Here is a 57,198-nt window from a genome sequence, read left to right on the forward strand (position 1 = left end):
CCCCGACATCATCGCCTGAATGTCCATAATGATCGATGACAGAGCCGGGGTTCGCCCGGCTTTATCATTTTAATATCACCCGAAACATGCACGAAAGAAGCGGAGCAGGAAGATCAATGAGCGTTACTGCCGATGTCGCCATCATCATGGGAAGCCAGTCCGACTGGGAAACCATGCGCCATGCAGCGGACACACTGGAAGCACTCGGCATTTCCTTCGATGCCCGGATCGTTTCCGCGCATCGCACGCCTGACCGGCTCGTTGCCTTTGCCAAAGGCGCCAAGGCGGAAGGGTTCAAGGTCGTTATCGCAGGTGCGGGCGGCGCGGCTCACCTGCCCGGCATGGCTGCAGCCATGACACCGCTGCCTGTCTTCGGCGTTCCGGTCCAGTCCAAGGCCCTTTCGGGTCAGGATTCGCTCCTCTCCATCGTGCAGATGCCAGCTGGCATTCCCGTCGGCACGCTCGCCATCGGTCGCGCCGGTGCGGTCAACGCCGCCCTTCTCGCCGCCGCCGTTCTGGCGCTTTACGATGAGGCGCTTGCAGCCCGCCTCGATGAATGGCGCACTGCGCAAACGGAAAGCGTGGCTGAGCGCCCTTCAAACGAGGCCTGATATGAACAACTCCGCACTCAATTCTGCACTCCGGCCCGGTGCAACGATCGGCATCATCGGCGGCGGTCAGCTCGGCAGAATGCTTGCCATGGCCGCAGCACGTCTCGGTTTTGAAACGGTGATCCTGGAGCCACAGGCCGATTGCCCGGCAGCACAGGTTGCCAATCGCCAGATCATTGCCGCCTATGACGATCCGAAAGCGCTTGCAGAACTTGCAGCAGCGTCCGACGTCATTACCTACGAGTTCGAGAACGTGCCGGTCAGCGCTGCCGACAGGCTGGCCGAAATCGCTCTGGTCTTTCCTCCCCCGGCAGCGCTTGAAGTCTCGCAGGATCGCTTTACGGAAAAGCAGTTCCTCAACTCCAGCGACATCGAGACGGCACCCTGGCGTCTTGTGGACGATGAAGAGACCCTGATTGCAGCTCTGGGCGCACTTGGCGAGCGCGGCATCCTGAAAACGCGGCGTCTTGGTTATGACGGCAAGGGACAGGTCCGCCTGACATCACTCGACGAGTCCGAAGCTCACAAGGCGATTCTCGCGATCAATCGTGCCCCGGCCATCCTCGAAGGCTTCGTCGATTTCGAGCGCGAAGTTTCGGTGATCGCAGCACGTGACCGCTCCGGCAATGTCGCAATCTTCGATATTGCCGAAAACGTTCACAAGGACGGCATCCTTGCGACTTCGACCGTACCGGCTGCCGTTTCCAAAAACACGGCAGAAGCAGCCCGCAAGGCCGCTGCAAAGCTTCTGAACGGGCTTGATTATGTCGGTGTGCTCGGACTTGAGTTCTTCGTCCTGAAGGATGGCACGCTACTGGCAAACGAATTCGCCCCGCGTGTCCATAATTCGGGCCACTGGACGGAAGCGGCCTGCGCCATTTCGCAATTCGAACAGCATATCCGCGCCATCGCCGGTCTGCCTTTGGGTAACACCGACCGGCATTCGGATTGCGTGATGGAAAACCTGATCGGCGACGATGTCGAGAAGGTGCCAGCGATTCTCTCTGAAAAGGATGCCGTGCTGCATCTTTACGGTAAAAAGGAAGCACGTCCGGGCCGCAAAATGGGCCATGTGACGCGCATTCACCCCTGCGGGAAATAATGTTCATCGGGAATCCCGTCGATTCCCGATGAATCTTTGCCACCTGCCAAGAATTTCAGCTCCAGTGCCCTGAATCTGCGGCTCAGGAGTTGACATTTGCCTGAAACCTTGTGTATTTCGGCCAACCCTTCGGGCATCTAACAGTGCCTGTAATCAATTGGCGCCTCGAGCGCCTGTTTTTATGAAGCCCCGCGGCATCTGCACGTCAACGGGCCAACAAGACCGGTGATTGACATGAAGATCAAGAACTCGCTTAAAGCGCTCAAGGGCCGTCATCGTGACTGCCAGCTGGTCCGCCGCAAGGGCCGCGTTTACATCATCAATAAGACCGCCCCGCGCTACAAGGCTCGTCAGGGCTAATCTTATTTCTGATTTTGCATTTGACGTTTCGCTGCGCATGGTAAAATCTATGCGCATGCGGAACGTTTTTGCATGTCTGGTTTCTTTTTCTGTGCTCGCGTCGCTTGGTACGACGGTGCCGCTTGCTTATGCCGAAGTGGCACCCGGCAAAATACCGCTCACCGCACCTCTGACACCCGTTCAAACCGGTCCCGACAGCGAACAGAAACCTGCCCCCGAAAAGCCCGCACCAGCGACCGCCCAGACGCCTGAAGAGCGTATCGACAAGCTCTTTGCCGATCTTCGCCGTACAACGGACGAAGCCAAGGCGCGGCGCATTGCTTCACAGATCAATACGCTGTGGTCGCAGTCAGGCAGCGCAACAGTCGATCTCCTGATGCAATGGGCTAATGCGGCGATGCTCGAGCGGCGTTATCCCTCGGCAATCGACTTCCTGAATGAAGCGATCGCGCTCGACCCGGAATATGCGGAGGCCTGGAATCGCCGCGCTACGGTCTATTTTCTGCAAAAAGACTACGCCCATGCCATGTACGATATCAATCGTACCCTGGAGCTGGAACCGCGCCATTATGGCGCCCTGACCGGCATGGCGGCCATCTTGCGCCTGCGCGGCCTCAAGGAACAGGCACTAAAAGCCTATGAGCAGGCTCTCATCGTCTATCCGATGATGCGCGACGCACAGAAGAACTTCAACGATTTGGCCGACGAACTGACGGATACGCGGACTTAAAGCCTGTTCCAGAAGTCGCCTGTATCGCTTTTTGATTCAGGCTCTCAGAACGGCTCCTGCTTACCCCCAAAACATTCTCAAAATTCATCAAGACCAAAACAAAACGCGCTCCGAAGGAGCGCGTTTCTTTAAATGCTATCTGCCATAACTGGATGAGATTTCGGCTGTGGCGAGCCGGAATCGACGATGGGCGCTTTAGCGACCAAACTGGTGGAGTTTGAGAGCCCGAGCGGAATGTACTTCCACGCATAGTCCCGAGAAGTCGCAGAATTTTCGGATTAGACTATGCGTCAAAGAAATACACATGAGCACCGCAAGCGCAAAACAACGCCATTAGCCGGCCGTCACGGCTGGCATATTTTCAGTTTAAATGCCTGACTTTCCGTCTGGTCCAATATAGGCGATGCGCAGCATGTTGGTCGCGCCCGGCGTGCCGAATGGGACACCCGCGGTAATGATGACGCGGTCGCCAGCCTTGCCGAATTCTTCATGGAAGACGATTTCGCAGGCATGGTTGACCATATCTTCCAAATCATGCGCATCGGCTGTCACCACGCAATGCAGACCCCAGACGAGGGACAGCTTGCGTGCAGTATCGACGACCGGCGACAGGGCGATGATCGGCGTGCGCGGACGCTCGCGAGCGGCGCGCAGACCGGTCGTGCCTGAAGCGGTGTAGGTGACGATGGCCGAAAGCTTCAACGTCTCTGCGATCTGGCGTGCAGCAAGCGAAATCGCGTCGGCACCCGTTGGTTCTGGCGCAGCACGCTGCGCATCGATGATGGTCGAATAGGTCGGTTCCTTTTCAACCTGTTCGGCAATGCGGTTCATGGTGGCAACGGCTTCGACCGGATATTGGCCCGAAGCCGATTCCGCCGAAAGCATGATCGCATCAGCACCTTCAAACACAGCGGTTGCAACGTCGGACACTTCGGCGCGGGTCGGGACCGGAGCTGTAATCATGGATTCCAGCATCTGCGTCGCGACAACAACCGGCTTGCCCGCGCGGCGCGCCTTACGGGTAATCTGCTTCTGAATGCCTGGAACGCTTTCAAGTGGCACTTCAACGCCAAGATCACCGCGCGCAACCATCAATGCGTCCGAAAGCTCGATGATTTCATCGAGACGCGTCACGGCTTGCGGCTTTTCGATCTTCGACATGAGGCCGACCTTGCCGCGCGAAACCTTGCGTACCTCGGCCAGATCTTCCGGACGCTGAATGAAGGAAAGCGCAACCCAGTCAATTTCTTCCTTCAGAACGGCATCAAGATCCTTGCGGTCCTTTTCCGTCAGCGCACCGACGCCGAGCGTCGTGTCCGGCAGGCTGACGCCCTTGCGGTCCGAAATACGCGTTCCGGAAATCACCTTGCAGCGGATCGACTTGCCGTCGCTTGCCTCGGCAACCAGATGCAGCTTGCCGTCATCGATCAGCAGGCGATGCCCCGGTTCAACAGCTTCAAGAATTTCCGGATGCGGAAGATAGACGCGATGCTCGTCGCCAGGCGCTTCATTGTTGTCGAGGGTGAAGGTCTGGCCGGGAACGAGATCGACCTTACCGTCCTTGAACTTGCCAACGCGCAGCTTCGGGCCCTGAAGGTCGGCGAGAATGCCGATAGGACGGCCCAGTTCCTTTTCCACATTACGGATGCGCTTGACGAGGGTGCGCATCAGGTCATGGTCGGCATGACTCATATTGATGCGGAACACATCCGCGCCTGCCTCAAACAGCTTGCGGATGACGGCTTCTTCACCCGACGCCGGACCTAGCGTGGCGAGAATCTTGACCTTGCGGTTGCGCTTCATTGACTATTCGTTCCTGTAACGGTGGGATTTGCTGTCGGCGTTTCATCGGTGAGCTGAACCATCCAGCTCGATTGTTCCCCGGTGTCGTATTCCTGGAAGCCGTTGCGCTGGAAACCGCGCGCGAAGCAATCCTGGACGCCAGTAATACGGAATTCTTTCTCGGCCACGCACATATTGACCTTGCCCTCCCAGCGTCCGCCGCCCTGAGCGTCTTCTGCATAGAGGTAATAATAGCGCGATGTCAGCGGCCCCTCGATGAGGGTTTTGCAGCTTGATCCGTCGATATGCCACCAGCCTTCGGTCACCCAGCCGGTTTTGGCTCTGTAGCCGATGGACACACCAACCAGGTTCTGGGTTGCATTGCATACGCGGAAATCCGCACGAGCCTCTATGGATGTCATGCCCAGCGCAGTCATCAGCACACCGGCAAACAAAACTAGAGATAGTGGAAGTCGCATACGCAGAACCCCTTCAGCCCGCTATCGGTTTTATCGAACAACTTATATTGCACAGGGAAATCCCATCTCGGGCAAATCCCATTTCGGGTCGCTCTCTTTTCGGCAGTTTCGCCTTTGATGTCAACGCAATCCCATTGAGAACAGGTACTCTTCATCAAAGAATGATCGTTGCAATCCGGGCTTTCTCATGACAGACCTGAAACAGCTTCCCGCACAACACAGAAATAATCCCCTTATTTAGCCTCGGATTTCGCTCCATGCCGCTTCAATCCGGATCAACCGCTTCGCCGCCATTCTCACCGGCATACAGTGTCGACGGCGATTTTAGTCTCGGCCTGCTCCTGACCGCCGACCATGCACGGCGTGATGTTCCAGCCGAATATGGCACGCTTGGTTTGCGGACAAGTGAATTCGACCGGCATATCGCTTATGACATTGGCGTCGAGAATCTGACCCACAAACTGGCAACCCGCCTGAACGTGCCTGCCGTCCTTGGCGGCTTTTCGCGCCTTTTGATCGATCCCAATCGTGGTGAAGACGACCCGACGCTTATCATGCAATTGTCCGATGGGGCGGTCATTTCCGGCAATTACCCAATGTCGGCAGGTGAACGCGAGGAACGGCTTGAACGCTTCTATCGTCCCTATCACGACACGGTCGCGCGAGCGAGCGAACGCGTGGTGGCTGAAAGCGGGGCAGCGCCTTTCATCGTCTCGATCCATTCCTTCACGCCGCGCTGGAAGGAAAAGGCCCGCCCCTGGCAGATCGGCCTTCTCTGGGACAAGGACGACCGCGCCGTAAAGCCGCTTTTGTCGCTGCTGCGTAAAAACGTCGATCTGACGGTTGGCGATAACGAACCTTATGACGGTGCCCTCAAGAACGATGCCATGTATCGCCACGCGACGGCAAAGGGCTTCGCCCATGTCCTGATCGAGGTACGACAGGACCTGATTGCCGATGACAAAGGAGCAGCTGAATGGGCTGACAGGCTGGCGCCAATGATCGCGCACATCAACACCTTGCCCGGCATTCATGCGGCCCAGCATTTCGGCTCACGTGCTGATCGCAGTGAGTAACAGGCCTGTCAGGAGAGGCTTTACCCGCTATCCACAGGGCTTGACCCGCCAAATCGGGTCGTGCATCGAAAAAGGCTCTTAATTTTGCCTGCGACTCGCGGGAAAAACGGTCCAGACTTTCGATAAGCGGTTTTCACGCAATGCGTGTCCGCATCATCACAGATTTTGAATTGGAGAACTCCTCGTGAGCGACGACATTACCAGCGAAGCCCAAACCATTGCTGTCGGCCAGTTGCGTGCTTTCATCGAGCGCATCGAGCGCCTGGAAGAAGAAAAAAAGACCATCGGTGACGATATCAAGGAAGTTTACGCGGAATTGAAGGGCTCGGGGTTTGACAGCAAGGTCGTGAGGACCATTATTCGTCTGCGTAAAAAAGAAGACCATGAACGTCAGGAAGAAGAAGCCATGCTGCAGCTTTATATGGATGCGCTTGGCATGAGCTGATTTCGGCTCTTCCCGGAGCCTTCCTTCTTCCCGAAATCGAAACCCGACGGATCGCCCGCGATTCGTATTCAGAGGAAGGGGATAAGGTCTATGGAGTTCAGGAAGCTCGGACGTACCGAACTCAATGTTTCGCCACTTTGCTTCGGTGGCAATGTATTTGGATGGACGGTCGATGAAGCGACGTCTTTTTCGCTTCTCGACCGTTTTGTCGATGCTGGATTCAATTTCATCGACACAGCGGATGCATATTCCGCCTGGGCGCCCGGAAATGTGGGCGGCGAATCCGAAACCATTATCGGCAACTGGCTGAAATCTCGCGGCCTGCGCGACAAAGTCGTCATTGCCACCAAGGTTGGGTCCGAGATGGGGCCTGACGAAAAAGGTCTTTCCCCGGCCTATATCCGCAAAGCGGTCGATGCCTCCCTCAAACGGCTGCAGACGGATTATATCGATCTCTATCAATCGCACTGGGACGATCCCGAAACACCGTTCGAAGATGTACTCGGCACCTATAAAGAGCTGATCGACGCAGGCAAAGTGCGCGCCATCGGTGCGTCCAATCTCACGCCTGAGCGACTGACTGAAGCGCTTGATGTCGCCCGGACCAACAATCTGCCACGCTATGAAAGCCTGCAGCCTCTTTATAATCTCTATGATCGAGCAGATTTCGAAAATGGGCTAGAGAAAATCTGCCACGAAAACGAACTCGGCGTTATTTCCTATTATTCGCTCGCAGCAGGGTTCCTGACCGGGAAATATCGTTCCGCTGACGATCTTGGACAAAGCGCGCGCGGCAAATCGGTCGAAAAATATCTGACGGATCGTGGTTCGCGGATCATAGCGGCACTCGATGACGTAGCACGCAATCTTGATGTCACGCTTGCGCAGGTTGCAATCGCATGGCTCATTGCACAGCCATCAGTCACAGCCCCTATTGCCAGCGCCACACGCTCGGCCCAGCTCGGCGAGCTGATCATCGCAGCCGAACTGAAACTCAGCGACGATGAAATCGCCTTGCTGAACAAGGCGAGCAGCTAAATTTTGAAACATCGAAGGGGGTAGCCCTACCCTTCGATTTCCTCTCGCAGCATTTCCAGCTCCAGCCATTCTTCTTCCATGGCCGCATTTTCGGAGCGCTTCTTCTCAAGAAGATTGGCAGTCTTGGCAAAAAGCGCCGGGTCCTTGGCATAAAGCTGCGGATCAGCGAGCTTGCCTTCCAGCACTACGATTTCCTTCGAGAGAGCGTCCATCTTGCCGGGCAGCGTTTCGAGCGCGAATTTCTGCTTGTAGGAAAGCTTGCGCTTTTCCTCACGCTTGGGCTGCGGCGCATCCTCTTCCGACTTCTCGTCACTGCGGACGCCTGAGACCTTGACCGAGCGACGGCTCAAGGCCTGCTCCTTGCGCTGCGCCATCATATCGGCATAGCCGCCTGCATATTCGAGCCAGCGCCCGTCACCTTCCGGCGCAATCACCGACGTAACCGTGCGATCCAGAAAATCACGGTCGTGGCTGACCAGAATGACTGTACCGGGAAAACCTGCGACCAGTTCCTGCAGCAGATCGAGCGTTTCCATATCAAGATCGTTGGTAGGCTCATCGAGGATAAGCAGGTTGGCGGGCCGCGCCAAAACACGGGCCAGCATCAACCGCGCACGTTCACCACCGGAAAGCTCCCGAATGGGGGTACGCGCCTGTTCAGGCTGGAACAGAAAGTCCTTCATATAGGACACGACATGCCGCTGCTCGCCGTTGACGACAAGGCTTTCGCCGCGCCCATCCGTCAGATAATGCGCCAATGTCTCATCCAGATTGAGACTTTCGCGCTTCTGGTCGAGTTCGGCCATTTCGAGATTGACGCCAAGCCGCAAGGTTCCGGAATCCGGCGCAAGCTTGCCAGTCAGAAGCGACAGAAGCGTGGTCTTTCCGGCACCATTGGGTCCAACGAGACCGATACGATCGCCGCGCTGCACCCGGATCGAAAAATCCTTTACCAGAACACGCTCGCCATAGGCCTTGCTCAACCCCTTGGCTTCGATCACCAGCTTGCCGGATTCCTTGGTATCGCTTGCCGCCAGTACCGCCGTCCCTTGTGCCTTGCGATGATTGCGAAAATCGGCACGCATGGAATGCAGTTCGCCGAGACGGCGCATATTGCGCTTGCGGCGCGCCGTAACGCCATAACGCAGCCAATGCTCCTCGCGCGCAATCTGCCGCCCCAGCTTGTGATGGTCGCGCTCTTCCTCTTCCAGCACCTTGTCGCGCCATTCCTCGAAATGGCCAAAGCCTTGCTCAAGACGACGCGTAAGACCGCGATCCAGCCAGACCGTCGCCCGGCTGACATTTTCCAGAAAGCGGCGGTCATGCGATATCAACACGATCGCCGAGCGAATCTGGCGCAGTTCGCTTTCCAGCCATTCGATGGTGGTCAGATCCAGATGGTTGGTCGGTTCATCCAGCAGCAGAACGTCGGGCTGCGGCGCGATCACCCGCGCCAGGGCGGCGCGGCGTGCCTCGCCGCCGGACAGATGATCCGGCTTTTCGTCGCCGGTCAGTCCGAGATGTTCGAGAAGATAAGTGACACGATGCGGGTCATCGGCTGGTCCGAGCCCCGCTTCCACATAGGCGCGAACATTGGCAAAGCCATCCATATCCGGCACCTGCGGGAGATAGCGGACAGTTGCACCCGGATGTTTGAAAACCTCACCCGACGTTGCTTCCACCATACCGGCGGCGATCTTGAGCAGCGTGGATTTACCCGAACCATTGCGTCCGACCAGCGCGATGCGATCGCCTTCGCTTACCGAAAGGCTGGCATCTTCCAGAAGCGGCGTGCCTCCGAAGGTGAGCTTGATCTGGTCGAGGCGAAGGAGCGGTGGTGCCATGGTTCTCTTCGATAAACAGGGTTAAAAATTCCGCCCTGCTTGTCCGCGACAAAAGCCGTTCTGTCAAATGGTACGGCACGAAAAGACCCGTGAAAAACAAACAGGCCGGGTTTCCCCGACCTGTCAGCAAACTTATTTATCCAGCTATTGCCGGCTCAGTCATTACTGGCCCAGTGTTACTGGCAAGGCGCTTCGTAGACGCGGCCATAAGGATCGCGGTAACGGCAGTACTGCGTTCCGTTGCGCGTCTGGGCTGCACCAAGGAGCGTACCGGCAACGCCGCCGATAGCAGCACCGGCAAGAGCGCCACGGCCATTGCCGCCAATTGCACCACCGGCGAGTGCGCCGAGTGCTGCGCCACCAACGCCGTACCCGGCCGTGCGCTGTTCATTCGTCGTGCATGCAGCCGTCGAGAACGCGAGCACGCCAGCAACAGCAATCATCGTAAGACGTGACTTCATTGAAACATCTCCTACAAGAGTTGAACTAATCACCGACTTTGCGTCCCCAATTTCGGCGTAAAGCAGATGACACCCGCTTGGCCCATTTACAATACGTTTCACCTGCCAGCGTCAAGCTCTTTCGATTGATAAGGTTATCGACCCCGGAGCGGTGTTTCCTCCATCGCCAAGTTGGCGATAAGTATCGCTAATCCAGAACTTGCAGTAACGCGAAGTGTTCCACGAACTACATTGGAAACTGTCCATGAAGAGCCGAATGGCAGTGTCACATTATCTAACGGCCACTCCGCATTCGTGATCGAAAGGCCTTCGATAGTGCTGAAATTGATCACACTGAACGGCGTCCCGTCCGGAAAATCATAAACATAATCTCCGGGCGGCAAAGGCCAGGCCTCCTCGGAACCGCTGGACAACAGCACGTTCCGCCCTTTTGCAGCCTGCGCTGTTGCCATGGTCAGATGCAGAAGCGTGTGATCGGTGCGCTGACCGCCGAAGGCTCCGCAAAGGATCACCCGATCCGCACCCCGCATATAGGCCTCCTCGAAGGCCAGTTCCCCGTCCGTCATGTCCTTGGCAGCAGGGAACCTCTTTTGCGGCACGTGTCCATATTGCACGCGAAGCTCAGCAGAAGCCGAATCGAAATCGCCAAGCCAAAGTTCCGGTTCGACACCAAGAGCAGCAGCGTGCCTGATCCCGCTATCGGCAGCGAGAATACGCGCACCTGCAATTTGGCGTTTCAGGCGATCGGTCACGACCAGATCACCGCCGAGGAGAATGACGAATGTGCTCATAAGCCGCTCATAACACGGGCAAATCCATGCCGGAAGCCTGCATTCGCCGCCATTGCGCTCCCTTGCCCTTCCCGTTGCAAAAGATTATTGTCGCAACCGCTCTAACGGGGTGCCGTCTGCTTTCGCGGATGGCTGAGAGGTCGCATTCCCGGCCAACCCGCTGAACCTGATCCGGTTTGCACCGGCGGAGGGATTAGATGCTCCATAAACGGCGCTCAATCCTCTTGTTGTAAAAGAAAGGAAGTGCCGTGATGCGGCTTTTATCTTTGCTGGCCTTTTCAATCTCCACAGCCCTCGCTTTCACGCCTTCTGCGCAGGCGAAGGACAAGCTCACTGTTTATACCTATGACAGTTTCGTTTCCGAATGGGGTCCGGGCCCGAAGATCAAGGAAAACTTCGAGAAGGAATGCGATTGCGAAGTGGACTGGATCGCTTCGGCCGACGGTGTCGCGCTGCTCAACCGCCTGAAGCTTGAAGGTGGCAATACCAAAGCCGATATCGTCCTCGGTCTCGATACCAATCTGACGACCGAAGCACGCGCCACCGGCTTTTTTGCTCCAAGCGGCATCGACCAAAGCAATGTGAGCATTCCGGGCGGGTTCAAGGACGATATCTTCGTTCCCTATGATTATGGCTACTTCGCCGTGGTCTACGATTCGGAAAAAATGCCCAATCCGCCCAAGAGCCTGAAAGAACTGGTGGAAGGCGATGCTTCCCAGAAGATCGTGCTGCAAGACCCGCGCACGTCGACGCCAGGGCTGGGCATGTTGCTCTGGATGAAATCGGTTTATGGCGACGAAGCGGAAGCGGCCTGGCAGAAACTGCAGAAGCGTATTCTCACCGTCACACCCGGCTGGTCGGAAGCCTATGGTCTTTTCACCAAGGGTGAAGCGCCGATGGTGCTGTCCTATACAACGTCTCCCGCCTATCACATGATTGCGGAAAAGACGGAGCGCTATAAGGCTCTGGCCTATCCGGAAGGTAATTATCTCCAGATCGAGCTGGCCGCCCAGACCACCACTGGCGCGAAAAATCCACTGGCGCAAAAGTTCCTGGCTTTCATGACCAGCCCCGGCTTTCAGGATGTTATTCCTGAAACCAACTGGATGTATCCAGCGAGCAAGACATCCACCCCGCTTCCAGCCGCTTTCGACGCGATGCCGAAGCCGGAAAAGACTCTTCTCCTGCCTTCCGACGAAGTAGCCAGGAACCGGAAGTCATGGGTCGATGAATGGCTGGCGGCAACCAGTAAATGACGACATTCCCGGCACAGCACCGCTCGAAAGACGCCCCCGCCGCCAGACCGGCTGCGGGCGTACTGGCGCTTGTCTTTCTGGTCGTGCTTGCCGGTGGTGCGCTTGTCGCACTGGCATTCGAAGCGGGCCGCGGTGGTTTTGACGCCGCGGTTAATTTCGACACCTATCTGTGGCGGGTTGCGCGCTTCACGATCCTGCAGGCGATCGCTTCAAGCCTGCTTTCCGTGCTGTTTGCTGTTCCGGTTGCCCGTGCACTTTATGCCGAAGCGAGCTTTGCGGGGCGCGGGCTTATTCTGCGCCTGTTTGCCCTGCCGCTTGCTCTGCCTGCACTCGTCGCAGTGCTCGGCGTCACCAGCATCTATGGTCGCAACGGGTTCATTGCGCATCTATCAGAAGCCGCAGGACATCCGTTCCAACCGGACATTTACGGTATTACGGGCATATTGATCGCCCATGTTTTCTTCAACATGCCGCTCGCTGTCCGTCTCATTCTTGCAGGCTACGACTCGATACCAACCGATTACTGGAAACTATCCGCGCAGCTTGGCATGGGCAATGGAGCACGCTTCCGGCTCATCGAGTGGCCCGTAATCCGGCGCAATCTGCCGGGCATGATCGGCCTCCTGTTCATGCTCTGCGTGACGAGTTTCACAACTGTGTTGACGCTGGGCGGCGGACCGCGTGCCACCACGCTGGAAGTCGCAATCTATCAAAGCTTGCATTTCGATTTTGATCCGGGTCGCGCGGTCGCCCTCACCTTCACGCAGCTTGCATTGACGTTGCTGGTCCTTCTGGCTCTGCGGATGACCGGTAGTCCGTCTGAAGAAGGCTTCACCCACGCGGCGACACCGCGACGCTACGGCAAGGCGTCAACGGCTGAACGTGTTGCGAACGTCATCGTCATTGGCATAGGTTTCCTCTATGTCGCACTGCCGATTGCCGGCGTTGTCATCTCCGGCCTCGCCGCAGATCTTGCGCGACTTCTGACCGAGAGAACAGTTTGGCGCGCCATTGGCACCAGTCTGGTCCTCGGTTTTTCTGCGGCATTGCTCTCGGTCATCCTGTCACTTGCGCTTGTGTCGGCACGTGAAGCGATGAAAAAAAGCAAGGTCGCCAGTACTTTCGATACGGGTGCCAGCCTGATCCTCGTCATGCCGCCTATCGTCATCGGTGCCGGCTGGTTCATCCTGCTTCGTCATTTCACCGATCCGTTCGCGATGGCACCGTTTATGGTCGTCACCGTCAATGCGGCCATGGCCATGCCCTTTGCCGTGCGTCTTCTACGCCCCGCATGGGATACGGCAGCAAGCCGCCACAACCGGCTTTGCGCACAGTTGGGCATTCGCGGCATCAGCCGTTTCCGGCTCATCGACTGGCCTTCGATCCGCAAGCCTTTCGGCATGGCCTTCGCCTTTGCCATGGCACTTTCCCTTGGCGATCTCGGCACGATTGCCCTGTTTGGCAGTGACGCGCTTTTGACGCTGCCCTATCTCCTCTTGCAGCGCATGGGTAGCTATCGCACATTCGACGCGGCAGGTCTGGCGCTTATTCTCGGGCTGCTTTGCCTCGTATTGATGATGATCGCGGATCGCGCATCCCGAAAGGAAACGCCTTCTCTATGAATGCCCGGATGGATGCCCCGATGAACCCCCTTGCCGAAATTCGCCTTGATGACGTTCGTTTCAGCTATGGTGAAACCGCCATGCATTTCGATGCGACGATAGAGGGCGGTGTTACTGCTGCAATTGTCGGACCAAGCGGTTCGGGCAAGTCGACACTTCTCAACCTGATTGCCGGTTTCGAATTTCCGCAATCCGGTCGCATCTTCATCGGCGATAAAGACGTCAGTGAACTTTCGCCAGCGGATCGACCTGTTTCAATGGTGTTTCAGGAAAACAACCTGTTTGCCCATCTGACCGTCGAACAGAATGTCGGCCTCGGACGTTCACCGAACCTGAAGCTCTCCGCGCAAGACCACACCGATATTGCGGAGGCTTTGTCGCGTGTCGGGCTCGCAGGCAAAGAACAGCGCAAGCCGGAAGCGCTTTCCGGTGGCGAACGCCAGCGCGTGGCGATTGCCCGGGCTCTTATACGCCAGCGCCCGGTTCTGCTCCTCGACGAAGCCTTTGCCTCGCTTGGCCCGGCGCTGCGACACCAGATGCTGGATCTGGTCAGGGAGCTTCAACTTGAAACCCGTATGACGGTGCTGATGGTGACCCATACGCCTGAAGATGCGCTCTATCTCGACGCGGTGTTGCTTTTTCTCGACAGTGGCCGGATTTCCGCCATAGGCCCCGCCACTGAACTACTCTCACCGACTGGACCGGAAGCATTGCGGCACTATATCGGCGAAAAGCGGAATTCGACGCTAAACCTCAAATAGAGTTACGGTTGCGGACATATTTTGTTCGCAATCTGCCGGAAGAACCGGCTACAGCTTTCTTATAGTGCCCATGTACGGCTTGTACGCTTTCTGGTCTGTGGCTAGATTTGGCCCCGGATCAAGCAATCTGATTCAGAAGCGAGGATAAAATACTGTTCCGTCAATCGACCCGTTCCCGGGCCTTCCTGTGTCTACCCATCTCCCTGCCAGAATGGACGCAGCACAATTGGCGGAAACCAGCCATCGGTCTTGGCTTGCTTGCGGTCGCCCTGATTTCCGGTTGCCAGTCGATCAATTCCAGCAAGGATCTTGGACTGCAGCCTTCCGACAATCCCGTGACGGTCGACAATGTGACACGCAATGACCGGCTGGCGCAGCTCGGTGCGCAACAACATCCGCGCATTCTCGCGACCTATGGCGGCGAGTACAAGGACCAGAGGCTTGAACGTATGGTGGCCAAGATCGTCGGCAAGCTGACGACGGTTACCGACAAGCCGGACCAGACCTATCGCATCACCATTCTCGATAGTCCCAATATCAATGCCTTCGCATTGCCGGGCGGCTATCTCTACGTTACACGCGGCCTGCTTGCACTCGCCAACGACTCTTCCGAAGTCGCAGCCGTGATTGCCCACGAAATGGGCCATGTCATCGCCAATCACGGCATTCTGCGGCAGGAGAAGGAGGCGGAGACGGCCATCGCCGGGCGCGTCGCCAGCGAAGTCCTGCATAATGAATCTGCCAGCCGCGAGGAGGCGCTGCGCGGCAAGCTGCGGCTTGCCCAGTTCTCGCGCAATCAGGAACTGCAGGCGGATGCCATCGGCATCAAGATGATCGGCGAAGCCGGTTACGATCCGTTCGCTTCGGCGCGTTTCCTGCAATCGATGGAAGCCTATCAGGGCTTTCGTTCGGTTTCGGGCGCGACCGACGCCAGCCTCGACTTTCTTGCAAGCCATCCGGCAACGCCGCAGCGCATCCAGCTTGCGCTTGGTCATGCACGCCGCATCGGCGCACCCGGCGTCGGCACAACCGATCGCGATTCCTTCCTCAACGGAATTGATGGCCTTCTCTACGGCGACTCGCCCAATGAAGGTTATGTCCGCGAACAGACCTTCATCCATCCGAAGCTCGGTGTCACTTTCCGCGCACCAGATGGCTTCACCATCGACAATTCGGCCAATGCGGTCATGGCAAGCGGCCCCGGCGAAGTTGCCATTCGTTTCGATGGCGCATCTCTTCCGGCGGGATCAAACCTTGCCGACTATATCCGCTCGGGCTGGGTAACCGGTCTCGACGACAGTTCGATCCAGACCACCACCATCAACGGTTTGCCCGCCGCAACTGCGCGCGCCAGCGCCGACCGGTGGCAGTTCGACATTGTGGTCATCGGTGCAAACAACAAGGTCTATCGCTTCCTGACAGCAGCACCGAAAGGCAGCAATGCCCTTCTGCCTGCTTCGCAGACGGTCACGCAGTCCTTCCGCTTGCTGTCGCCTGCCGAACAGAACGCCATCAAGCCGCTGCGCATCCGCGTCGTGACAGTGAAGCCGGGCGACACGCTGGCCAGCCTGTCGGCACGCATGCAGGGCACCACCCGCAAGCTGGAACTGTTCCGCCTTCTCAATGCCATGTCGGCAGGGGCGACCGTTTCGGTCGGTGACCGCGTGAAGCTGATCAGCGAGTAGGTCGTGATGATGGAAACACGCATTCACTCTGTCCTTGCCGGAAAAATCGCTCCTCTCGGACCGCGTAGCGTTCCAAGTGGCATCGACAAACAGCCGGTTACCGGCAAAGTCCGGGTGACTTTCGAGGGGCTGGACTGCGATGCGCAGGGCGACCGGAAAGTGCATGGTGGACCGGAAAAAGCGCTCCATCATTATCCGCATGATCATTATGCGGTCTGGCGCGAAGAAATCGGCGAAAACCCGCGTCTGAGCGCGCGTGGTGCTTTCGGCGAAAACATCTCCACATCGGGTCTGAACGAGCACAATGTCGCCGTGGGCGACAGGTTCCGGCTCGGCAGCGCACTTGTCGAGGTTTCACAGGGCCGCCAGCCCTGCTGGAAACTGAACGAACGCTTTGCAACCGCCGACATGGCCGTGCGCGTGCAGAAGACGGGGCGGACAGGCTGGTATTATCGTGTTCTGGAAGAAGGCAATGTTGAAGCTGGCGATTCGATGATCCTCGCCGACCGCCTTTCACCAAACTGGACACTGCGTCGTGTCTGGCAGCTGCTTTATGTCGACACGCTGAACTATGATGAACTGTCCGTGATGGCGGAGCTTCCGCACCTCGCCGACAGCTGGAAACGCTATGCCGTGCGCCGCCTCGAAAATCGCAAGGTCGAGGACTGGTCGTCGCGCCTTGAAGGCAAGGCCACCGAACCACAAAAGTAAGGAGCCGTTCGGCCCCTCTACTTGTGTTGCCCTGATTGTAACGGCTTATGCCTGATAGGCAGCCAGTTCGTGCTGGCTCAACAAGGCAATCTTCAGCTTCTCCATCGCACGGCTTTCGATCTGCCGCACCCGCTCCTTGGAAATACCAAGCTTTTCGCCCAGCGCTTCGAGCGTCACGCCGTCATCATCAAGGCGACGCTCGCGGATGATGTGCAGCTCGCGCTCATTCAGCGTATCGAGCGCTACATTGAGCCATTGATTGCGACGTTCCATATCGATGGAGCTTTCAGCGACCTCATCCTGCAAGGGATGGTCGTCAACCAGAAAATCCATGCGGCGGGCTGCGCCCGATTCCTCGTTGTTCACTGGTGCCGACAAGGAGCTATCCGGCCCCGAAAGACGGCTGTCCATGATCTCGACATCGCTTGTCGAAACGCCCAGCTGATCGGAAATTTCGCGATACATCTCGGCCTTGGTCATATTGTCGTCGGACTGAGCCAGTTTTGAACGAAGCCGTCGCAGATTGAAGAACAGCGCCTTTTGCGCCGAACTTGTTCCGCCGCGCACGATGGACCAGTTGCGCAAAATATAATCCTGCATAGACGCACGAATCCACCACGATGCATAGGTCGAGAAGCGCACTTCCCGTTCGGGGTCAAAACGGGCAGCAGCTTCAAGAAGGCCGACATAGCCTTCCTGGATGAGATCGTTCATCGGCAGTTTGAATTTGCGGAAGCGCCCGGCCATGGAAATGACCAGTCGCATATGTGCCGATGTTATGCGGTGAAGTGCTTCCTGATCTTTCAGTTCCTTCCAGCGAATAGCGAGGGCTCGCTCCTCTTCGCGCTCCAGATAGGGAGCCGACATCGCGCTGCGGATCATGGACTGGGAAGAGGCTGCTGTCGCTGGGAGGCTACGCGCAACCATAGGCATGCGATTGGCTGGAACTGCGGAAGAACTGCTCATGGATGACTGCTTCATCTGGTTCTCCTGTTCTGAGCTCACGCCCATCGGGCGTTCAGTGGAAGGATATGCCAGTCCCACAAAGACTCATTGGACGAACTTGCGAATTCGCCCAAAACTCCCCGCCAGGCCCATTCTTTGGCCAAAGTAGTTACGCCGCAAAACAAACCCGTTTACGAACTGGTGTCTGGGAGAACGCGTCAGCTGCGATCAGGTTCCCATCAAGCAAGGATAAATCTCTGACAATGCAGGAAGATGACTAGGAAGGTTAATGACTGGCTGCAAAATTCAATAGAATTTTAACCAAGTGGCCCACTCAAAGAGCGGGCCACTTGTCAGAGCGCGTTTAGATCTGCGTCAATCCTCCGTCGACGACAAGGTCTGTTCCCGTCGAGAAGCTGCTTTCGTCCGATGCAAGGAAAAGGGCTGCAGATGCCAGCTCTTCCGGGCGTCCCAGACGTCCCAGCGGCACATAAGCGGCACTGTTCGTGCGATACGCCGCTGCTTCCTCCGGTGTTGTGACCTGCGACTCAATAATGGGAGTGTCTATCGGCCCAGGGCTTAGCGTGTTCACCCTTATCTTGTTTGCAAGTAGTTCCGCCGCCGCCGAACGCGCGAGAGATCGCACCGCCGCCTTCGTAGCATTATAGACGCTGTAGCCCGGCGTTCCCTTGCTTGTCATACATGTAGAAAGAAGAATGATCGAACCGCCGTCACGCATCACGGGAAGAGCTCCCTGGACGGTGAAGTATGTACCTTTCACATTGATATCGAACATCTTGTCGAAGTGATCTTCCGAAGCATCGCGGATCGAACTCAATTCCACAACGCCAGCATTGGCGACGAGAATATCGAGACCACCCTCCTCGTTCTGGACTGTTTCAAATAGCCGATCCAAGCTACCCAGATCGGATATGTCTGCCTGAATTGCCGTCGCACCTCGTCCCAGCTTATTTACGGCGGCTTCAAGTTCCGCCTTGCGACGACCAGCAATATAGACAGTCGCACCTTCCTTGATAAAGCGCTGTGCGATGGCAAATCCAATACCGCTGGAACCACCTGTGACAACGGCGACTTTGGAAACGAGCTTACCCATGAAATCCTCGCTTGGGTTCGTTGAACGACAGGGAGCCGCAGGTCCATGAGCGATATTGCGCATACCCTGACTGACAGCTAGATATGACGAACCCGTGGAGGTTTAAACTGAAGATCAACGCACAACCCTCGTGAGAAAACGCACCATGGATCACTGGAATGAGGTTCGCATGTTTCTCGCGGTCGCTCAGGGCGGCACGGTTCGCGCTGCAGCAGATGCGTTAGACGTCAATCATGCCACGATCATACGTGGTATCAGTCGGCTGGAAGAAACACTAGAAACAAAACTGTTCGACAGGCTGGCATCCGGATACCGGCTTACGGATGCGGGAAGCGACATTGTTGAACTCGCAGGACAGATGGCGACAGCCTCATCCCAGATCGAGGCTCGGATTTTTGGGCGCGATCAGCGTGTCTCCGGGCCTCTGAGGTTCACGCTCCCGATTTCAATGGCGACTGACCTGCTGATGCCATCCCTCGCGGATTTCAAGGCCGCCTATCCAGACATTGGGCTGGAAATCCTGGGCTCGACGTCAATGATTAATCTCGTCAACCGCGAAGCTGATGTCGCTTTGCGTGTGGTCGTTGGCGGGAAGACGCCACCCGACAATTTATACGGAACAAGACTCTGCCAATTCCATATGGCATTCTACATTCATCGAAATCTGATGACACAACCGTCACCAGCTTCCGCAACCTGGTTGCTGGGACCAAACGAAAATGCTCCATCAGATTGGGAGGCAGCGACCGGGATTAAAATGGCTGCCAATCCGGTCCGCTTTGCGGAGATAGGATCACAGTTTCAAGCAACGCGGGCTGGGATGGGCATCTCGTTTCTCCCATGCTTTCTTGGCGATAGCGAACCGAAACTCATGCGCGTACCCGGAACTGCCAGTTCCTGTGTAGGCGATATCTGGCTGCTGACCCATAGCGATACCCGACAAACAAGGCGCGTCCGCCTGCTATGCGATCACGTGCGAAGGGCAATACAGGGATTTGTGGGTCTATTGAATGGCCAAGCGATATCTTAGCAGGTCAGACACCGACATCCCCCAGACATACAAGGGCAAACAACTCATGAGCGCTGAGCCAACAGATCGAGCAAATCGGTCAGTCGCTCGACGCAATGCATTTTGAAGCAATCTGCTTTCCATCACACGGAGAATGACGCAGGCGAACTCTTCTCAATGGAGAAAAAAAGCCCGGCTATAGCCGGGCCTTTTTGAAAGAAAGAGAAGTAAAGCTGCTTATGCCGCTTCAACTTCATCGTCATCGAGGTCCGCTTCAGCGTCGGCTTTGCCGCGCTTCGGTCCCTTGGCGAGATTCGCTTCGATCAGACGAACAGCTTCGGTTTCCGAAAGCTTGTTCACGGCAGCGATTTCGCGCGCCATACGATCAAGGGCAGCTTCATAAAGCTGGCGTTCCGAATAAGACTGTTCCGGCTGGTTCTCAGCGCGGAAAAGATCGCGAACGACTTCCGAGATCGAGATCAGATCGCCGGAATTGATCTTCGCATCATATTCCTGGGCGCGGCGCGACCACATGGTACGCTTCACACGTGCGCGGCCCTGTACGACCTTCAGTGCACGTTCAACATAGTCGGTCTCCGACAGCTTGCGCATACCGATGGAAGCGGCCTTGGCAACCGGCACCTTCAGGCGCATCTTGTCTTTTTCAAAATCAATCACGAAAAGCTCGAGCTTGTGGCCTGCCACTTCCTGCTCTTCGATGGTGACGATCTGGCCGACGCCATGAGCCGGATATACGATGGCCTCACCGGCCTTGAAACCACCACGCGCTACTGGAGACTTTTTCTGCTGGGATGACATACGCTTCATTACTCCCTGTTGTGCCCGGCGCGACCCGCCGGTTGACACATGATGTTCGACCGCGCTCCGGAGAAATGAAGCACGGAAGTTGTTTGTCGGCTTGGAACTGAAAACGTATCTGACGACAAATCTAGCCGACCGGGTGTACGGTGAGGGGGACGACGCCAAATCGCAATCATCTTCCCCGGTGCCATTCAGCCCGGTACTAAAGATCAGCCCTTTCAGAGATTAACGCATAGCGCCACGAATTGACGTCCAGTCACCGAAATTATTGGAGCAACCTAACACAATTTCGCGAAAGAATCAACAAATTGCCAAATATGTCCTATCTGGCAATGCAACACGCCTAAAATATGGGCGTTTTCCCGTGATTTCATTCGTCTTTTGCCGATGCATTGCAGAAAAAGCAAGTGATAAATCCTGCATTCCTGTAATGTCGGACAACCTGGCAGTCTTGCCAGGCTGAACGTACATGTTCCTGGAGCGCAAAGTCTTCCGGAACGAAGACATACTTATACAATACCGTCCAGCTCGCAACAGCCTGCAAGCAGTACCTGCAATACTGGCCGGGTATTAGTCACCGCTACCAGGCTCGGCGGAGAAATACTTCTCCAGTTTGCCAGCCACACCGTCCATTTCCTTGGCCTCCGGCAGGGCATCTTTCTTCGCGGTAATATTGGGCCATTTTGCCGCATATTCCGTATTCAATTCCAACCACTTGTCGAGGCCCGGCTCGGTGTCGGGGCTGATAGCCTCGGCAGGGCATTCCGGTTCACATACGCCACAGTCGATGCACTCGTCGGGATTGATGACGAGCATGTTTTCGCCTTCGTAGAAGCAATCGACCGGACAGACCTCGACGCAGTCCGTATATTTGCAGCGAATGCAATTATCGGTCACGACATACGTCATCGTCGAACTCCTGTTGCCGCCCGAATTCCAGAACAGGCGGCTTATCTATCCTACAGCTTTGCGCCGATACTCCGGCAAGCCGACAATCGGCTCGGGGCTTTGGAATATCTCGCCACGAAGTCACTGTGCACGGAAATGGTTGCGGGTCTCAGCCCATGCCCTTTTATGACAATGCGTGAGGTAACGATTTTATCCTGCCGTGACAAGGGTACAAACGCCGCAATGTCACGAAGTAACGCACATCTGAAACAGCATTTCGTTTGACGGCTTTAGCTTGGAAAACGCTTTCGCCAGAACGGTTTGATGCGCAATTTCCATCACCGCCGTAACGAGCCTGCGGCAACGCGTCCGTGTCAGCTTCCGCGTAAACGATCCGTTTCGCGACGTTCTTTCTTGGTCGGGCGCCCGGCTCCGCTTTCGCGCTGCGGCGCTACGGCCTCCGACGATATCGTAGAAGTGGATGCAGGTGGAGGCGTAAGATCTTCATAAAGCAGTTGGGCTTCGGGCGCCGGACCACGACGCTCTCCCGGAGCGAGTATCTTGTAAACGAGGATACGCCGGTCGAGGGTAATGGTCAGCACATCGCCAACCTTCACCTGATGAGCCGCCTGCTCGATCTTGTCACGGTTGACCCGGACCTTGCCGCCGACGGCGAGTTTCGCCGCCAGCGATCTTGATTTGACCACGCGCGCGAAGAACAGCCACTTGTCGATTCGCTGTCTTGCGCCCGTTTCTGCAATCATCTTACTTCTTCATCTGCTCTTTCAGAGCAAGAAGCTTGGCGAAAGGCGAATCGGGATCGATGCGTGCAGGACGTTCCTGCTCCACACGTTTACCGCCCTGATGACCGTGTTCACGCTTCGGCTGACGCTGATTGCCACCACGGAAGTCACCCTTGGAGCCTTCGCGCTTGCCTTCGCCGTCATGACGCTTTTGCTTGTCGAAGCGCTTGCCACCGCGATCATTACGCGCCTGCTGGTCTGCACTACCTTCAGATTTGCGTGCTTCACCGCCCTGATCACGGTTCTGATGACCGCGATTCTGGTTGCCGCGATTTTGACGCTGACGGTTCTGGTCCTGATTGCGGTTGCGGCCTTCGAAACGACCCTGACGCCACAGAAGAACAGGCTTTGGCTCTTCAGCCGCCGCTTCTGCGGTTTCGCCTGCCGGTGCGGCTTCTGCAGCCACAGGAGCTTCTTCTTCCGCTTTGGCTTTGGCTTCAGTTTCCGTCTCGGCGACAACAACCGGTGCTGGCACAGGTTCAGCCGCTGGCACAGCAGGTTTCTCAGCCTCTGCGACCGGCGAAGCGCCAATTTCCTTGACTGCAGCTTCAGCCGCGAAAGCATCCAGTTCTGCAAGCTTCGCCGTGACCGCAGCGGCTTCCATGGCCTCGTGACGATAGCCGAGGCTCTTCAGGATTTCTTCCATGTCGTCGGTCGTCGCACCGAGAATCGACATCATGGCAGGCGTGACGATGAAACGTCCGCCGTCATAAGCGCCATCCGGACGCACACCGGAACCCGGACGCCAGGCAAGCGCCGGGCGAATGAGATCGGCAAGACGTTCCAGAATATCGATGCGCACAGCGCGACGGCCCAGCACACGATAGCCTGCCAGACGGTAGAACATCGGATCGAAAGCCGGATCGACCACGACCGACGTGCGACCAGCGGCCAACACATTCACGACATCGCCATAACCGGCACGTTCGCGGCCATCATTTTTGAGCGCCCAGAGCAGCGTGATGAGGCCAGCCGGAGCGGGCTTCAGCAGCATGGGCATGAAGACGTGATAGGCACCGAAACGCACGCCGAGACGACGGAGCGCCGCACGCGAATCCTGATCGAGTCCGCGCACTTCCTCTGCCACATCGCGGCGCGGGAGAATGCCGAGATTCTCGACAATCTGGAAAGCAAGACCGCGTGTCATGCCGGTCAGGGCATCAGCGGCCGCCAGATCGGTGAGCGGCTTCAGAATGGTTTCGATATGATGAGCGACGAAACGTTCAATACGCGCGGCAACCTTGTCACGCGCCGCTCCGGTAAGCTGTTCGTCGGCCAGGATCACCGCGCGCGGCTTCAGCAGGTCATCACCCGCAACCAGCGTTGCGACCGTTGCACCAACCCAGCGCATAACGCCGTCCGAGCCCAGCGCGAAATCGCCATTCGGCGCGGCAGCAAAGCGCTCCGCGCGACGTTCGAACTCGGCGGCCAGCGCCTTTTGTGCAGCCGACTTCACCGCCTTGGCATCCGGCCCCTCGGCCTGAACGTCAGCGGTAAAACGGAATCCTTCCAGTTGCCCGACATTGTGGCCTTCGACAATCACGTCTCCGGCCGGGCTGATTTCTGCTTCAAGCATGGCATTCTCTCTCAGGCGCCTCATAAGCACGCTTGTCCTGCGGTCTACAAAGCGTTTCGTCAACCTTTCATGCAGCGCGTCGGACAATCTGTCCTCAATTTCGCGCGTCTTTTCCTGCCAGTGTGTCGGATCGGCAAGCCATCCCGGCCTGTGCGACACAAAAGTCCAGGTTCGAATTTGCGCCACACGATGCGACAGGGTGTCAATTTCCCCCTCTGTGCTATCGGCGCGGCGCACCTGTTCGCTCATATAATCTTCATCGACGCTCCCTCGGCGGACAAGATCCTGGTAGATGGTTGCAATGATATCGGCATGCTGCGCCGGCGCGATCTTGCGATAATCGGGCAGCGCGCAGGCGTCCCACAAAAGCTCGATGCGTGCCGGTGTCTTGGCAAGCCGCACAATCTCTTCGTCTTTCGACAAATTTTCAAGCGCTTGTTGATCGACGGCAGGCAGAGCCTTGGCCAATCCTTCAATCGGTGCGGGCGTTTCCAGAGAATATCGCAGGGAATCGAGCGATGAAAAGTCGAAACGGGCCGTGCGCCACTGCAGAACTTTCACCGGATCGAAATTATGTGCTTCCACCCGTTCGACCAGTTCTTCGTCGAATGGATGCACCTGCCCGGTCACACCGAATGTGCCGTCACGCAGATGACGTCCAGCGCGCCCGGCGATCTGCCCAACTTCGGCAGGCGTCAGATCGCGAAACTGATAACCGTCGAATTTGCGGTTCTGCGCAAAGGCGACATGGTCAACATCCAGATTGAGCCCCATGCCGATGGCATCGGTCGCCACCAGAAAATCGACGTCACCCGACTGGTAAAGCTCTACCTGCGCATTGCGCGTGCGCGGACTGAGCGCGCCCATGACCACTGCAGCGCCACCGCGCTGGCGGCGGATCAGTTCAGCAATCGCATAAACCTCGTCGGCAGAAAAGGCGACAATGGCGGAACGGTTCGGCAGGCGGGTAATCTTCTTGGCCCCTGCATAGGCCAGATGCGACAGGCGCGGACGCGTTACCACATTGATGCCGCGCAAGAGCTTTTCCAGAATGCCGCGCATGGTTCCAGCGCCAAGCAGGAGCGTCTCCTGCCGTCCCCGCAAATGCAGGATGCGGTCGGTGAATATATGCCCGCGTTCCAGATCACCGGCGAGCTGCACTTCATCGATAGCCACAAAAGCCACATCAGTGCGGCGCGGCATGGCCTCGACCGTGCAGACGGAATAGCGCGCGCCGGGCGGCACGATCTTTTCCTCACCCGTCACCAGCGCGACATTGGCCACTCCGACCCGTTCCACCACGCGGTTATAGACCTCGCGCGCCAGTAGGCGCAGCGGCAGGCCGATCATCCCGCTTCCGTGTGACAGCATGCGTTCGATGGCCAGATGCGTTTTGCCGGTATTGGTCGGCCCAAGCACCGCAGTCACATCGCGGCCACTCAAGGTCAGCGGCAAATCATGGGCAGGGAGTTGGTTCATGCCAATAATCGGATTCCCGGTACAAGCGCCCGTCACGGGCTGGATGCTGGTTCTTGCGATAGCACTATACGACCTGCACCGAAAGCGCTCCTGTTAAGTTTCAGTATGGACGAGTTGCCAACCTTTCGGCGACCGATCTGCAGCCGGTCAATAACTTGTCGATTAACGATTGGAACGACTCTGGAACGAATCGGCGACGAATCGCTGACTCAGAGAGCTTCGCCTTTTGTTCACGGCAACATATAGTAAGCCTAACACAAAACCCCACAATATAATGAATCGGATGTTCCGCTTTTCTTTGTTCTCCCGACGCGGAACTACACCGCCGTTAACTTTTGGCAAAACCTGTCAACAGGCTGTTCCGATTACAATGCAATTCTTCAGAAAATCTTAATGATTACTGATAGTTCGTTAATGCCAAAGCGGATCGAAACTCGATTCTCGTTAACCTTCAGGCCAAAGCCGGAACGAATCGGCGACGAATCGCTGATCTGCAAAGTTTCTCCGTTTGTTCTCACCACATCTGGTGGTCCGTGATCGCAATGCGCCATAGAAAACCAGTATTAAACAGACTTTGAGCACCGTCTCATCGGTTTCGCGTTAACTTTCTGACAAGGCCACCATACCGACGCCAGCGATTTCAAACGTCTCATTGCGGAAACAAAAAGGCGGACGGAGCCAAATCTCCGTCCGCCTCTGTTCCAGTGAAGGAGAAGGTCAGTCGCGCTCGACGCACAAGGCAACGCCCATGCCGCCGCCGATGCAAAGTGTCGCCAGACCGCGCTTGGCATCGCGGCGTTGCATTTCGTAAAGCAGCGTCGTCAGAACGCGTGCGCCTGATGCGCCGATCGGATGACCGATCGCGATTGCTCCGCCATTGACGTTGACGATATCCGGGTTGAGACCGAGATCACGCACAACAGCACAGGACTGTGCTGCAAAGGCTTCGTTGGCTTCGACCAGATCGAGATCGCCGACGCTCCAGCCTGCCTTTTCCAGCGCCTTCTTCGTTGCCGGAATCGGGCCTGTTCCCATGATCGACGGATCGACGCCAGCCGTTGCCCAGGAAACGATGCGCGCAAGCGGCTTCACACCACGCCTGGTGGCTTCATCCGCATCCATCAGCACGACAGCCGCAGCACCATCGTTAATCCCGGATGCGTTGCCTGCAGTAACCGTCCCCTCCTTGTCGAAAGCGGGCTTCAACTTGGTCAATGCCTCAATCGTCGTGCCGGGACGGATATATTCATCCGCCGAAATGACGATATCGCCCTTGCGACCCTTTACAGTGAACGGAACAATTTCATCCTCGAACCTGCCCGCATTCTGTGCCGCCTCTGCCTTCTGCTGGGAAGCAAGTGCGAACTCGTCCTGATCGGCGCGGGTCAACTGCCACTGGCTGGCGATATTCTCGGCAGTGATCCCCATATGATAGCCATGAAAGGCATCAATCAGGCCGTCCTTCAGCATGGTATCGATCATCTTGAAGTCGCCCATCTTCACGCCGGACCGTAAATGCGCGCAATGCGGCGCCATGGACATGGATTCCTGACCGCCTGCCACGATGATCTTGGCATCGCCGGAAAGAATCTGCTGCATGCCGAGCGCAACCGCTCGCAAACCGGAACCGCATAGCTGGTTGATCGAGAAGGCTGTCGTCTCTTTCGGGCAACCGGCATCCATCGCCGCCTGCCGCGCAGGGTTCTGGCCCTCGCCTGCCGTCAACACCTGTCCGAGAATAACCTCGTCCACATCCGTTGCCGCCACACCGGCGCGTTCCAGCGCGCCTTTGATAACCGTCGCACCCAATTCATGTGCGGGGATATTGGCAAACGCACCGTTGAAAGCGCCCACTGCGGTACGCGCCGCGCTGGCAATGACGATGGCTTTCTGGTCGGACATTCTTTCCTCCTTGAAATGTTGCGCAACACAAAGACCAAAATTCCGGCCTTGGCAAGCTTTGCCGTGTGCCCGCAACCGTCTTCATGAAAATCGATAAAGTGTTTTTCCCATGACGAGCAGCATTGGAGTGTGCATTGCCGGTCATGATCGCTAAATTGCATTTAGCTATAAATAGGAGATATTCATGACTTCACTGACGCTCGAACAAGCCAATGGGATTATTGCTGGTGCCTTTACCAAGGCAGCCGAGCTGAAACTGAAGCCGCTGGCTGTCTCCGTCTTTGACGCAGGCGGAAATCTGAAAGCGTTTCAGCGGCAGGACGGAACTTCGATCCTTCGTTTCGAGATCGCCTCGGGCAAGGCTTTCGGTGCACTCGCCGTCGGAACGGGCTCGCGCTGGCTGCACAATCAGGCCAAGGACCGTCCACACTTTCTTGAAGGCCTATCGGGCGTGTCGGGCGGCAAGGTCGTGCCGGTGCCGGGCGGCGTTCTGATCAAGGATGCAGGCGGCGAAATCCTCGGTGCCGTCGGCATTTCCGGTGACACATCAGACAATGACGAAATTGCAGCCATTGCCGGTATCGAAGGCGCAGGCTTTGCATCAGACGCAGGCTGATTTTCAGCAAAAGCTCGCGATCAAGGCCGCTTTATGCGGCCTTTTTCATGCAGCTTGCAGAGGAGACCGCACAAAAGAAAACGCCGCTTCCGGAAACCGGAAACGGCGTTTTTGAAAACCATCTTTCGGCTGCAATGCAGCGTCAGACTTATTCCTTGGCTTCGAGGACCTGACGGCCGCGATACATACCGCTCTTCAGATCGATATGATGCGGACGACGAAGTTCGCCCGAGTTCTTGTCCTCGACATAAGTCGGGGCCTTGAGAGCGTCAGCCGAACGGCGCATGCCGCGCTTCGACGGAGACGTTTTTCGTTTTGGTACTGCCATGGATCCAGCTCCACTGATCGGTCAATAAACGTCCGGCACGGCCCCGAAGAGCCTGTCACATCGGACAAAATTCCGGAAAGTCACGTGCCTATACACGCTCTAACGGCATTTGACCAGCGGGAGTCTTATCTTTTTTTCGTATCATGCATTTATTGCACGCAAACCACATAGGGACCGGACCGTGCGGCGCGTCCGGCTACGATCCGGGCAATGCGCTGCATGTTGCGCGTCGGCTTGGCGGGGTTGCGCAAGGCCGGGTTTGGCAGCGTGACGGCAAGCAGTGCGGATTGCTGCGCATTAAGTTTTGCTGCCGGGCGCTTGAAATGATGCTGGGCTGCGGCCTCGATTCCGTAAATGCCCGGTCCCCACTCGGCGATATTGAGATAGATTTCCATAATGCGCTTTTTGGACAGAATACCGTCGGCAGCCAGCGCCAGCGGAAATTCGAGCCCCTTGCGGACATAGGAGCGCCCATTCCACAGGAAGAGGTTCTTCACGGTCTGCATCGTGATCGTGGAAGCGCCGCGGCTCGGACCACCCTCGCCCGTATCGTCCAGAACCAGCCCCAGCTGATGCCAGTCCACCCCGCCATGGCTGCAGAACTGGCCGTCCTCGGCCATCATTACCGAATTGACGAGAACCGGCGCGATATCGTCGATACTGACCCACCTACGGTCCACGCCCTGAAACAGAACATAGTCCTTGACCATCAGGGTCGAGATCGGGCGGACAAAGGGTACGGAATAGACGAAAAGCAGGAAAATCGGCAGCACGGCCAGAATCACCAGAATCTTGAGCGCGAGAGCAATCCGGGCACCCCAAACAGGATCCGCCAGATAATTGCGTCCATCTTTGCTCTTGATGATGATTTTTGCCACTGCCACCGCCTGCTACCTTCCCCCAAGCGACATAAACCATTCCTTAATAAGTTTGAACCGGATTCCATAATCCAACCGGGGAAACAAGTCGAAACACGCCGTTTCGTGACGTTCAAATGAAAAAGCCTGTGCTGATCGTTGTGGCCAGTTGACCAAATCAGCGCTTTCGTCCATCCCCTTTGACATGGAAAAGCTGTCGACCGATTTCACCGCCATTCTCAACCATCGTGCCATGGAAGTAGAAATGGCACTGACGGGCCTTCTGGACCAGCGCCTCAAGACGGGAGAAATCGCCCGCCCCGAACGGCTGCTCGCCGCCATGCGGCACGGCGTCCTGAACGGTGGCAAGCGCCTCCGGCCTTTTCTCGTTGTCGAAAGTGCCGCTTTGTTCGGCAAAGGTGGCAACGCCGTTCTGCGTGTTGCTGCCGCGCTCGAATGCATTCACTGCTATTCGCTTGTCCATGACGATTTGCCAGCCATGGATGACGATGACCTGCGGCGCGGCCAGCCGACCGTGCACAAGGCATTTGATGAAGCTGCCGCCATTCTGGCCGGTGACGGCCTTCTGACCTATGCTTTCGACATCATCTCGTCGGATGAAACCGATCTCGATGCAGCAATTCGCCTGCAACTGGTTTCAGCGCTCGCCCGCGCATCCGGTCTCGGCGGCATGGTAGGCGGACAGGCTCTCGATCTGATGGCCGAAACCAGCAAGCCTGACGAAGCCGGCATCATCACGTTGCAGGCAATGAAGACTGGCGCATTGATCCGTTTCGCCTGCGAGGCCGGAGCCATCATCGCCAATGCATCCAGCGAAGACCGCGAGCGCATGGCCGAATTCGGCTCCGCTATTGGCCTTGCCTTCCAGCTGGCGGACGATCTTCTGGACGTGACCGCTGACGCCGAGGCGATGGGCAAGGCCACTGGTAAAGATGCCGCCGCCGGAAAGGCCACGCTGGTTTCACTCCACGGCATCGACTGGACCCGCAAGCAACTGTCCGGACTGGTTGCCCAGGCGGAAAGCTTGCTGGCACCCTTTGGCAAGGACGCAGATATCCTGAAACAGGCCGCCCGCTTCATCGCCGAACGGCAGAGCTAAAGCATGTCTCCCGCAAGCGGGAACCGATTCTACTCAGGATAATGCGTAAAAACAACGACTTAAAGATCGTCTTCACGTACCTTGACGATAACCACATCGTCAGCGGAAAGCATGCGCCCGTCCTGAGAACGCACATCAAGCGCGGCCACGTCCTCGCCTGAAACGCTGTCGACAAGACGCGAATGAGTTTCACCCGGCGCAAAGAGATGCTTTTCTCCCCATTGCCTGAGCGACACGATGACAGGCAGCAGATCGCGCCCTTTTGCCGTCAGGCGATACTCCTGATGCGCGCCACCATTAGGGTCTGGCACGGATTCCATGATTCCCTCTCCCGTCAGCTTGCGCAGACGTTCCGAGAGAATATTGCGGGCGATTCCGAGATTCTTCTGAAAGGCGCTGAAACGTGTCACGCCGTCGAAGGCTTCACGGACGATCAGCAGCGACCACCAGTCGCCGATCACATCAAGCGCGCGTGCACTCGGGCAATAATCGCCTTTCATGCTTTTCTTTCGAACCATGTTCACTCCACAGATTGCAATCTGGTTGCAATATAAAACCTTTTTAGTTACAAGCAAAATGGTTTCATTTTAAAACCGTTTTGCAGGAGTCCGTCATGCAACCTTCAACCCACGCGGCAGCAACGCTGTCCGCGAACCCTGATGCACGCCCTTTGCTTTCCTCGACTACCCTTTTTCTGTTTGCGGCTGCAAGCGGACTGGCGGTAGCCAATGTCTACTTTGCTCACCCGCTGCTCGATGTGATGGCTGACGACCTCGGTCTCAAGCGATCAACAGCAGGCCTCATCGTCGCCGCCAGCCAGCTCGGTTATGCAATTGGCCTGATATTCCTTGTCCCGCTTGGCGATCTGTTCAACCGGCGCAAACTCATCATCACGCATTTTCTTCTATCGGTCCTGTCCCTGATCGCAATCGGTTTTGCGGCCAATGCCACCGTGCTTCTGGTCGCCATGGCCACTATGGGCCTGCTCGCCGTCGTCACACAGGCACTTGTCGCCTATGCGGCCAGCCTCGCAGCACCGGCGCGACGCGGCCATGTGGTTGGCATCGTAACCAGCGGCATCGTGCTCGGCATATTGCTGGCGCGCGCGATAGCTGGCGCCCTCACCGACATTGGCGGCTGGCGCAGCGTCTACTTCGTTTCCTCTATTCTCACGCTTTTGATCGCGCTCCTGCTGTGGCGCAGCCTGCCCGACCACAAGCGGCGGCCGACCAGCGTCAGCTATCCGGCACTCATTCTGTCGCTTGTGACGCTGTTTCGCTCCGAGCCGGTACTACGCATTCGCGCCATCATTGCCATGCTGATCTTCGCCAATATTACCACTTTGCTCGCGCCACTGGTCATGCCGCTCAGCGCACCACCCTTCGAACTGAGCCATGCTGAGATCGGTCTGTTCGGACTGGCAGGTGCTGCCGGAGCGCTTGCCGCGTCACGTGCTGGCGGTGTTGCCGATCGCGGCTACGCACAGCGGATGACAGGCATCGCTTTGCTGCTGATGTTCATGTCATGGGGTCTGATAGCCTTGCTGGAACATTCACTGCTCTGGCTGATCGCAGGTGTGCTGATTATCGACTTCGGCCTTCAGGCTGTCCACGTCACCAATCAGGCGATGATCTACCGTGTACGCCCAGACGCGCAGAACAGACTCACCGCCGCCTATATGGTTTTCTATTCCATCGGCAGCGCAAGCGGTTCGGCGGTTTCAACCTGGGTCTATGCTTATGCAGGCTGGAATGGCGTTTGCCTGCTTGGCGCAGGCATCAGCCTTGTCACGCTCATCTTCTGGGCAGCAACATTAAAGGCTACACCAGAGACCGCTACGCGCGCGGTCACCTGTACCGCTTAGTTCTGGCCAGCAGCGATTTTCTGATCAAGTCCGAAGCGGTTCTCGATGTAATCGGCAACCATTTTCTGGAAGTCCTCGGCAATAGCAGGACCGCGCAACGTCGTGACTTTCTTGCCATCGACAAAGACCGGTGCGGACGGCGTTTCGCCCGTGCCGGGAAGCGAGATGCCGATATCAGCGTGCTTCGATTCGCCCGGCCCGTTGACAATGCAGCCCATCACGGCGACCGACAGCGCTTCCACGCCGGGATATTTCTCACGCCAGACCGGCATGTTGCGGCGGATATCGTCCTGAATGGTCTGCGCCAGTTCCTGAAACACGGTCGACGTCGTGCGACCGCAACCGGGACACGCCGCAACGATCGGAATAAATTGCCGGAAACCCATGGTCTGCAGAAGCTCTTGTGACACCTGCACTTCACGGGTGCGGTCGCCGCCGGGTTCCGGGGTAAGCGAAATGCGGATTGTGTCGCCGATGCCCTGCTGCAACAGAATACCCATGGCCGCCGACGAGGCGACAATGCCCTTGGTGCCCATGCCGGCTTCAGTGAGGCCCAGATGCAGCGCATGATTGGAACGCTGCGCCAGCATCGTATAGACGGCGATCAGATCCTGCACCTGGCTGACCTTGGCCGACAGAATGATTTTGTCGCGCCCAAGACCGATTTCTTCGGCAAGATTGGCGGAAATCAGAGCCGACTGCACGATGGCCTCGCGCATGACTTCCTGCGCGCTCAATGGCGCGCCCGCATCCTGATTACGATCCATCAGCGTGGTCAGGAGTTCCTGATCGAGCGAACCCCAGTTCACGCCGATGCGCACCGGCTTGTCATAGCGGATCGCCATTTCGACGATATCAGCGAACTGCTTGTCCTTCTTGTCCTTGAAACCGACATTGCCCGGATTGATGCGATATTTTGCAAGTGCTTCCGCACAGGCCGGATGATCGGCCAGCAGCTTGTGACCAATATAATGAAAGTCACCGACCAGCGGCACATCATGCCCCAGACGTTCCAGCCGTTCGCGGATTTTCGGCACGGCAGCAGCCGATTCATCGCGATCCACCGTGATGCGCACGATTTCCGAACCGGCACGGTGAAGTGCAGCCACCTGCGCGACCGTAGAGTCCACATCCGCTGTGTCCGTGTTGGTCATTGACTGCACGACGACGGGCGCACTGCCGCCGACGATAACGCCACCGACACTGACGCCAACCGACTGGCGACGAGGAAATGGATGCGAAAAATAGCTGACGGCCTCGGAAGACATTTTGCTCTGTTCTTAACTGTACCTGTTCTCAGGTGGCGCAGCGCGACGCGAATGTCAACGCCCGCCTATATTGAGGCCCGCATATATCTGGGTCTGCGTATATCCGGCTCTCGCTTTATATAATCGCTTGCCGTTGCCTTGTCGCCCTCTCATTATGTCGCCGGGAACAAGGAGGAAATCACGCATGAATGCTGTATCTGCCCGCAAGACCGCAATCGTCACCGGATCGAATTCCGGGATCGGCCTCGGTATAGCCCATGCGCTGGCGGCGGCAGGACACAACGTCGTGATCAACTCTTTCACCGACCGTGAGGAGGATCATACCCTCGCACGCAAGCTCGGCGAAGAACATGGCGTCAGCGTGGTCTATATTGCGGCCGACATGTCGAAGGCCGACCAATGCCGCGCACTGATCGCAGAAACGGTAAAGCAATTCAGCAGTGTGGACATTCTCGTCAACAACGCCGGTATCCAGCATGTATCTCCCGTCGAGGAGTTTCCGGCCGAACAATGGGACCGCATCATCGCGATAAACCTGACATCGGCCTTTCACACCTCGGCTGCCGCGATCCCGCATATGCGCAAGACTGGCTGGGGCCGCATTATCAATATCGCTTCAGCCCACGGCCTCGTGGCATCGCCGTTCAAGTCGGCTTATGTTGCCGCCAAGCATGGCATTGTCGGCTTTACCAAAACACTGGCGCTGGAACTTGCAACCGCAAAGATCACGGCCAATTCCATCTGTCCCGGCTATGTGCTGACGCCGCTTGTCGAAGCGCAGATACCGGACCAGATGAAGGCCTACCACATGGACCGCGAAACCGTGATCCGGGAAGTGATGCTCGACAAGCAGCCGACCAAGGAATTCGTCACCACCGCGCAGATCGGCGCCGTTGCAGCTTTCCTCGCAAGCGATGCGGCAGCGCAGATCAACGGCGCTGCCATTCCTGTCGATGGTGGCTGGACAGCGGAGTAATGCATCCCGAAAGTGGGAGCCGGTTTTCGGATAAGATGCGTGGCATAAGAAAATTCAGTGCTTTTGATCCGCGTATCGGGCCAGACTTGAGAAGGCCAGCACGACCAGCAGCAAGACCGGAAGCGCCAGAAACACCACGCCAAAGCCGCTATGCTTGGCGACAAAGCCGATCAGCGACGGCGCCACCAGCATGCCGGAATAGCCAAGCGTCGTCGCAATCGACAGGCCGACACTCGGATTGACACCCGGCATGTTGCCAGCCATCGAGAAGGCGATCGGCACCATGTTGGAAATGCCGATCCCGCAGATCGCAAAGCCGATAATCGCCGTGGTTGAGCTGTTTCCGAAACCAACGATCAGCATGCCTATGATGGCGATGATCGTGCAGGCGCGCAGGGTTTTGACCGCGCCGAACCGATCGCGGACCAGATCGCCAGCAAAACGCATGATGGCCATTGAGCCCGAGAAAGCTGCGAAGCCGAAGCCTGCCACCGTGACGGAAGCACCCAGATCCTGGCGCATATGATAGGCGCCCCAATCGAGAATCGCCCCTTCCGGCACCATGGAAAACAGCGCCATGACACCGACAAGCCATGGCAAAGGATTACGCGGCAAGGTCAGCTTCTGCTTTTCGCCGCTTGGATGATGATGCTCCGTGTCCGCGATGATCGAAGGCCATGCGATAGCAATCAGGATTGCGGCCACAATCGTCGTCACCAGCGCATGAACGGTCGATCCGAATTGCGCGATAAGAAAGCCGCCTGTCGCAGCACCGATGAGGCCGCCGAGGCTCCAGAATGCATGGCAGGACGACATGATTGCCCGGCGCATTTTTTTCTCGACCGCAACCGCATTGGCATTCATCGACACATCCATCGCAGCCATGATTCCGCCGAAATAGAACATCACGATCACAGCCGTGACCACATTCGGCACCAGTGCGATGATGAGCAGCGCCGGGATAAAGGCGAGTGCAAAAATGCGCACCACCATGCCCGAACCGCGATGCGCTGAAAGCGCACCTGCGACCGGCATCATGGCCAGAGAACCAAGGCCGAAGACGAGGATCATCAACCCCATGCCTGCACTATCAAGTCCGAGGCGTTCGGCAAATTCCGGAATTTTCGGGGCCCAGCCGCCGAAAATATAGCCGTTCATCAGAAAGAGGAGAGCAACCGCAATCCGCTCCCTGGTTACAATCGGCGCACGCGCAGGCGCCGCATCTTCGCGTCCGGAAACCTGTTCCATCTGTCCCTCAGTTGCGGTCCGCTGCCGCACGTAAAATCTTCATATCCGATGTCGCATAGGGCGCAAGCGCTGCTTCATCCACATCATATTCGACAGCCATGACACCGACATCGTCCAGGGGAACGACATCATGGGCGGCAACCGTACCGAGCTTGTCGCTCGTAATGGCCAGTGCCACCACCCGGCTGCGTCCGGCTATAACTCGCTTGAATTCCGCATCGTCCAGATGCAGCGCCGTTACGCCGATTTCGGCGGCAATACCGCACGCGCCCAAAACGCAAAGATCAGGCCGCAGCAGTTCCGCATCACGCAAGGCGCGCGCCCCGACGGCGGCACTCACCCGCCGGTCGATGGGACCACCAATCATGATCAGCTCAATCTCCGGCGAGCCCATAAGAATTGCAGCGATAGACGGCGTATTGGTGACGACGGTGATGGCTTCACCACGTTCGACCAAAAGTCGCGCCAGAGCCGTATTCACCGAAGATGCATCGAGAAACACCGTCATGCCGGGTTCGACCAGTTCCGCCAGGACCGCAGCCAGGGCGGCCTTCGCTTGTGGTCGCTCGGAATCCCGTTCTGCGAGCGGAGAAGGCTCGGGCACGGCACGCAACGCGCCGCCATAGACACGCTTGCAGAGCCCCGCCGCCGCCATCTCGCGCAGATCGCGCCGGATCGTATCCTCGGACACGCCGAAACTTTCAGCCAGTTCAGCAGCCAGTACACGACCAGACTGCTGTAGCAGTTCCTGAATGCGCGCCTGTCTTTCGTGAAGCAGAAACTCTGTCACCGTCGCCTCCATCAACATGCACAATCATGCACAAATCGGCAAAAACATGCATACCAGATTTTGGAAGCACTACAAGCGCAAACAAAAGCCGCGCCGTTTTTACCGGCGCGGCATTGAACTTTGATCCGGGGGAAACGCTGGTTGGCGTTATTCGGAATACACCACCAACAAATCCTTGGCATCGATCTGCTCGCCGGGACGCACCAGCACTTCCGTGATAGTGCCATCGCGCTCGGCATGGATGGCGGTTTCCATCTTCATCGCCTCGATGGAAAGCAGCACATCGCCCTGCGTAACCGTCTGGCCGGTCGCCACAGCAACCGTTGATACGACACCCGGCATCGGCGCACCGACTTGACGGTCGTTCCCGGCTTCCACCTTGCGACGCACACCGCCAGAAGCGCCTTTGGCCCGGTTCGGCACCTTGATGCGGCGCGGCTGACCATTCAGCTCGAAGAACACCGTCACCATGCCCTTCTCATCGGTTTCGCTCATTGCCTGGTTGACGATCACCAGCGTCTTGCCGCGCTCCAGATCGACGAAGACTTCTTCTTCCGGCTTCAGGCCGTAGAAATAGACCGGCGTTGGCAGAACGCTTGTCGGGCCATAGGTTTCCTGTGCGGATGCATAGTCGGTGAAGACCTTCGGATACATCAGCGCCGAAGCGAATTCCTGATCGGAAATCTTGCGATCGACCGTCTCCTCGAACCCTTCACGCTCGGCGTTCAGATCGGCAGGTTCCAGCAGGGCACCGGGACGCACGGTAAACGGCTCTTCGCCCTTCAGAATCTTTTTCTGAAGCGCCTTCGGCCATCCCGATGGCGGCTGGCCAAGATCGCCGCGCATCATCGACACCACGGAATCCGGGAAAGCAATGTCCTTTGCCGGGTTTTCGACATCAGCGACGGTCAAGTCCTGACTGACCATCATCAACGCCATGTCGCCCACAACCTTGGAGGATGGCGTTACCTTGACGATATCGCCGAACATGCGGTTCACATCGGCATAGGCTTGCGCCACCTCGTGCCAGCGGGTTTCAAGTCCCAGCGAACGGGCCTGCTCTTTCAGGTTGGTGAACTGACCACCCGGCATTTCATGCAGATAAACTTCGGAAGCCGGCCCCTTGAGATCGCTTTCGAAGGCGGCATACTGGTTGCGTACGGCTTCCCAATAGAAAGAGATGCGGCGGATCGAATCCGGATCAAGGCCCGGATCGCGCTCGGAACCGTGCAGTGCCTCGACAATGGAACCGAGGCAAGGCTGCGAAGTATTGCCGGAGAGAGCGTCCATCGCCGCATCGACCACATCCACGCCCGCATCGATCGCGGCAAGTACGGTCGCCGCCGAAATGCCCGACGTATCATGCGTATGGAAATGGATCGGCAGATCGGTTTCCTCGCGTAGCGCCTTGAACAGGGCGCGGGCCGCGGCAGGCTTCAAAAGCCCCGCCATATCCTTCACCGCAATGATATGCGCGCCAGCTTTTTCAACTTCCTTCGCCAGATTGACGTAATATTTGAGGTCATACTTGGCGCGTTCCGGATTGAGAATATCACCTGTGTAACAGATCGCTGCTTCGCAGAGCTTGTTTTCCTCCAGCACCGCATCCATCGATACGCGCATGTTTTCGACCCAGTTCAGACTGTCGAAAACGCGGAACAGATCGATGCCGCCGCGTGCTGCCTCGCGCACGAAATATTTTACGACATTATCGGGATAAGATTTGTAGCCGACGCCGTTTGCACCGCGCAAAAGCATCTGCAGAAGAAGGTTCGGCGCCGCTTCACGCACCAGCGCCAGACGCTCCCACGGGTCTTCGGTGAGGAAGCGCATCGAAACGTCGAAGGTCGCACCGCCCCAGCATTCCAGCGAAAACAGATTCGGCAGTGCCTGCGCATAGGAATTGGCGATGCGGGCGATGTCGTATGTGCGCATGCGCGTCGCCAGAAGCGACTGATGGCCGTCACGCATGGTCGTATCGGTAATCAGCGCACGCTTTTCGTTGCGCACCCATTCCGCGAACCTCTTCGGTCCAAGCTGGTCCAGACGTTGCTTGGTGCCATCAACGACCGGCTTATCACCGAACCACGGCACGCGCGGCTTGGCGGCATCCTTAGCCGGCTTTGCGCGCCCCTTGGTTTCTGGATGGCCATTGACCGTCACGTCGGCGATATAGGTCAGAAGTTTGGTGGCACGATCCTGCCGCTTGACCTGCTCGAACAGTTCCGGCGTCGTGTCGATGAAGCGCGTCGTGTAGTCGTTTGCCTGAAACTTCGGATGATTGATGATCGCTTCGAGGAAGGTGAGATTCGTCGCCACACCGCGGATACGGAATTCGCGCAAGGCGCGATCCATACGGCGGATGGCTTCCAGAGGCGTAGAGCCTGAAGCGGTCACCTTGACGAGCAGCGGATCGTAGTAGCGGGTGATGAACGCACCCGAATAGGCCGTGCCGCCATCGAGACGAATGCCAAAACCCGATGCCGAACGATAGGCCTGAATGCGACCGTAATCAGGAATGAAGTTCTGTTCCGGGTCTTCCGTGGTGATACGACACTGGAGCGCATGGCCATTAAGGCGAATGTCCTCCTGACGCGGCACACCCGATTCCGGCGTGCCGATGGCAAAGCCTTCGAGAATATGAATCTGCGCCTTGACGATATCGATGCCGGTAACCTGTTCGGTAACCGTGTGCTCGACCTGAATACGCGGATTGACCTCGATGAAATAGAACTTGCCCGTATCGGCATCCATCAGGAATTCGACTGTACCGGCGCCAATATAATCGGTGGCATGGGCAATCTTCAGGCCATAGCTTGCCAGTTCCTGACGCTGCGCATCATCGAGATAAGGTGCCGGCGCCCGCTCCACCACCTTCTGGTTACGGCGCTGGATCGAGCAGTCACGCTCGAAAAGATGGACCGCATTGCCATGGGTATCGCCCAATATCTGCACTTCGACATGGCGCGCGCGTTCAATCAGCTTTTCGAGATAGACCTCATCCTTGCCAAATGCAGCCTTGGCCTCGCGCTTGGCTTCCGTGACTTCGCGGGCAAGATCGGCTTCGGCGCGGATGGCGCGCATGCCGCGACCGCCACCGCCCCAGCTTGCCTTCAACATCAGCGGATAGCCGATTTCTGCCGCCAGCTTCTTTACTTCTTCTATATCGTCCGGCAGCGGATCGGTGGCAGGCACCACCGGCACGCCGATTTCAATGGCGAGATTGCGGGCCGCAACCTTGTTGCCGAGGCGGCGCATGGTCTCAGGCTTTGGGCCGATGAAGATGATGCCGTTTTCTGCGCAGGCTTCGGCGAATTCCGGGCTTTCGGACAAAAGGCCATAGCCGGGGTGGATCGCATCGGCGCCCGAAACCTTGGCGACGCGGATAATCTCATCGATAGAAAGATAGCTTTCAATCGGACCAAGATCTCGATCCAGATGCGGACCGCGACCGACCTGATAACTTTCATCGGCTTTGAAGCGATGCAGGGAAAGTTTGTCTTCCTCAGCCCATATGGCCACCGTTTTGAGCCCCAGCTCATTGGCGGCGCGGAATACGCGGATTGCGATTTCAGATCGGTTGGCGACCAGAATTTTCCGGATAGGCTTTTGGGCGAAAGACAAGGCAGATCTCCCTAACTGCAATGACAAAGGCGCCATTGCTTAACCTGCAATAGACACAAGCGCAAACAAACTGTGCAACAGGGAGATAAAAACAAAATGCCCGACTAAATGCCGGGCAGATTGATGAATTTTGTAGCACTTTATGCTAATATATCAGGCACAAGAGCGGTTCCTATTATGAAGCAATCATCAGAACCGCTCTAAGCATCTGTGTTCTCGCATTATCCAACGCAAAACCGCTTCGCACTTTTGCTGGAAATGCTCCATTACTTCTGGAAGTAATTATACTTGCCGTCTTCACCCTTGCGCCATTCGAACATGACGTAAGGCGAAAGGCTCGGATCGCCCTTGGCGTCGAACGAGATGTCGCCAAGCACCGTTTTGAACGGACCCTTTTCCTTCATCGCGGTTGCAACTTCCTGCGGATCGTTGCTTGCGGCAGCATTGGCGGCATTGACCAGCGACTGCACACCGGCATAGGCATAGAAGGTATAGGCTTCGGGCTCAAAACCCTTGTCGCGGAATGCCTTGATCAGTTCCGCATTCGACTTGTCGTCGCGCGGATCGGGACCGAAAGTGTTCATGACACCACCAACAGCATCACCGGCAATCGAGGCAAGTTCGTTGGAAACGATGCCATCGCCCGAAATGAACTGTGCCTTGAGGCCCTGATCATCCATCTGACGGATGAGCAGACCCGCTTCCGGATGCATGCCGCCCCAGTAAACAGCGGTGATGCCAGCAGCCTTCATCTTGGAGATGAGCGCGGAGAAGTCCTTGTCGCCCTGGTTTACACCTTCGTAGAGCGTTTCCTTCATGCCGTTGTCGTTGAGCGACTTCTTGGTTTCGTCGGCAAGGCCCTGACCGTAAGGGGTCTTGTCGTGAAGGATCGCGACTTTGCCGTCCTTGTAATTGTCGGCGATATATTTGCCGGCAACGATGCCCTGCTGGTCATCGCGACGGCAGGTGCGGAACGTGTTCCAAAGTTCGCGCTCGGTGAAGGTCGGGTTGGTGGTGCCGGGCGCGATCATCAGCACGCCGTTTTCAGCATAGATGTCCGACGTCGGAATGCTGACGCCGGAATTGAAGTGACCGATAACGAACTGAACACCATCACCCACGAACTTGTTTGCAACCGAAATGCCCTGCTTCGGATCGGCAGCGTCGTCGCCATAGACGATGGTGATCTGCTCGCCGTTCATGCCGCCCTTGGCATTGGCTTCTGCGACAGCCGCTTCGACACCGCGCTTGATCTGCTCGCCGAAAGCTGCCTGGCTGCCGGTCAACGGTGCGCCGACGCCGAGCTGGATGTCGGCAAAGGACACGCCACCCATCACAACCAGTGCCGAAAGGCAGACGCCGCAGAATAAGGATTTCTTCATTTCAGTTGCTCCCACTAAGCGCATCCCGAAAGATATGAAACGATTTTCGAGACACACGTCAAAATAGTCATTCAGAGCGGCAGTCTGACAGGATCAGATGACCGCCATTTTTTGCAGGCATGAACAGCAACACCAGAGGCGTTGCATAAACCTGATATTCGAATGGGAGACTGCATCAGCGCCAGAAACGCAATTCGGGCTTGAAACTGCCCGCGCTGAAACTGGTCCTCCCACCAGAACGCGAGACTGGATATAGAGATTCGCCCTATATTCAGTCATCAAGCTAGATACAATCACGTTCAATACCGAAGTAAAGTAATGATTTAGTCTATATCTTGCTTTTTCCGCATGACTTTATGCGGACCGACGCCATCGAAACGAAAATGCCCGGCTTGAAGCCGGGCATTTCCATTCATCGGGAAAGAATGTAAGCGAAACTTACTGCTGAATGTAAGTATATTTCCCGTCAGCGCCCTTTTCCCACTTGTACATGACATAGCCTGGAAGCTTCGGATCGCCCTTTTCGTCATAGGACAGGTCGCCAAGCACGGTCTTGAACGGACCCTTTTCCTTAAGCGCCTTGGCAACTTCCTGCGGGTCGTTGCTTCCGGCAGCCTTCGCAGCCCCAGCCAGAGACTGAACGGCAGCGTAAGAGTAAAGCGTGTAGGCTTCCGGTTCGAAGCCAGCATCGCGGAACTTCTTCACCAGATCGGCATTGTTCGGGTTATTGCGCGGGTCCGGGCCGAACGTATTCAGCGTACCGGCAACCGCATCGCCGGCGATGGAGGCCAGCTCGTTGGAAACGATACCGTCGCCAGAGATGAACTGGACCTTCAGCCCCTGATCGGCAAGCTGACGGATAATCAGACCAGCTTCAGCGTGCAGACCACCCCAATAAAGGACCGTAACGCCCTGCTGCTTCAGCTTGGCGATCAGAGCCGAGAAATCCTTCTCGCCAACATTCACGCCTTCATAGACGGCTTCCTTGACGCCAAGCTCGTTGAGCTTCTTCTTGGTTTCATCGGCAAGGCCCTGACCATAAGGGGTCTTGTCGTGAATGACGGCAATTTTCCCGTCTTTGAAATTGTCGAAAATATACTGACCGGCCACGATGCCCTGCTGATCGTCGCGACCGCAGGTACGGAACGTGTTCCAGAGCTGGCGCTCTGTATAGACCGGGTTGGTCGCAGCAGGCGAGATTTCGAGAATGCCGTTTTCGGCATAAACGTCCGAAGCCGGGATCGAAACGCCCGAATTGAAGTGACCGATAACGTATTTCACGCCATCAGCTGCAAACTTGTTGGCAACCGAGATACCCTGCTTCGGATCCGATACGTCATCGCCGAGAGTGATCGCGATTTTTTCGCCGTTGATGCCGCCCGCATCGTTGATTTCCTTGATGGCCGCTTCCGCGCCCTTCTGGATCTGCGCACCGTAAACGGCATTTGGGCCCGTCAGCGGCGCACCAATACCGACAAGAACATCAGCCCAAGCCGAGCCCCCGAAAGCCATAACTGCTGCAAGAGCAACGCCTGAGAAAAGTGACTTCTTCATTGTTGGAACTCCCATCATTGTATTTACCCCGAAACGATGTTTTGCATCGCCTTATTTTCTTGCTGAATACTCAGCAGTATCTACGCTGAATCTTATTACTGTCAACGTGATCTTACAAAAAAGCTTCGCCGCATGACGGCGAAGCTTTAAAATTATTTTGCCTTCCAGCTGAGAGGCGAAGCTTTTTCATAAAGCCAGCTATATTGCCGCACCATCTGCTTGGTGCGGGTGAAGCGAAAGCCGACCGTACCTATGATCATCAGGACGATCGTATCCACCAGATAATAGTGGAACGAAAGAAGCGTTCCCTCAAACAGTGCGAAATGGATGAAGCGCACCGCAGCTCCCAGCGGGATCAGGTAGAGCAGAAGCTGCGGATAGGTGCGCCACGTCGAAGCACAGGCACGTCCCGTCATCCAGGCGGCCCAGCCGCCCAGCAGACAGGTGATGAGGAAAAACAACCAGAATGACGATTCTTCGTAGAGAATACCCTGCATCTTATCCTCCTAGTGCCTTCCGCCTTCGAGATAGGCGGCGCGGACTTCCGGATCGGCCAGCAATTCGCGGCCAGCGCCGCTCATGGTGATCGAGCCGTTGACCATCACATAGCCACGGTCTGCGAGCTTGAGAGCACCGAATGCGTTCTGCTCAACGAGGAACACCGTCAGCCCCTGCGTGCGGTTCAGTTCCTTGATCGCTTCGAAAATCTGCTTCACGATCAGCGGTGCCAGACCGAGCGACGGTTCATCCAGAAGCAAGAGCTTCGGACGCGCCATCAGCGCGCGGGCAATGGCCAGCATCTGCTGTTCGCCGCCCGAAAGCGTGCCGCCACGCTGGTTGATGCGTTCCTTAAGGCGGGGGAACAGGTCGAACATCAGTTTCACGTCTTCTTCGAAGTGTTGCTGATGATCGAGACTTGCGCCCATCTGGAGATTTTCCAGAACCGTCATGCGCGGGAAGATGCGACGGCCTTCCGGAGACTGCGCAATGCGCAGCTTGGCAATCTCATGTGGCGGCATGGATGTAATATCCTTGCCGTTGAAGAGAATGCGGCCGGTACGCGCCTTCGGCGAGCCGAAGATCGTCATCATAAGCGTCGACTTGCCGGCACCGTTAGCGCCAATCAGCGCGACGATCTCGCCCTCATCGACGGTAAGGTCAATGCCCTTGAGGGCACAAATATTGCCGTAATAGGTCTCGACCTTCTCGACGGCCAGAAGCGGTTGCTTTTTCTGCATGGTTTCAGCCTGCATCATTCGCCTCCCTTCTTGGGCTTGGCCGCGGTTTTAGTCGGTGCTTTTGTCGGCGCCTTAGCGCGTTTCGCACCACCGCTTTTGGCAGCCTTTACGGGAGCAGTCTTATGGCTCGTCGGAACATCACCCTGTTCAACGCGCTCGGAGAACTCTGTCGCCTGACCGGCGGCAAGTTGTTTGGCCTGCCCGACCCAGTCTTCGCGCGCGATACGCCCATCGAATTCCAGATAGGTTTCAGCTTCCACAATGTCCGCGTCGCTCCAGGCGGCAATCTGATCGAAATGATAGATCCCGTGTTCGTGAAGCTTCTTTTCGTTGACCGCGCCGATGCCCTTGATAAGAGTCAGGTTATCGGCCTTGCCACCACGTGCCTCCGCCAGACCACCGGCGAGAGAAACGCGTCCGGACGGCACTTCGCCCGTCTCTTCGGCAATTTCTTCCTCGATGGCTTCCTCGGCGAGTTGTGCCGCCACGAAGTCCGCCGCATCACCGGTGCCCGGCTTGTCCGCCTCTTCGATAAGCTCGGCAATCTCTTCGTCATCGACGCCGAGATAGGCGGCAATAACGCGCGGATCATTCTTGACCTCTTCTGGTGCGCCATCGGAAATCTTGGTGCCGTATTCCAGCACGATCACATGATCGGAGATTTCCATGACCACCGACATGTCGTGCTCGATCAGCAGGATTGACGTCCCGGTTTCCTTGCGGATATCGAGCAGGAGCTTGTTGAGCTCTGCCGATTCACGCGGATTGAGACCGGCGGCCGGTTCATCGAGGCAAAGAATTTCCGGCTCGGTGCACATGGCGCGGGCGATTTCCAGACGGCGCTGATCGCCATAAGGCAGATCGCCTGCCGGATCGTCCGCACGACCGATCAGGTTGATTTTCTCCAGCCAGTGACGCGCCTTTTCAATCGCATCCTTCGCCGCAGACTTGTAGCCGGGCAAACCGAGAAGACCGAGGATCGTGAAGCCCGACGAACGCATCAGCGTGTTGTGCTGCGCGACCAGCAGGTTCTCCAGAACAGTGAGACCCGAGAACAGGCGAATGTTCTGGAAGGTACGCGCCACCTTGGCCTGCTTGGTGATCTGGAAGTCGGGCAGGCGTTCCAGCAGGAACTTGTCGCCCGTCTTCCGGTTCATCGTCAGCATGCCACCCGTCGGCTTGTAGAAGCCGGTGATGCAGTTGAAGACCGTGGTCTTGCCTGCACCGTTCGGGCCGATGATCGCCGTGATATCCCCACGCTTCACATTGAAGCTCAGATCGTTGATGGCGACGAGACCGCCAAAGCGCATCGAAAGATGCTCGACCTGCAGGATCGTGTCTTTTTCAGTGTTGCCCAATTCGGCTTTATCAGGCGCAGTGCCAGACATAGTGCTTATCTCCGCCATCAGCCGTGCCCTTCCTTGGTAAAGGCACCCGACACCATCTTCTTCTCATGCAGGAAGGCACTGGGTTCTCGACTTCCGACGAAACCGCGCGGTTTCCAGACCATGACCACGACCATGGCAAGGCCGAAGATGAGCATACGATAGAGTTCCGGCGTGAAATCTGGGCCGAAAATTGCTTTCAGGAAGCTCATTTCACGCAGGATTTCAGTGCCGCCGATCATGACGATCGCAGCAATGGCGATACCGACCAGGGAGCCCATGCCGCCCAGAACGACGATGGCAAGAATGACGGCAGATTCGAGAAACACGAAGGATTCCGGACTGACGAAGCCCTGGCGTGCTGCAAAGAAGGAACCGGCAAAACCACCGAACATCGCGCCCGTGGCAAAGGCCGTGAGCTTGGTCGTGGTAGTGTTGATGCCAAGCGAACGGCAGGCGATTTCATCTTCACGCAGTGCTTCCCAAGCACGGCCAACCGGCATGCGGCGCAGACGGATGGTGACCCAGGCCGTCAGCAGCGCCAGCAGAAGGATGACGTAATAGAGGAAGAACTTGTAATGCGCCGCCGAGAAGGTGAGGCCGAAATGAGCGGCGAAACCGTCCTTGCTGGCATTGAAAGGCAGGCCGAAGAAGGTTGCCTTGGCAATGCCGGAAACGCCGAAGGTGCCGCGGGTGACATCTGTCCAGTTGATGAGCACCAGACGGATGATTTCACCGAATGCAAGCGTCACGATGGCGAGGTAGTCACCGCGCAGACGCAGGACCGGAAAGCCGAGAATGACGCCCCATGTCGCGGCGAGAATACCGGCAATCGGCAGCAGCATCCAGAAGGACAGACCGAAATAGGCCGACAGCAGTGCATAGGAATAGGCGCCGACTGCATAGAAGGCGACGTAACCCAGATCGAGAAGACCAGCGAGGCCCACCACGATGTTGAGGCCCCAGGCCAGCATCACATAGATGAGGATCTGAACGCCGAAATTATCGACCCATTTGAGCGATCCCTGCCAGCCCAGAAAGGTGACGATCAGGACCGGGTAGACAAAAAGGAAGGCAACGCCGAGGCGCGAGAAGTTGCGGCGCACGAAAGACGGGCTTTCGTCGACCGCAGCGGTCGGCTGTTTGCTCTTGGCAAGCTTGCGCGCCTCCAGCGTTGGCTGAAGGAATGCAACGAACAGGAAACGACCAACCGCAGCGAGCGCGACCATGACGGCCAGTGCGCCCCAGCGCTGAACGAGCACCAGCTCGTTGTTGATGTTCTGATCGGTCTTGAAACCGATGATGAGGCAGAAGAGACCCAGAGCCAGAAGACCGGCGAAGAACCCTTCACGAATGGCCCGGCCAAAAAGGGAATCCGGGCGTGAACTCGACTGTGCAGCCATGATTAAACCTTTTCGACTTCAGGACGGCCAAGAATGCCGGACGGCATGAAGATCAGCACGATGGCGAGGATCGAAAACGCGGCAACGTCCTTGTAGTCGATCGAGAAATACGCCGACCACAATGCCTCGATGAGACCGATGAGCAAGCCACCGACCACAGCACCCGGAAGCGATCCGATACCACCCAGAACTGCCGCCGTGAACGCCTTCACGCCGGGGATGAACCCGTCGGCAAAGGAAATCACGCCATAGAAGGAAAGGTAGAGCGTACCGGCCACAGCCGCGAGCATCGCACCCATCACGAAGGTGAGCGAAATGACCCGATCGACATTGATGCCGAGAAGCGCTGCCATTTTGCGATCCTGCTCACAGGCACGCTGCGCGCGACCAAGCGAGGTGCGATTGACGATATACCAGAAGATCGTCAGCAGCACGGCTGTCACCACAATGACCACAATCTGCTTCAGCGAGATCGTCACGTTGGTTCCCATGATATTGTAGGAACCGTTCAGCAGCTGAGGCACCGGTTTGTTACGCGGACCCTGCGTTACCTGTACGAAGTTGGACAAGGCAATCGACATGCCGATAGCCGTGATCAACGGTGCGAGGCGAAACGAACCACGCAGCGGCCGGTAGGCCACGCGCTCGATCGTCCAACTCCACAAACCCGTCAGCAACATGGCGACGATCATCATCAGAAGAAGCATCAGCGCAATCGGCAATGCTCCAATGAAGGTTGTGATCATGAGAAAAACAATCAGCGCCATGAAGGCGCCGAGCATGAAGACATCGCCATGAGCAAAGTTGATCATGCCGATAATGCCATAGACCATCGTGTAGCCGATGGCGATCAGGCCATAGATCGAGCCGAGCGCGAGCCCGTTGATCACCTGCTGGAAGAAATATTCCATCGAGAAGCCACCCATTTTACCGCCCGGGATTTTATTGACGCATCTTTATTTCGTGCGCCTTCATGTTATTCCCGGCTCTTTACACCTAACGGCTGTATAGAGGAATGCAACCCCCTTTTGCCTCAGACAAAAGACTAAGGGCATCATCCCTCCACAAACTAGTTATGTCCCCTACTAAACGTCCTGTATATGTTTTTTTCTCCTACCCAGGACGCCTTATTCCATACTTTCTACATGGCCGAAAAGCCAAAAAATTGGGGGCCAGCATTAAAATTACCGACCGTACCCACTTTACGCGACCGTAAACCCATGTGCAAAGGGATCACGGTCGTCGATGAAGATCGTATTATATCCCGTCATGCGTGCCCAGCCCGCAATTGAAGGAATAATCGCCGGCAATGTGCGGTCCTGGCCTGCAACTTCGGTAGCACGTTCCACACGGCCATGGAAAAGCGACCCGATGATGGATTCATGCACAAACTCGTCGCCGGGCTTCAATTTGCCCTTGGCAGCCAGTTGCGCCATGCGCGCAGACGTACCGGTTCCGCATGGCGAACGGTCGATTGCCTTGTCGCCGTAGAAGACGGCATTGCGAGCATGCGCTTCCGGATGTTTCGGCTTCCCAGTCCACAGAATATGGCTCAGACGGTTGATATCCGGCAGCAGCGGATGCTGGAACTTGTACTTCTCATTTAACCGCTCACGCAGGATCGGACTCCAGGCAATCAGCTGCAGCGCGGAATAATCTTCCATATCGGTGTAATTTTCTTGCGGCTCGACGATAGCGTAGAAATTGCCGCCATAAGCCACATCGACCCTGAGGTTGCCAAGGTCCGGGCATTCGACCTCAAGTCCTTCAGCATAAAGGAAAGCCGGAACATTGGTGAGACGAACGCGCTCGACATACTGGCCGTTCTGCTCATACTCGATCGCCACCAGACCGGCAGGCGTATCCAGATTGAGCTTGCCCGGCGTCTTCGGCGTCACCAGCCCCTGCTCTATCGCCATCGTCACGGTTCCGATGGTGCCGTGACCGCACATCGGCAGACACCCCGAGGTTTCAATAAAAAGCACCGCGACATCGCAATCAGGACGTGTCGGCGGGTAGAGAATGGAGCCGGACATCATGTCATGGCCGCGCGGCTCGAACATAAGACCAGTACGGATCCAGTCATACTCGCGCAGAAAATGCGCGCGCTTTTCCATCATGGTCGAACCTTCGAGGTTCGGCCCGCCGCCAGCCACGAGACGCACGGGGTTGCCGCATGTGTGTCCGTCGACGCAGAAGAAGGAATGTCTTGCCATGATGGTCAGTTCCGAAAACGTTGTGGCTTGAAAGGTTCAATGTCGATTGCAGGCGCGGCCCCCGTGATGAGATCACGGATAAGCCGCCCGGTTGCCGCCGATTGCGTGAGGCCGAGATGGCCATGGCCGAAGCCGTAATAGATGTTGCCACCTGCCGAGGCCCGGCCGATGACCGGTACGGAATCCGGCATGGATGGCCGATAGCCCATCCACTGTCGCCCGCCTTCTGTCCGAAAGCCCGGCAGAAACATGGAAGCCTTCTTAAGCATGGCTTCAGATCGCGCGAAATTTGGTGGCAGGTCGAGCCCGCCGAATTCCACCGCACCACCGACACGCAGGCCGGTTTCCATCGGCGTGATGACAAAGCCATGGCCAGGAAAGGTCAATTGCCGTTTCACATCGAAACTGCCCACCGGCAGCGTCGTGTTGTAGCCGCGTTCTGTATCGAGCGGCACCGCATCACCAAAGCCCTTGGCAAGATCGCGAGACCATGCGCCCGCCATGAGGACAAGATGCGTCGTCTTGATTTTCGTTCCATCCTCAAGATGAACGCTCGCCCCGCCATGGCCCGGCTTCGCATTCGTGACTTTGGCCTGAAGGAAGCGCGCACCCTTGCTCTGGGCATAGGCCCAGATGGCCTTGCCGAACAGTTTCGGATCGCTGACATTCTTCCAGCCGGGAACGAAAGTTCCGGCAACGAAACGCGGGCTCAAGCCGGGCTGCAGTTCGGCAAGCCGGTCACCGCGCACATGTTCATAGGCAATTCCGGCCTGTTCGCGAACATCCCAGCCCGGCTGGGAGGCAGCAAGCTCGGCTTCGCTTTCATAAAGCTCCAGATTGCCGTTCTCGCGCAATCTCCCGCGCAGCCCTGCCCTGTCGATTAACGCCATCATCTCGCTGCCGGCAAGACGCATGATGTCGGCCTGTGCAATCGCGGTTTTCGCTAATGCATCCGCGCTGCTTGCGCGCCAGAAGCGGTAGAGCCACGGCACCATTTTGGGAAAATAGGAAGGACGGATCGTAAACGGACCAAGCGGGTCCATCAGCCAGCCTGGCACCTTGCGCATGACGCCCTTGGAGGCCAGCGGAAGAATGTCCGAAAAAGCGAGCGCCGCAGCATTGCCAGAACTGGTCTCTTCGCAAATGCCGGTTCTGTCGACGACCAAAACCTCGCGCCCAGCCTCGGCAAGCAAGGCGGCAGTGGCAACCCCGACAATACCGCCACCGATAATGAGAATATCCTGCTGACCCTGCGGATCAGATTTCATCTTGTGCGGCTCCCCACCGGATTCATTTTTGCCTATAGCCTTGCCAAAGAACCGGACAATGTCGACGCTTCGAGCAATTGGCGTTCAGTATGTTCAATGCCAGCCTTTCGGCTCTGTCCATCGATTTTTTGGAATGACACTGTGCTGAAAGTTCGCCATCGCTTGAAAAAGCCACAAAGGCAAAGTTAGGGATCGACAAACTCAAATCACCTCATATTGATATATCAGAGATATATCTGTAAGATTGCACTATGTCAATCGTCGTAACCACAGGGCATGGACAGGCATGGAAGAAGCAAACGTTCGAGACAGGTTGACGCGGAGCTCGGCAAACATGCCGTTGGCGACCATGGATAGCTGGGGTAGCGAAAGCCTCGCCGAGCAAGCCTATCGCATTCTGGAGCGCTCCATCGTCACACTGGAACTCGAACCGGGCACCGTTGTCAACGAGCGCACACTGATCGAGCTGACCGGCATGGGCCGCACGCCGATGCGCGAAGCCATTCAGAGGCTCGCCTGGGAAGGTCTCGTGGAAGTGCGTCCGCGCTCAGGCATTGCCATCGCGGCCATCGATCCGACGGATTTCATCAAGGTGCTGGATGCCCGCGAAGGTGTCGAGCGCGTTCTGGCGCGCGATGCTGCCCGCTTTGGCAGCCCTCGCGATTATGAACGGCTTGAAGCCGCTGCAGCCGCCATGCGGCAGGCCATCCCCAACGAGGATGTGGCCCTGTTTCTCGATGCCGACAAGGCATTCGATATTGTTCTGGGCGCGGCGGCGAGCAATCCCTATGCCGCGCGTATTGCAGCCCCCCTGCAAACCCACAGCCGCCGCTTCTGGTTCCGCCTTCGCCCATCGACCGGCATAGCCGGTTCTGCCAATGCCCATGCGACACTGATCGAGGCGATCGTCTCCCGTCAGCCGGAACGGGCCAGCGACACGGCCAGTGAACTGATGGCCTATCTGCGCACTCTTGCACCCTGACACCCGGCGTCCGACCAATATGGCTTTGTAGGGATGGACGCCCTCTCCTCAATGGTGTTCAACAAATCCATTCTGCCACATTAAGGCCGTCGGAAGGGCGTCCATCCCACAAGAACCAATCCCAATCAATGAGCGTTGTGTTCGCCCTGCTCCACTTCGGTCGTGACAGGTATGGCACTTTGGAAAAGTTCGGCACGGTTCTCGCCGCTCACGACAAGCGTTCCGACCAACCCGCGTGCCGCTCGCGACAGCGCGTGATCCACCAGGGTGTATTCGCCGGGAACTTCCAGCTTGATGTCGACCGCCGCCGCGCCTCCCGGTGGGACCGAAATTGTCTGGACATCGGATAGCGGCTCCGTCGTCAAGGAGCCCAGCTGATAAACCTTGTCGAAGATTTCTCCGATCACATGAAAGCTCGACGTCTTGTTGGGTCCGCCGACACCGAAGTAGATGCGTACGGTTTCGCCGACCTTCGCCGTCAGGGCATTGTCGCCTGTGAGTGCATTGGCAGCCCCGTTAAAGACATAGTACTCCGGGTCTTCCTTGAGCAGGCGTTCGACGCTCTCGGTCAGCTTCCCCTTGGATCCGTATGGCTGCGACGTGTAGAGCTCGCCCTGCATTACATAGAACTCCCGGTCAACGGGCGGCAGGTCGTCTGCCGGCTCGACGAGGATCAGGCCATACATACCGTTGGCGATGTGATGTGCGGCCATTGGCACAGCACAGTGATAGACGTACAGCCCCGGTTTCAGCGCCTTGAACGAGAAGGCCTTGGTTTCACCCGGTGCGGCATCGGTCGCCGCCGCTCCGCCGCCTGGCCCGGTCACAGCGTGGAAGTCTACGCTGTGACGTTCGCTGCTGTCGGCCTTGTTGGAGAGCTCCACCTGGATCGTGTCACCTACTCGGGCGCGCACGAACGGGCCGGGGACCTTCTTGTTGAACGTCCAGTAGTGGTAGGCTGCGCCGTCTGCGAGCTGTCCCGTCACCTCGACGGTATCGAGCTTTACCTTGATGGTCGCTGGCTCGCTTCTTCTAATTGGCGGCGCCAGGTCATTCGCCGGACGGACAATGTTGAGTGGAGCTTTGACACTGCCGTTTTCCGCCGGATGCTCGTGCGAACCAGATGCGAGGGCTGATGTCCCGGTCACCGCCAGAAATGCGAGTGCCACGGCTGTGTACGAGGGTCTGGAAAGGCGTATCATGAGAACTCCTGAGCAATGGTGTTACTCAGGTATTCAAGACCTCACCGACCTTGCGATCTTTGATCTGCGACAAGGACGGCATGTCCTCGCAAGATCGTGATTGCCAGAGCATTTCCCGTCTCGTTTGAATCGTTGGAAATGCTCTATCTCTTTGTTCTTGCGCATGTCTCCCAAAACCGATTCCTGCTTTGGGGAGACATGCACTAGGTGACCGGCTCACTGGAACGTAGCCAAACGTCAATTGCTGCGCATTGAACAGATGCGCCGAAATTGTCATCGCGTTTATCGTATCAGGTTGTAACGACGTAGCTGATACTGATGAAAACTTACGGCAAAACAACCCGATCAGTGGGTCTTGTTCATCGATTCTGACATTTTGCGAAGCACGTTGAGCGCGATGCTCAACTCCTCATCGCTTACACCTTCCAGCAGATCTTCGCGGACATCGCCGGCGAGCTTCACAACCTGCTCAGCCAGAATCTTGCCTTCCGCCGTCATCACCACGCGCTTGGCGCGGCGGTCACCCTGAACGGTTTGCCGTTCGATGAATGACTGGCGCTCCAGACCATCGAGCAGGCGGACCATAGTCGCATTCTCGATCTCAAGCGCTTCTGCCAGTTCTTTCTGGTAAAGGCCTTCCTGTTCCATCAAGGCAAGCAGGGTGCGCGCCCGCGCCAGGGTCAGGCCCCGTTCCTTCACACGCGCGTCGAAAACGGTGCGGAGCCTGCGATTAACCTTCGCCATGGCATCAATCATTTCAGCTTTAAGATCTGCCGTATCCATGCCAACCGCCTTATATATTAGTAAACTAATGATTACGGATTTGGATAAATCGCTGGCGAACTATTTTCAAGCGAACTTCCTGAACTCACGCAAGCGTGATGGGATTTAGCGGCAATATGACAGTTTTGCGAACAAATTCACTGCAGAGCAGTGATCTGAAAAAGAAAAAGCGGGCAAGAGCCCGCTTTCCCGAAAAACGATAGAGTGCTGCCGATCAGGCTGGCATGATCGTTCCCTGCAGCGTCATCAGCTGATGCAGGAAGATTTCCGCCTTGGTGCGGTGTTCGTTCGACGAAGCATCGTCCAGAGCCTTGCGGGCATGTTCAATGCGGCGCTGAATATCTGCCGGGTCGATATCGTCCACATGGGTCGCCGATTCGGCCAGAACGGTGCAACCCTGCGGGGTGATATCGGCGAAACCGCCGAAGACCACGTAGGAGTCGGACTTGCCGTCGGCAAGCTTCACCGAAACGACACCCGGCATGATCGTCGTCATCAACGGCGAATGACCGGCGAGAGCCGTCAGATAGCCTTCGCTACCCGGAATGACGACTTCCGTCACCTGCGCGGAAAGCAGGAGCCGTTCAGGCGACACGAGTTCGAATTGGAAAGCTTGAGCCATGGTTCTCACTTGAATTCAAAAGCACAATCCCGAAAAAACCGACTTTCAGAACATGCTTAAACAAAATGATTGGCTTTCACGGCGGGCCTTGCGGCCCACCGGGAAATTCAATTCATCAAGCAGCTTCAGCTGCCAGCTTCTTGGCCTTCTCGAGAGCTTCCTCGATGCTGCCGACCATGTAGAAGGCAGCTTCCGGAAGATGATCGTAGTCGCCAGCGCAAAGACCCTTGAAGCCCTTGATGGTGTCGGCGAGATCGACCAGCTTGCCTGGCGCACCGGTGAAGACTTCAGCAACGAAGAACGGCTGCGACAGGAAGCGTTCGATCTTACGAGCGCGGGCAACGGTGAGCTTGTCTTCTTCAGACAGTTCGTCCATGCCCAGGATCGCGATAATGTCCTGAAGCGACTTGTAGCGCTGCAGGATCGACTGAACCTGACGGGCGACAGCGTAATGCTCATCGCCAACGACCTTCGGGTCAAGCATACGCGACGTGGAGTCGAGCGGGTCAACAGCCGGGTAGATACCCTTTTCAGCGATCGAGCGCGACAGAACGGTCGTTGCATCCAAGTGGGCGAACGAGGTTGCCGGTGCCGGGTCGGTCAAGTCGTCGGCAGGGACGTAAATCGCCTGAACCGAGGTGATCGAACCCTTGGTCGTCGTCGTGATGCGTTCCTGCATGGCGCCCATGTCGGTTGCCAGCGTCGGCTGATAGCCCACAGCGGAAGGAATACGGCCGAGGAGAGCCGACACTTCCGAACCTGCCTGCGTGAAGCGGAAGATGTTGTCCACGAAGAACAGAACGTCCTGGCCCTGGTCACGGAAGTTTTCAGCAACCGTCAGACCCGACAGGGCAACACGAGCGCGCGCACCCGGGGGTTCGTTCATCTGGCCGTAAACGAGGGCTGCCTTGGAGCCTTCGCCGCCGCCGAGCTTGTTAACACCCGACTCGATCATTTCGTGGTAAAGGTCGTTGCCTTCACGGGTACGCTCACCGACGCCTGCGAACACGGAGTAACCGCCGTGCGCCTTGGCGACGTTGTTGATGAGTTCCATGATGAGAACGGTCTTGCCAACGCCTGCACCGCCGAAGAGACCGATCTTGCCGCCCTTGGCGTAAGGAGCGAGAAGGTCGACGACCTTGATGCCCGTTACCAGGATTTCAGCTTCGGTCGACTGCTCGATATATTCCGGAGCGTTCTGGTGGATGGCGCGGGTTGCCTTGGTCTTGATCGGACCAGCTTCGTCAACCGGCTCACCGATGACGTTCATGATACGGCCAAGCGTTTCGACGCCAACCGGAACCATGATCGGTTCGCCGGTGTCGCGCGCTTCCTGACCGCGAACGAGACCTTCGGTCGCGTCCATGGCGATGGTGCGCACGGTGTCTTCGCCGAGGTGCTGGGCAACTTCGAGAACCAGGCGATTGCCCTGATTGTCGACTTCAAGCGCGTTCAGGATCAGCGGCAGCTGGCCTTCCGGGAACTTGACGTCGACGACAGCGCCGATGACCTGCGTAACGTGGCCGATCGCACCGGATGCTGCTGCCTTGGGAGCGGCAGACTTCTCAGCAACAGACTTGGCTGCTGCAGTGGTCTTAGGTGCCGCTTTTTTGGCAGGCGCCTTCGCCGCTGGCTTTGCTTCGGCCGCGGCGGTAGTTTTCGGGGTCGCTGCTTTTGCCATCGATCCTTACCTTCCGTTAGCATGATCCCGAAAAGTTGCAGACTTTCTGGGAAATCATGCGGTAAACCAAATTCTATTTCGCCGCATTTATGCGACGCCAGATGTTCCCATCTGGCTGCAAAATGCTCTAGAGCGCTTCCGCACCCGAAATAATTTCGATCAGTTCCTTGGTGATCTGCGCCTGACGCTGGCGGTTATACGTGATCGACAGTTTGTTGATCATGTCGCCCGCATTGCGCGTCGCGTTATCCATCGCACTCATCTTCGCGCCCATCTCGCCCGCGACATTTTCCAGCAAAGCACGGAAAATCTGGACCGAGATATTGCGCGGGATCAGCGTCGACAGGATCGCCGCAGGATCAGGTTCGTATTCGTAGATCGCGTCGCCTGCGGTCTCCGCATCCTCGCTGTCGTCCGCCGAAGCAGGGATAAGCTGCTGTGCGGTCGGAATCTGCGAGATCACCGACTTGAACTCGGAATAGAACAGCGTGCAGACGTCGAAAGCGCCTTCTTCAAACAGCTTGATGATCTTGTGGCCGATCTGGTCGGCATGCACAAAAGCGAGCTGCTTGACTTCGCGCAGATCGATATGGTCGATCAGCAGGCTGGCAAATTCGCGACGCAGAATGTCCGCGCCCTTCTTGCCGACCGTGATGATCTTGACCGTCTTGCCTTCAGCGAGGAGCTTGCGGGCATGATCGCGCGCCAGACGCGCAATCTGCGAGTTGAAACCGCCGCAAAGGCCACGTTCTGCGGTGCAGACGACGAGCAGATGCACGTCGTCCTTGCCCGTACCGGCCATCAGGGCCGGCGCATCTTCGCCGGTTACGTTCTGCGCGATGTTTGCGAGAACGACACCCATGCGCTGCGAATAAGGCCTTGCGGCTTCCGCAGCTTCCTGGGCACGGCGCAGCTTCGCCGCGGCGACCATCTGCATCGCCTTGGTGATTTTCTGCGTCGCCTTGACCGAGGCGATACGGTTTCTCAGATCCTTTAGTGAAGGCATCCGTTCATCCCGTCTGAGCATGATTCCGAAAAGTTGGAGACTTTTCGGATAAAATCATGCGGCTAACATAATTCAGGCAAAGGACTTGGCGAAAGCGTCGATCGCTGCCTTGAGCTTGGCCTTGAGGTCATCAGTAATGGCTTTCTCCTTGCGAATGCCATCGAGCACGTCCTTGTGCTCGGTGCGCAACGAAGCGAGAAGACCTTCTTCGAACTTGCCAACCTGATTGACAGCAAGCTTGTCGAGATAACCGTTAACACCGGCGTAAATCACGGCAACCTGCTCTTCCGTCTTCAGCGGCGAGAACTGCGGCTGCTTCAGGAGTTCGGTCAGGCGTGCACCACGGTTCAGAAGACGCTGCGTCGAAGCATCGAGGTCGGAACCGAACTGCGCGAAGGCAGCCATTTCACGATACTGGGCAAGCTCGCCCTTAATCGAACCGGCAACCTGCTTCATGGCCTTGATCTGGGCCGAAGAACCAACGCGCGAAACC

The 57,198-nt window shown here is 57.0% G+C and carries 53 protein-coding genes and 1 riboswitch (2 of these 54 only partly in view); of the genes, 19 read left to right on the forward strand and 34 right to left on the reverse strand.

The features are described from left to right. From ABDF71_RS13550 to ABDF71_RS13570, 5 genes are all read left to right on the forward strand, one after another. Window positions 1-19: the final stretch of a YdcH family protein gene (locus tag ABDF71_RS13550; protein WP_006471281.1), read on the forward strand. Its footprint begins 185 nt before the window's first position; 19 of the gene's 204 nt are visible here — the last part of the coding sequence; its start codon lies off the left edge, out of view; its stop codon occupies window positions 17-19. A 97-nt stretch (window positions 20-116) separates the two neighbouring features. Further along, window positions 117-611, forward strand: coding sequence for a 5-(carboxyamino)imidazole ribonucleotide mutase (gene purE / locus ABDF71_RS13555; RefSeq protein ID WP_010661420.1), 495 nt, complete (start codon window positions 117-119; stop codon window positions 609-611). Window position 612: 1 nt separating this feature from the next. Next, window positions 613-1,713 (forward strand): 5-(carboxyamino)imidazole ribonucleotide synthase, encoded by a 1,101-nt coding sequence (locus ABDF71_RS13560; RefSeq protein ID WP_010661421.1) that lies wholly within the window; start codon window positions 613-615, stop codon window positions 1,711-1,713. A 234-nt stretch (window positions 1,714-1,947) separates the two neighbouring features. Continuing rightward, on the forward strand, window positions 1,948-2,073 hold the full coding sequence (ykgO, locus tag ABDF71_RS13565) for a type B 50S ribosomal protein L36 (protein ID WP_010661422.1): 126 nt from the start codon (window positions 1,948-1,950) through the stop codon (window positions 2,071-2,073). A 37-nt stretch (window positions 2,074-2,110) separates the two neighbouring features. Next, window positions 2,111-2,803 (forward strand): tetratricopeptide repeat protein, encoded by a 693-nt coding sequence (locus ABDF71_RS13570; protein WP_500061622.1) that lies wholly within the window; start codon window positions 2,111-2,113, stop codon window positions 2,801-2,803. A gap of 366 nt (window positions 2,804-3,169) precedes the next feature. Here the strand turns inward: ABDF71_RS13570 and pyk are convergent, their stop codons facing one another. Together pyk and ABDF71_RS13580 are read right to left on the reverse strand one after the other, a co-directional pair. Further along, window positions 3,170-4,606, reverse strand: coding sequence for a pyruvate kinase (pyk, locus tag ABDF71_RS13575; protein ID WP_012091305.1), 1,437 nt, complete (start codon window positions 4,604-4,606; stop codon window positions 3,170-3,172). Next, window positions 4,603-5,064: a DUF1036 domain-containing protein gene (locus tag ABDF71_RS13580; RefSeq protein ID WP_010661425.1), complete on the reverse strand. Its 462-nt coding sequence runs from the start codon at window positions 5,062-5,064 to the stop codon at window positions 4,603-4,605. Before ABDF71_RS13580 ends, pyk begins: the two co-directional genes overlap by 4 nt. A gap of 257 nt (window positions 5,065-5,321) precedes the next feature. Here ABDF71_RS13580 and ABDF71_RS13585 point away from each other — a divergent pair, with 257 nt between their 5' ends. The 3 genes from ABDF71_RS13585 to ABDF71_RS13595 all read left to right on the forward strand — a co-directional run bounded on the left by ABDF71_RS13585 (window position 5,322) and on the right by ABDF71_RS13595 (window position 7,623). Then, window positions 5,322-6,140 (forward strand): N-formylglutamate amidohydrolase, encoded by an 819-nt coding sequence (locus tag ABDF71_RS13585; protein WP_151616189.1) that lies wholly within the window; start codon window positions 5,322-5,324, stop codon window positions 6,138-6,140. Window positions 6,141-6,324: 184 nt separating this feature from the next. Next, on the forward strand, window positions 6,325-6,585 hold the full coding sequence (locus ABDF71_RS13590; RefSeq protein ID WP_002964837.1) for a DUF2312 domain-containing protein: 261 nt from the start codon (window positions 6,325-6,327) through the stop codon (window positions 6,583-6,585). 90 nt (window positions 6,586-6,675) lie between these two features. Beyond that, window positions 6,676-7,623, forward strand: a complete 948-nt coding sequence (locus tag ABDF71_RS13595; protein WP_029929515.1) for an aldo/keto reductase — start codon at window positions 6,676-6,678, stop codon at window positions 7,621-7,623. A gap of 26 nt (window positions 7,624-7,649) precedes the next feature. On the opposite strand, the gene ABDF71_RS13600 is transcribed toward ABDF71_RS13595, so the two are convergent. The 3 genes from ABDF71_RS13600 to ABDF71_RS13610 all read right to left on the reverse strand — a co-directional run bounded on the left by ABDF71_RS13600 (window position 7,650) and on the right by ABDF71_RS13610 (window position 10,719). Beyond that, entirely contained in the window at window positions 7,650-9,467 is a 1,818-nt protein-coding gene (locus tag ABDF71_RS13600; RefSeq protein WP_029929514.1) for an ABC-F family ATP-binding cassette domain-containing protein, read from the reverse strand. Window positions 9,468-9,643: 176 nt separating this feature from the next. Further along, a complete protein-coding gene (locus ABDF71_RS13605) occupies window positions 9,644-9,928 on the reverse strand; it encodes a YMGG-like glycine zipper-containing protein (protein ID WP_010661429.1) in 285 nt (94 codons plus the stop codon). 134 nt (window positions 9,929-10,062) lie between these two features. Further along, on the reverse strand, window positions 10,063-10,719 hold the full coding sequence (locus ABDF71_RS13610; protein WP_010661430.1) for a thiamine diphosphokinase: 657 nt from the start codon (window positions 10,717-10,719) through the stop codon (window positions 10,063-10,065). A gap of 95 nt (window positions 10,720-10,814) precedes the next feature. Next, a riboswitch (TPP riboswitch) is annotated at window positions 10,815-10,929 on the forward strand. A 41-nt stretch (window positions 10,930-10,970) separates the two neighbouring features. Here ABDF71_RS13610 and thiB point away from each other — a divergent pair. The 5 genes from thiB to ABDF71_RS13635 all read left to right on the forward strand — a co-directional run bounded on the left by thiB (window position 10,971) and on the right by ABDF71_RS13635 (window position 16,754). Next, the gene (gene thiB, locus ABDF71_RS13615) at window positions 10,971-11,975 is read left to right on the forward strand and encodes a thiamine ABC transporter substrate binding subunit (protein WP_151616190.1); all 1,005 of its coding nucleotides are present in this window, start codon (window positions 10,971-10,973) and stop codon (window positions 11,973-11,975) included. Continuing rightward, window positions 11,972-13,597 carry a thiamine/thiamine pyrophosphate ABC transporter permease ThiP gene (thiP, locus tag ABDF71_RS13620; protein ID WP_151616191.1) on the forward strand — a complete coding sequence of 542 codons (1,626 nt, stop codon included), beginning with the start codon at window positions 11,972-11,974 and terminating at the stop codon, window positions 13,595-13,597. The genes thiB and thiP overlap by 4 nt, the downstream gene beginning before the upstream one ends. A 20-nt stretch (window positions 13,598-13,617) precedes the next feature. After that, window positions 13,618-14,358 (forward strand): thiamine ABC transporter ATP-binding protein, encoded by a 741-nt coding sequence (thiQ, locus tag ABDF71_RS13625; protein WP_151616192.1) that lies wholly within the window; start codon window positions 13,618-13,620, stop codon window positions 14,356-14,358. A gap of 203 nt (window positions 14,359-14,561) precedes the next feature. Continuing rightward, a complete protein-coding gene (cdlP, locus tag ABDF71_RS13630) occupies window positions 14,562-16,043 on the forward strand; it encodes a cell division protease CdlP (protein WP_029376279.1) in 1,482 nt (493 codons plus the stop codon). A gap of 9 nt (window positions 16,044-16,052) precedes the next feature. Then, complete coding sequence (locus ABDF71_RS13635; protein WP_500061670.1) at window positions 16,053-16,754, forward strand: MOSC domain-containing protein; 702 nt, start codon at window positions 16,053-16,055, stop codon at window positions 16,752-16,754. A 45-nt stretch (window positions 16,755-16,799) separates the two neighbouring features. Here the strand turns inward: ABDF71_RS13635 and ABDF71_RS13640 are convergent, their stop codons facing one another. Then, a complete protein-coding gene (locus ABDF71_RS13640; protein WP_010661436.1) occupies window positions 16,800-17,735 on the reverse strand; it encodes an RNA polymerase factor sigma-32 in 936 nt (311 codons plus the stop codon). Between the two features lie 328 nt (window positions 17,736-18,063). After that, window positions 18,064-18,813: an SDR family NAD(P)-dependent oxidoreductase gene (locus ABDF71_RS13645; protein ID WP_010661437.1), complete on the reverse strand. Its 750-nt coding sequence runs from the start codon at window positions 18,811-18,813 to the stop codon at window positions 18,064-18,066. Between the two features lie 145 nt (window positions 18,814-18,958). Between ABDF71_RS13645 and ABDF71_RS13650 the strand changes: the two genes are divergently transcribed. Further along, the gene (locus ABDF71_RS13650; protein ID WP_500061623.1) at window positions 18,959-19,843 is read left to right on the forward strand and encodes a LysR family transcriptional regulator; all 885 of its coding nucleotides are present in this window, start codon (window positions 18,959-18,961) and stop codon (window positions 19,841-19,843) included. 216 nt (window positions 19,844-20,059) lie between these two features. On the opposite strand, the gene ABDF71_RS13655 is transcribed toward ABDF71_RS13650, so the two are convergent. The 5 genes from ABDF71_RS13655 to ABDF71_RS13675 all read right to left on the reverse strand — a co-directional run bounded on the left by ABDF71_RS13655 (window position 20,060) and on the right by ABDF71_RS13675 (window position 27,292). Next, a complete protein-coding gene (locus tag ABDF71_RS13655; RefSeq protein WP_006471273.1) occupies window positions 20,060-20,641 on the reverse strand; it encodes a CarD family transcriptional regulator in 582 nt (193 codons plus the stop codon). A gap of 573 nt (window positions 20,642-21,214) precedes the next feature. Next, a complete protein-coding gene (fdxA, locus tag ABDF71_RS13660; RefSeq protein WP_006467781.1) occupies window positions 21,215-21,553 on the reverse strand; it encodes a ferredoxin FdxA in 339 nt (112 codons plus the stop codon). A gap of 353 nt (window positions 21,554-21,906) precedes the next feature. After that, window positions 21,907-22,296: an RNA-binding S4 domain-containing protein gene (locus ABDF71_RS13665; protein WP_036587736.1), complete on the reverse strand. Its 390-nt coding sequence runs from the start codon at window positions 22,294-22,296 to the stop codon at window positions 21,907-21,909. A 1-nt stretch (window position 22,297) separates the two neighbouring features. Further along, on the reverse strand, window positions 22,298-25,390 hold the full coding sequence (locus ABDF71_RS13670) for a helicase-related protein (protein ID WP_500061624.1): 3,093 nt from the start codon (window positions 25,388-25,390) through the stop codon (window positions 22,298-22,300). Window positions 25,391-26,107: 717 nt separating this feature from the next. Then, entirely contained in the window at window positions 26,108-27,292 is a 1,185-nt protein-coding gene (locus tag ABDF71_RS13675) for an acetyl-CoA C-acetyltransferase (RefSeq protein WP_029929503.1), read from the reverse strand. Window positions 27,293-27,476: 184 nt separating this feature from the next. Between ABDF71_RS13675 and ABDF71_RS13680 the strand changes: the two genes are divergently transcribed. After that, entirely contained in the window at window positions 27,477-27,908 is a 432-nt protein-coding gene (locus ABDF71_RS13680; protein WP_500061625.1) for a GlcG/HbpS family heme-binding protein, read from the forward strand. Window positions 27,909-28,056: 148 nt separating this feature from the next. Here ABDF71_RS13680 and rpmF read toward each other — a convergent pair whose 3' ends face one another. Then, window positions 28,057-28,236, reverse strand: a complete 180-nt coding sequence (gene rpmF, locus ABDF71_RS13685; RefSeq protein ID WP_006467787.1) for a 50S ribosomal protein L32 — start codon at window positions 28,234-28,236, stop codon at window positions 28,057-28,059. Between the two features lie 149 nt (window positions 28,237-28,385). After that, window positions 28,386-29,114: a monofunctional biosynthetic peptidoglycan transglycosylase gene (mtgA, locus tag ABDF71_RS13690; protein ID WP_029376280.1), complete on the reverse strand. Its 729-nt coding sequence runs from the start codon at window positions 29,112-29,114 to the stop codon at window positions 28,386-28,388. Between the two features lie 184 nt (window positions 29,115-29,298). On the opposite strand from mtgA, the gene ABDF71_RS13695 reads away from it, so the two are divergent. Beyond that, a complete protein-coding gene (locus ABDF71_RS13695) occupies window positions 29,299-30,213 on the forward strand; it encodes a polyprenyl synthetase family protein (RefSeq protein WP_500061671.1) in 915 nt (304 codons plus the stop codon). A gap of 59 nt (window positions 30,214-30,272) precedes the next feature. Here the strand turns inward: ABDF71_RS13695 and ABDF71_RS13700 are convergent, their stop codons facing one another. After that, the gene (locus ABDF71_RS13700; protein WP_036587731.1) at window positions 30,273-30,731 is read right to left on the reverse strand and encodes a winged helix-turn-helix transcriptional regulator; all 459 of its coding nucleotides are present in this window, start codon (window positions 30,729-30,731) and stop codon (window positions 30,273-30,275) included. Between the two features lie 95 nt (window positions 30,732-30,826). On the opposite strand from ABDF71_RS13700, the gene ABDF71_RS13705 reads away from it, so the two are divergent. After that, window positions 30,827-32,077 (forward strand): MFS transporter, encoded by a 1,251-nt coding sequence (locus ABDF71_RS13705; RefSeq protein ID WP_500061626.1) that lies wholly within the window; start codon window positions 30,827-30,829, stop codon window positions 32,075-32,077. On the opposite strand, the gene ispG is transcribed toward ABDF71_RS13705, so the two are convergent. Further along, the gene (gene ispG, locus ABDF71_RS13710; RefSeq protein ID WP_010661447.1) at window positions 32,074-33,345 is read right to left on the reverse strand and encodes a flavodoxin-dependent (E)-4-hydroxy-3-methylbut-2-enyl-diphosphate synthase; all 1,272 of its coding nucleotides are present in this window, start codon (window positions 33,343-33,345) and stop codon (window positions 32,074-32,076) included. The two genes, ABDF71_RS13705 and ispG, sit on opposite strands and share 4 nt — an antisense overlap. Window positions 33,346-33,529: 184 nt before the next feature. Here ispG and ABDF71_RS13715 point away from each other — a divergent pair, with 184 nt between their 5' ends. Beyond that, window positions 33,530-34,321 (forward strand): 3-hydroxybutyrate dehydrogenase, encoded by a 792-nt coding sequence (locus tag ABDF71_RS13715; RefSeq protein ID WP_500061627.1) that lies wholly within the window; start codon window positions 33,530-33,532, stop codon window positions 34,319-34,321. Window positions 34,322-34,375: 54 nt separating this feature from the next. Here ABDF71_RS13715 and ABDF71_RS13720 read toward each other — a convergent pair whose 3' ends face one another. The 12 genes from ABDF71_RS13720 to ABDF71_RS13775 form a co-directional block, all read right to left on the reverse strand. Further along, window positions 34,376-35,569, reverse strand: coding sequence for an MFS transporter (locus ABDF71_RS13720; protein WP_500061628.1), 1,194 nt, complete (start codon window positions 35,567-35,569; stop codon window positions 34,376-34,378). Between the two features lie 7 nt (window positions 35,570-35,576). Beyond that, window positions 35,577-36,371 (reverse strand): DeoR/GlpR family DNA-binding transcription regulator, encoded by a 795-nt coding sequence (locus tag ABDF71_RS13725; protein WP_500061672.1) that lies wholly within the window; start codon window positions 36,369-36,371, stop codon window positions 35,577-35,579. Between the two features lie 135 nt (window positions 36,372-36,506). Next, on the reverse strand, window positions 36,507-39,983 hold the full coding sequence (gene pyc, locus ABDF71_RS13730; RefSeq protein WP_500061629.1) for a pyruvate carboxylase: 3,477 nt from the start codon (window positions 39,981-39,983) through the stop codon (window positions 36,507-36,509). 266 nt (window positions 39,984-40,249) lie between these two features. After that, window positions 40,250-41,365: a branched-chain amino acid ABC transporter substrate-binding protein gene (locus ABDF71_RS13735; protein ID WP_500061630.1), complete on the reverse strand. Its 1,116-nt coding sequence runs from the start codon at window positions 41,363-41,365 to the stop codon at window positions 40,250-40,252. 438 nt (window positions 41,366-41,803) lie between these two features. Then, entirely contained in the window at window positions 41,804-42,919 is a 1,116-nt protein-coding gene (locus tag ABDF71_RS13740; RefSeq protein WP_010661453.1) for a branched-chain amino acid ABC transporter substrate-binding protein, read from the reverse strand. 152 nt (window positions 42,920-43,071) lie between these two features. Next, entirely contained in the window at window positions 43,072-43,416 is a 345-nt protein-coding gene (locus tag ABDF71_RS13745; protein ID WP_010661454.1) for a DUF6867 family protein, read from the reverse strand. Between the two features lie 9 nt (window positions 43,417-43,425). Next, window positions 43,426-44,172, reverse strand: coding sequence for an ABC transporter ATP-binding protein (locus ABDF71_RS13750; RefSeq protein ID WP_029376283.1), 747 nt, complete (start codon window positions 44,170-44,172; stop codon window positions 43,426-43,428). Beyond that, window positions 44,172-45,563, reverse strand: coding sequence for an ATP-binding cassette domain-containing protein (locus tag ABDF71_RS13755; RefSeq protein ID WP_500061631.1), 1,392 nt, complete (start codon window positions 45,561-45,563; stop codon window positions 44,172-44,174). Before ABDF71_RS13755 ends, ABDF71_RS13750 begins: the two co-directional genes overlap by 1 nt. Next, window positions 45,563-46,945 (reverse strand): high-affinity branched-chain amino acid ABC transporter permease LivM, encoded by a 1,383-nt coding sequence (gene livM, locus ABDF71_RS13760; protein WP_010661457.1) that lies wholly within the window; start codon window positions 46,943-46,945, stop codon window positions 45,563-45,565. The genes ABDF71_RS13755 and livM overlap by 1 nt, the downstream gene beginning before the upstream one ends. A 2-nt stretch (window positions 46,946-46,947) precedes the next feature. Further along, on the reverse strand, window positions 46,948-47,856 hold the full coding sequence (locus tag ABDF71_RS13765; RefSeq protein WP_010661458.1) for a branched-chain amino acid ABC transporter permease: 909 nt from the start codon (window positions 47,854-47,856) through the stop codon (window positions 46,948-46,950). 291 nt (window positions 47,857-48,147) lie between these two features. After that, window positions 48,148-49,161 carry a 4-hydroxyproline epimerase gene (locus ABDF71_RS13770; protein ID WP_010661459.1) on the reverse strand — a complete coding sequence of 338 codons (1,014 nt, stop codon included), beginning with the start codon at window positions 49,159-49,161 and terminating at the stop codon, window positions 48,148-48,150. Window positions 49,162-49,166: 5 nt separating this feature from the next. After that, complete coding sequence (locus ABDF71_RS13775) at window positions 49,167-50,429, reverse strand: NAD(P)/FAD-dependent oxidoreductase (protein WP_433760857.1); 1,263 nt, start codon at window positions 50,427-50,429, stop codon at window positions 49,167-49,169. A 286-nt stretch (window positions 50,430-50,715) separates the two neighbouring features. On the opposite strand from ABDF71_RS13775, the gene ABDF71_RS13780 reads away from it, so the two are divergent. Continuing rightward, window positions 50,716-51,411, forward strand: a complete 696-nt coding sequence (locus ABDF71_RS13780; protein ID WP_043061906.1) for a GntR family transcriptional regulator — start codon at window positions 50,716-50,718, stop codon at window positions 51,409-51,411. A gap of 125 nt (window positions 51,412-51,536) precedes the next feature. Here the strand turns inward: ABDF71_RS13780 and nirK are convergent, their stop codons facing one another. The 6 genes from nirK to atpA all read right to left on the reverse strand — a co-directional run. Further along, entirely contained in the window at window positions 51,537-52,613 is a 1,077-nt protein-coding gene (gene nirK / locus ABDF71_RS13785) for a copper-containing nitrite reductase (protein ID WP_010661462.1), read from the reverse strand. 345 nt (window positions 52,614-52,958) lie between these two features. Continuing rightward, window positions 52,959-53,396 (reverse strand): MarR family winged helix-turn-helix transcriptional regulator, encoded by a 438-nt coding sequence (locus ABDF71_RS13790; protein ID WP_010661463.1) that lies wholly within the window; start codon window positions 53,394-53,396, stop codon window positions 52,959-52,961. Between the two features lie 214 nt (window positions 53,397-53,610). Continuing rightward, entirely contained in the window at window positions 53,611-54,018 is a 408-nt protein-coding gene (locus tag ABDF71_RS13795) for a F0F1 ATP synthase subunit epsilon (RefSeq protein WP_010661464.1), read from the reverse strand. A 115-nt stretch (window positions 54,019-54,133) separates the two neighbouring features. After that, window positions 54,134-55,699: a F0F1 ATP synthase subunit beta gene (gene atpD, locus ABDF71_RS13800; RefSeq protein WP_010661465.1), complete on the reverse strand. Its 1,566-nt coding sequence runs from the start codon at window positions 55,697-55,699 to the stop codon at window positions 54,134-54,136. Window positions 55,700-55,826: 127 nt separating this feature from the next. Next, window positions 55,827-56,705 (reverse strand): F0F1 ATP synthase subunit gamma, encoded by an 879-nt coding sequence (locus ABDF71_RS13805; protein ID WP_029929473.1) that lies wholly within the window; start codon window positions 56,703-56,705, stop codon window positions 55,827-55,829. A 72-nt stretch (window positions 56,706-56,777) separates the two neighbouring features. Then, a protein-coding gene (atpA, locus tag ABDF71_RS13810; RefSeq protein ID WP_010661467.1) for a F0F1 ATP synthase subunit alpha crosses the window boundary here: on the reverse strand, window positions 56,778-57,198 show its 3' portion. Its footprint extends 1,109 nt past the window's final position; only the last 421 of its 1,530 coding nucleotides appear in the window; its start codon lies off the right edge, out of view; the stop codon is at window positions 56,778-56,780.

It is taken from the genome of Ochrobactrum sp. WV_118_8 (assembly GCF_039631535.1).
In the GTDB taxonomy this organism is placed as follows: Bacteria; Pseudomonadota; Alphaproteobacteria; order Rhizobiales; family Rhizobiaceae; genus Brucella; species Brucella anthropi.

What these genes read in the sequence shown, in the direction of transcription:
- purE (WP_010661420.1), top strand. Translation starts at nt 117, where the DNA reads ATGAGCGTTACTGCCGATGTCGCCATCATCATGGGAAGCCAGTCCGAC.
- ABDF71_RS13560 (WP_010661421.1), top strand. Translation starts at nt 613, where the DNA reads ATGAACAACTCCGCACTCAATTCTGCACTCCGGCCCGGTGCAACGATC.
- ykgO (WP_010661422.1), top strand. Translation starts at nt 1,948, where the DNA reads ATGAAGATCAAGAACTCGCTTAAAGCGCTCAAGGGCCGTCATCGTGAC.
- ABDF71_RS13570 (WP_500061622.1), top strand. Translation starts at nt 2,111, where the DNA reads ATGGTAAAATCTATGCGCATGCGGAACGTTTTTGCATGTCTGGTTTCT.
- pyk (WP_012091305.1), bottom strand. Translation starts at nt 4,606, where the DNA reads ATGAAGCGCAACCGCAAGGTCAAGATTCTCGCCACGCTAGGTCCGGCG.
- ABDF71_RS13580 (WP_010661425.1), bottom strand. Translation starts at nt 5,064, where the DNA reads ATGCGACTTCCACTATCTCTAGTTTTGTTTGCCGGTGTGCTGATGACT.
- ABDF71_RS13585 (WP_151616189.1), top strand. Translation starts at nt 5,322, where the DNA reads ATGCCGCTTCAATCCGGATCAACCGCTTCGCCGCCATTCTCACCGGCA.
- ABDF71_RS13595 (WP_029929515.1), top strand. Translation starts at nt 6,676, where the DNA reads ATGGAGTTCAGGAAGCTCGGACGTACCGAACTCAATGTTTCGCCACTT.
- ABDF71_RS13600 (WP_029929514.1), bottom strand. Translation starts at nt 9,467, where the DNA reads ATGGCACCACCGCTCCTTCGCCTCGACCAGATCAAGCTCACCTTCGGA.
- ABDF71_RS13605 (WP_010661429.1), bottom strand. Translation starts at nt 9,928, where the DNA reads ATGAAGTCACGTCTTACGATGATTGCTGTTGCTGGCGTGCTCGCGTTC.
- ABDF71_RS13610 (WP_010661430.1), bottom strand. Translation starts at nt 10,719, where the DNA reads ATGAGCACATTCGTCATTCTCCTCGGCGGTGATCTGGTCGTGACCGAT.
- thiB (WP_151616190.1), top strand. Translation starts at nt 10,971, where the DNA reads ATGCGGCTTTTATCTTTGCTGGCCTTTTCAATCTCCACAGCCCTCGCT.
- thiP (WP_151616191.1), top strand. Translation starts at nt 11,972, where the DNA reads ATGACGACATTCCCGGCACAGCACCGCTCGAAAGACGCCCCCGCCGCC.
- thiQ (WP_151616192.1), top strand. Translation starts at nt 13,618, where the DNA reads ATGAACCCCCTTGCCGAAATTCGCCTTGATGACGTTCGTTTCAGCTAT.
- ABDF71_RS13635 (WP_500061670.1), top strand. Translation starts at nt 16,053, where the DNA reads ATGGAAACACGCATTCACTCTGTCCTTGCCGGAAAAATCGCTCCTCTC.
- ABDF71_RS13640 (WP_010661436.1), bottom strand. Translation starts at nt 17,735, where the DNA reads ATGAAGCAGTCATCCATGAGCAGTTCTTCCGCAGTTCCAGCCAATCGC.
- ABDF71_RS13645 (WP_010661437.1), bottom strand. Translation starts at nt 18,813, where the DNA reads ATGGGTAAGCTCGTTTCCAAAGTCGCCGTTGTCACAGGTGGTTCCAGC.
- ABDF71_RS13650 (WP_500061623.1), top strand. Translation starts at nt 18,959, where the DNA reads ATGGATCACTGGAATGAGGTTCGCATGTTTCTCGCGGTCGCTCAGGGC.
- ABDF71_RS13655 (WP_006471273.1), bottom strand. Translation starts at nt 20,641, where the DNA reads ATGTCATCCCAGCAGAAAAAGTCTCCAGTAGCGCGTGGTGGTTTCAAG.
- fdxA (WP_006467781.1), bottom strand. Translation starts at nt 21,553, where the DNA reads ATGACGTATGTCGTGACCGATAATTGCATTCGCTGCAAATATACGGAC.
- ABDF71_RS13665 (WP_036587736.1), bottom strand. Translation starts at nt 22,296, where the DNA reads ATGATTGCAGAAACGGGCGCAAGACAGCGAATCGACAAGTGGCTGTTC.
- ABDF71_RS13670 (WP_500061624.1), bottom strand. Translation starts at nt 25,390, where the DNA reads ATGAACCAACTCCCTGCCCATGATTTGCCGCTGACCTTGAGTGGCCGC.
- ABDF71_RS13675 (WP_029929503.1), bottom strand. Translation starts at nt 27,292, where the DNA reads ATGTCCGACCAGAAAGCCATCGTCATTGCCAGCGCGGCGCGTACCGCA.
- ABDF71_RS13680 (WP_500061625.1), top strand. Translation starts at nt 27,477, where the DNA reads ATGACTTCACTGACGCTCGAACAAGCCAATGGGATTATTGCTGGTGCC.
- rpmF (WP_006467787.1), bottom strand. Translation starts at nt 28,236, where the DNA reads ATGGCAGTACCAAAACGAAAAACGTCTCCGTCGAAGCGCGGCATGCGC.
- ABDF71_RS13695 (WP_500061671.1), top strand. Translation starts at nt 29,299, where the DNA reads ATGGAAAAGCTGTCGACCGATTTCACCGCCATTCTCAACCATCGTGCC.
- ABDF71_RS13700 (WP_036587731.1), bottom strand. Translation starts at nt 30,731, where the DNA reads ATGGTTCGAAAGAAAAGCATGAAAGGCGATTATTGCCCGAGTGCACGC.
- ABDF71_RS13705 (WP_500061626.1), top strand. Translation starts at nt 30,827, where the DNA reads ATGCAACCTTCAACCCACGCGGCAGCAACGCTGTCCGCGAACCCTGAT.
- ispG (WP_010661447.1), bottom strand. Translation starts at nt 33,345, where the DNA reads ATGTCTTCCGAGGCCGTCAGCTATTTTTCGCATCCATTTCCTCGTCGC.
- ABDF71_RS13715 (WP_500061627.1), top strand. Translation starts at nt 33,530, where the DNA reads ATGAATGCTGTATCTGCCCGCAAGACCGCAATCGTCACCGGATCGAAT.
- ABDF71_RS13720 (WP_500061628.1), bottom strand. Translation starts at nt 35,569, where the DNA reads ATGGAACAGGTTTCCGGACGCGAAGATGCGGCGCCTGCGCGTGCGCCG.
- ABDF71_RS13725 (WP_500061672.1), bottom strand. Translation starts at nt 36,371, where the DNA reads ATGGAGGCGACGGTGACAGAGTTTCTGCTTCACGAAAGACAGGCGCGC.
- ABDF71_RS13735 (WP_500061630.1), bottom strand. Translation starts at nt 41,365, where the DNA reads ATGAAGAAATCCTTATTCTGCGGCGTCTGCCTTTCGGCACTGGTTGTG.
- ABDF71_RS13740 (WP_010661453.1), bottom strand. Translation starts at nt 42,919, where the DNA reads ATGAAGAAGTCACTTTTCTCAGGCGTTGCTCTTGCAGCAGTTATGGCT.
- ABDF71_RS13745 (WP_010661454.1), bottom strand. Translation starts at nt 43,416, where the DNA reads ATGCAGGGTATTCTCTACGAAGAATCGTCATTCTGGTTGTTTTTCCTC.
- ABDF71_RS13750 (WP_029376283.1), bottom strand. Translation starts at nt 44,172, where the DNA reads ATGCAGGCTGAAACCATGCAGAAAAAGCAACCGCTTCTGGCCGTCGAG.
- ABDF71_RS13755 (WP_500061631.1), bottom strand. Translation starts at nt 45,563, where the DNA reads ATGGCGGAGATAAGCACTATGTCTGGCACTGCGCCTGATAAAGCCGAA.
- livM (WP_010661457.1), bottom strand. Translation starts at nt 46,945, where the DNA reads ATGGCTGCACAGTCGAGTTCACGCCCGGATTCCCTTTTTGGCCGGGCC.
- ABDF71_RS13765 (WP_010661458.1), bottom strand. Translation starts at nt 47,856, where the DNA reads ATGGAATATTTCTTCCAGCAGGTGATCAACGGGCTCGCGCTCGGCTCG.
- ABDF71_RS13770 (WP_010661459.1), bottom strand. Translation starts at nt 49,161, where the DNA reads ATGGCAAGACATTCCTTCTTCTGCGTCGACGGACACACATGCGGCAAC.
- ABDF71_RS13775 (WP_433760857.1), bottom strand. Translation starts at nt 50,429, where the DNA reads ATGAAATCTGATCCGCAGGGTCAGCAGGATATTCTCATTATCGGTGGC.
- ABDF71_RS13780 (WP_043061906.1), top strand. Translation starts at nt 50,716, where the DNA reads ATGGAAGAAGCAAACGTTCGAGACAGGTTGACGCGGAGCTCGGCAAAC.
- nirK (WP_010661462.1), bottom strand. Translation starts at nt 52,613, where the DNA reads ATGATACGCCTTTCCAGACCCTCGTACACAGCCGTGGCACTCGCATTT.
- ABDF71_RS13790 (WP_010661463.1), bottom strand. Translation starts at nt 53,396, where the DNA reads ATGGATACGGCAGATCTTAAAGCTGAAATGATTGATGCCATGGCGAAG.
- ABDF71_RS13795 (WP_010661464.1), bottom strand. Translation starts at nt 54,018, where the DNA reads ATGGCTCAAGCTTTCCAATTCGAACTCGTGTCGCCTGAACGGCTCCTG.
- atpD (WP_010661465.1), bottom strand. Translation starts at nt 55,699, where the DNA reads ATGGCAAAAGCAGCGACCCCGAAAACTACCGCCGCGGCCGAAGCAAAG.
- ABDF71_RS13805 (WP_029929473.1), bottom strand. Translation starts at nt 56,705, where the DNA reads ATGCCTTCACTAAAGGATCTGAGAAACCGTATCGCCTCGGTCAAGGCG.